The organism is Mycobacterium sp. SMC-16, assembly GCF_046250085.1.
GTDB lineage: Bacteria > Actinomycetota > Actinomycetes > Mycobacteriales > Mycobacteriaceae > Mycobacterium > Mycobacterium phocaicum.
The window spans coordinates 2,442,811-2,498,903 of sequence record NZ_CP176427.1; the positions used below are offsets into that span (position 1 = coordinate 2,442,811).

Genomic DNA, 56,093 nt, shown 5'->3' on the forward strand with positions numbered 1-56,093 from the left:
ATGCATCTGAAGAGTCTGACGCTGAAGGGCTTCAAGTCCTTCGCGTCGCCGACGACTCTTCGCTTCGAACCCGGTATCACGTGCGTGGTGGGGCCGAACGGTTCGGGCAAATCCAACGTCGTCGACGCCCTGACCTGGGTCATGGGCGAGCAGGGCGCCAAGACCCTGCGGGGCGGCAAGATGGAAGACGTCATCTTTGCCGGCACGTCGTCGCGGGCGCCGCTGGGCCGGGCCGAGGTGACGCTGACCATCGACAACTCGGACAACGCCCTGCCGATCGAATACTCCGAGGTGTCGATCACCCGCCGGGTGTTCCGCGACGGCGCCAGCGAGTACGAGATCAACGGCAGCAGTTGCCGGCTCATGGATGTGCAGGAACTGCTGTCCGACTCCGGTATCGGCCGCGAGATGCACGTCATCGTCGGCCAGGGCAAGCTCTCGGAAATCCTGGAATCGCGCCCCGAGGACCGTCGCGCCTTCATCGAGGAGGCCGCCGGTGTGCTCAAGCACCGTCGGCGCAAGGAGAAGGCGGTCCGCAAGCTCGACGCCATGCAGGCCAACCTGGCCCGCCTGACCGACCTGACCACCGAACTGCGCCGTCAGCTCAAGCCGCTGGGCCGGCAGGCCGAGATGGCGCGTCGCGCGCAGACCATCCAGGCCGATCTGCGCGATGCCCGGCTGCGCCTGGCCGCCGACGACCTGGTGACCCGACAGGCCGAGTTCGACGACACCAACCAGACCGAGACCGCGCTGCGGCGCGAGCACGGTGAGGTGGCCGAGCGCCTCGAAGCCGCGTCGGCCGAACTGGCCGGCCACGAAGCGGCGGTATCGGGCCTGTCCGGCCGCGCCGAGGCCGCGCAACAGACCTGGTTCCGGCTGTCGGCGCTCGCCGAGCGGGTCAGCGCCACCGTGCGGATCGCCACAGAACGCACCAACCTGCTGGACTCCGAGCCGGAGGTGTCGACCGGGCCGGACCCCGACGCACTGGAGGCCGAGGCCGAGGCCATCGCCGAGCACGAGGAACAGCTGCTCGCCGAACTCGCCGAATCGCGGACCCGGCTCGAGGCCGCTCGCGGCGCGCTGGCCGAATGCGAACGTGCGGCGGCCGACGCCGAACGCGCCCAGATGGCCGCGGCCCGTGCCGAAGCGGACCGGCGCGAAGGACTCGCGCGGTTGTCGGGACAGGTCGACACCATGCGTACCCGCATCGAATCGATCGACGAGAGGGTGCTGCGCCTGGCCGGCAGCATCGAAGAGGCAGCCGCCCGGGTCGAGCAGGCCAACGCCGAGTTCGAACTCGTGCAGAGCAAGGTCGGTGAGCTGGATGCCGGCGAGTACGGGCTCGATGAGCACCACGATCGGACCATCGCGGCCATGCGTCAGGCCGACCAGCGCGTCGACGAGCTGCAGGCGGCCGAGCGTGCTGTCGAGAAGCAGGTCGCTTCCCTGCGGGCTCGCATCGATGCCCTGTCGGTGACCCTCGACCTCAAAGACGGGTCGGCGTGGTTGCAGAAAAACCATGACGGCTCAGGGCTTTTCGGCTCGGTGGCCGAACTGGTCCGGGTGCAGCCGGGCCATGAGGCGGCCATCGCAGCGGTGCTGGGCGCCGCCGCCGACGCGCTCGCGGCCGAGAGTTTCGATGCCGCACGCGCCGCGGTGGACGCGCTCAAAAAGGGCGACGGCGGTCGTGCCGCCATTGTGCTCGGCGACTGGCCGGTTGAATCCTCCTCGCCGCGTGGGGGTTTGCCGTCCACTGCGCAATGGGCGCTGGACCTGGTCGACGTGCCGGCCCGGCTCTCGGGCGCGATGCACGCCATGCTGGCGCGGGTCGCGGTGGTCGCTGATCTGCCTGCGGCGCTGGAGCTTGTGGCTGCGCGTCCGGAACTGCGTGCGGTGACGGCTGACGGTGATCTGGTCGGCGCCGGCTGGGTCAGCGGCGGATCTGATCGCAAGCCGAGCGCCTTGGAGATCACCTCGGAGATCGAGAAGGCCCGCGCCGCGCTGATCGACGCCGAGCGTCAGACCAGTGAATTCGGTGCCGCGTTGGCGGGTGCGCTGGCCGAACAGTCCGCGCGTCGCGATGCCGTCGAACACGCGCTGGCCGCGCTACACGAATCGGACGCCACCATCTCGTCCGTCTATGAGCAGTTGGCGCGGTTGGGTCAGGAGGCCCGGACGGCCGATGCCGAATGGCAGCAGCTGATGGCCCAGCGCGACGAGCTGGAAGCCGGTCGCGGCCGCACTCTGGCCGAGCTGGCCGAGCTGGAGGACCGGTTCCACAACGCGCAGCAGGAGCCGATGTTCGACGTCGAGTTCGTCGACCGCTCCGAGACGACGGCAGCCGCCGAAGAGGCGCGTGCCGTCGAGGTCGAGGCCCGGCTCGCGGTGCGTACCGCTGAGGAACGTGCGAATGCCGTTCGCGGACGGGCAGATTCATTGCGCCGGGCCGCGGCCGCCGAGCGTGAGGCCCGGGTACGGGCGGCGCGTGCCCGCGAAGCCCGGGAGAACGCGGCAAAGGTCGCGGCCGCCGTCGCCGACTCCGGTCGGCTGGTTGCCGAAAAGCTCGCTGCCACAGTGGCTCTCGCGGCACGTAGGCGCGACACGCTGGCCACCGAGCGGGCTCAGCGCTCCGAGGGATTGACGCGGGTCAGGGCGGAAGTTTCCGAACTCAGTGCCCGCGCCGCGGCGCTGACCGAGGCGTTGCACCGCGACGAGGTCGCGAAAGCCCAAGCGGCCCTTCGTATCGAGCAGCTCGAGCAGCAGGCGCTGGAGCAGTTCGGTATGGCGGTTGCAGACCTGGTCGCCGAATACGGACCAGACGTGCCGCTGCCGCCGACCGAACTCGAGATGGCCGAGTACGAGCAGGCCAAGGAACGCGGCGAACAGGTCAGCGCGCCCACGCCGATGGCATTCGACCGGCCCACGCAGGAGCGTCGCGCGAAGAAGGCCGAGAAGGAACTGGCCGAGCTCGGCCGGGTGAATCCCTTGGCGCTGGAGGAGTTTGCCGCGCTCGAGGAACGCTACAACTTCCTGTCGACGCAGCTGGAGGACGTCAAGGGTGCCCGTAAGGACCTGATGGACGTCATCGCCGACGTCGACGAGCGCATCCTGCGGGTGTTCACCGAGGCTTACGCCGACGTGGAGGCCGAGTTCAGTCAGGTGTTCCAAACGCTGTTCCCTGGCGGCGAGGGCCGGCTGCTGCTGACCAACCCCGGCGACATGCTCACCACCGGCATCGAGGTCGAGGCCCGGCCGCCGGGCAAGAAGGTCAAGCGGTTGTCGCTGCTGTCGGGCGGCGAGAAGTCACTGACCGCGGTGGCCATGCTGGTGGCGATCTTCCGGGCCCGGCCGTCACCCTTCTACGTCATGGACGAGGTCGAGGCCGCGCTGGACGACGTGAACCTGCGTCGCCTGATCAGTCTGTTCGAGCAGCTGCGGGAGAAGTCGCAGCTGATCGTCATCACGCACCAGAAGCCGACCATGGAGGTCGCCGACGCGCTCTACGGCGTCACCATGCAGGGCGACGGCATCACGCAGGTCATCTCGCAGCGCATGCGCGGCCAGGAGTTGGTCTCCAGCCCGTCCTAGGGCGGTTGTCGGCGGCTCGAGGTTCAGTCGCCGACTCGACATTTTTGTGGCGCGTGTCGGACCCTGATGGCATAATCGAACACATGTTCGAACATTCGGGTATCGGGGTCGGCGGTGTGCTGGTCCACGATGTCGGCGTGGTCGACTTGATGACGCATTTTGCGCGGGTGGAAAACCAGTGCGCTGCGGGCCGGCTGACGGCCATCGCCGATCTGGTGATGTTGCGGGTCGATGATCAGGAGGGCCGGCAATGGTGGGCCTGTGATGGTTGGGATGCTGCGGTCGCTGAAGTCGGCGCGGCCCTGGGTCTCGGGAAGCGTGAAGCCTCGGGGCAATTGTCGATCGCGGTGGCGTTGCGGTTCCGGTTGCCGAAGGTGGCGGCGGTGTTCGCCGATGGTGGGGTGTCGGCGCGGACGGTGGGGGCGATCTGCTGGCGCACGCGTTTGGTGGAGGATCCCAACACCTTGGCCGTGATCGACGCCGCTCTGGCCGGAGCACTGTCGGAGTGGGCGGGGTTGTCCCGCAAGAAGATCGAAAAGAAGATCGACGGTTGGGTGCAGAAGTTCGACCCCGCCGCGGTATTGAAGGTGCGCTCAGCAGCCCGCCGCCGCGGAATCGGGGTGGGCAAACCGGACGATGAGACCGGGGTGGCCTCCATCTGGGGTGCACTCCTGGCTACTGATGCCGAACTGTTGGATCGGGTGCTGACCGAGATGGCCCGGCAGGTGTGCGACCAGGATCCGCGGACGTTCGGGCAGCGCCGCGCCGACGCCCTGGGCGTCCTCGCCGCCCGCGGGGACCGGCTGGCCTGCCAATGCGGTAATCCCGACTGCCCGGCGGCCGGACCCGACGCCCGGGCCACGGCGGTGATGATTCATGTGCTCACCAATGCGCTGCCGGTGCCGGTGGCGGATCCCCTGCTTAGCGGGGATCCGGCTGCGCCGTCGGTGCCCACGCCGGCCCCGCCTGCGCCTGAGCCGGTCTTCACGCCCGAGGCTGTGGCCGAGCCGGACTTCGCACCCGAACCCGAGCTGGCGAACGACCCGGCGCCGGCGCCGACACCCATGCCGATGTCCGACCCGGCGGCTGCGACCGATGCGGCGTCCACCGACACCCCGGCGCCTCCGGCAGCCGAACCGGCCGGCGACGTCGTGGCCACGTCGGCGCCAGCTGCCACGACCGCGCACAGCCCTGCGTCGGCGCCCTCGCCCGCACTGGCGCCTGCGCGGGTTCCCGCGCCGGTGCGCACACCCGTCGGCTACGTCCTGGGCGGCGGCGTGGTGCCGCCGGCGGTGCTGGCGGATCTGGTGGCCCGGGGCGCGAAAGTCCGCACCGTCGCCTCCGCCACTGATTTGGATGAGGTGCCGCGGTACCGCCCGTCGGTCGCGATGGATGAGTTCGTGCGGATGCGGGCGATGACGTGCATGTTCCCGGGCTGTGATCATCCGGCCACCGCCTCCGATATCGACCACACGGTGCCGTGGCCGGCCGGGCCCACCCATCCGGGCAACCTGAACCCCAAATGCCGCAAACACCACCTACTCAAAACGTTCTACGGCGGGCCCGGCGGGTGGCAGGACCGTCAACAACCCGACGGGACCATCGTGTGGACCGCACCGACCGGCCACACCTACATCAGCGTGCCCGAAAGCCGAATCCTGTTCCCCCGCACGATCACCGACACACCACTGCCCAATCCGCCACCAGATACCACCGATCTGGACACCGCAACGGCCCCCGGCCGGAACCTCATGATGCCCATCCGCCGCCGCACCCGCGCACAAGAACAGGCCCAGCAGATCACCTACGAACGCGCCCTCAACCAAGCCGACATCGACGCACTAGAGGCCGCCCGGGAAGCCTTCGTCCGCCAACGCAAAGAACGAGAAGAACGGGAAGCCCCCGGCCTGGCCGATGAGATGCCGGCATCGACCCAACAACACCCGCCCACTGAAAGCGACATCCCACCACCGCAGTGAGCGCCCGGACCGATCGATGTCGCTCTGGAGCCGATCGCACCACCCCGCGGGACGTCTGCCACGCGCGGCAGAACTTGGTGCGGCTGACAGAATGGCACGGTGTCGGAAGGTCTCTGGATCGCGATAGCGATCGTCGCTGTTCTCGTTGTCACCGCTCTGGTGGTCGGATTCGTCCGCTACCGGCGCAGCAGGATTTCGCTGTCGGCGCCGGAGGAGACTCCGAAGCTGGACCGTTCCGGCGGCTACACGGCGTCATCAGGCATCACGTTCAGTAGTTCGGACACCGCAGAGAAACTGCCGACCGTCGGGGACGACGCCGAGATTCCGCGGGACTCGCGCAAACGCACCATCGCCGATGTCCAGCTGCCCGAGCCGGAGGTCGTGGCCGAGCCGGAAGTGGTCGCCGAGCAGCCGGAAGTGGTTGCCGAGCCGGAGCCGACCGTTGCGCCAGAACCGGAGGCAGAGCCCGAGCCCGAACCGAAGGCAGCGCCCGAACCGGAGCCTGAGCTCGAGGTTGCCCCGCGCGACGAGATCGCGCCGACCGCGGGCCGGCTGGAGCGCCTGCGTGGCCGCCTGGCCAAGTCGCAGACCACGCTGGGCCGAAGCATGCTGGGCCTGCTGGGTGGCGGCGACCTCGACGAGGACTCCTGGGAGTCCATCGAAGACACCCTGCTGATCGCCGACCTGGGGCCTGTCGCCACCGAATCGATCGTCACCGCGCTGCGCAGCCGCATGGCCGAGGCCAATGTGCGCACCGAGGCCGACGTCCGCGCCGTGGTGCGTGAGGTGCTGATCAAGGAGCTGCGGACCGATCTGGACCGGTCCATCAAGGCGCTGCCGCACGCCGACAAGCCGTCTGTGCTGTTGGTCGTCGGCGTCAACGGCGCCGGCAAGACCACCACCGTCGGCAAGCTGGCCCGAGTGCTGGTCGCTGATGGCCGTCGCGTAGTGCTCGGCGCGGCCGACACCTTCCGCGCCGCCGCGGCCGATCAGTTGCAGAGCTGGGGCGCTCGCGTCGGTGCCGACACCGTGCGTGGCCCCGAGGGCGCGGACCCGGCTTCCGTGGCGTTCGACGCCGTCGACACGGGCATCGCAGCGGGCGCTGACGTCGTCGTGGTGGACACGGCGGGCCGGCTGCACACCAAGACCGGTCTGATGGACGAGCTGGGCAAGGTCAAGCGCGTCGTCGAGAAGCGCGCCAAGGTCGACGAGGTGCTGCTGGTGCTCGACGCCACCATCGGTCAGAACAGCCTGCCGCAGGCCCGGGTCTTCGCTGAGGTCGTCGACATCACCGGCGTGGTGCTCACCAAGCTCGACGGCACCGCGAAGGGCGGCATCGTGTTCCGGGTGCAGCAGGAGCTCGGCGTGCCGGTCAAGCTCGTCGGCCTCGGCGAGGGGCCGGACGATCTGGCGCCGTTCGAGCCCGCAGCCTTCGTCGACGCACTCCTGGGGTAAGTGAGCGCCTCCCGGACAGCCGTGAACACGGTTAAAACCCCCTATTTCGACCGAAGTAGGGGGTTTTAACGACTGCTCACAACGGGCCCGACGGCCGACGAAGAGGGCATTAACCGCGCCGAAACGTAACTGGTCGATCCGTTCACATACGTGAAACGCCCGCGCGCCGTCGGCGAAACAACCGATGCGCAAAGTTCTGGCCTAGGTCATCGGCATCTGCCTGTGACATGGGTTAAGGAGGAAGCGGCCAGTGGATGGATTCCCTATCTTGGGCACGCCGGACACCGGTGATACCGCATGGATGCTGGTGAGTTCAGCGCTCGTGCTGTTGATGACACCGGGTCTGGCGTTCTTCTACGGCGGCATGGTGCGCCGTAAGGGCGTGCTCAACATGATCATGATGAGCATCAGCGCCATGGGTGTCGTCACGGTGTTGTGGGTGCTGTACGGCTACTCGATGGCGTTCGGCAACGACAAGTGGAGCTTCGTCGGGGATCCCACGCAGTACTGGGGATTGAAGGGCCTGATCGGCGGCAACTCGCTCGTTGCGCACCTGCCCGCGGGAACCACTGCGGCGGTGCAGATTCCGCTCGCCGGGACCATTCCGCAGTTGGTGTTCGTGGCGTTCCAGTTGATGTTCGCCATCATCACCGTCGCCCTGATCTCGGGCGCGGTCGCCGACCGCCTCAAGTTCGGCGGCTGGCTGCTGTTCGCCGGCTTGTGGGCCACTTTCGTCTATTTCCCGGTCGCGCACTGGGTGTTCGCCTTCGACGGCATCACTGCCACGCACGGTGGCTGGATCGCCAACCAGCTCAAGGCAATCGACTTCGCCGGTGGTACCGCGGTGCACATCAACTCCGGTACGGCGGGCCTGGTGCTGGCCATCATCCTGGGCAAGCGCTCGGGCTGGCCCACCACTCCGATGCGGCCGCACAACCTGCCGTTCGTCATGCTGGGCGCCGGTCTGCTGTGGTTCGGTTGGTACGGCTTCAACGCCGGCTCGGCACTGACCTCTGACGGTGTCGCCGCGTCGACGTTCATCACCACCACCGTGGCTACCGCCGCCGCGATGCTGTTCTGGCTGCTGACGGAAAAGATTCGTGACGGTCACGCCACCTCCCTCGGCGCGGCATCGGGCATCGTGGCCGGCCTGGTGGCCATCACCCCGTCCTGCTCGTCGGTCAATGTCATCGGTGCGCTGGCGATCGGCGCGGGCGCCGGCGTGGTCTGTGCGCTCGCGGTCGGCCTGAAGTTCAAGCTGGGCTTCGACGACGCGCTCGACGTGGTGGGCGTGCACCTGGTCGGTGGTCTGTTCGGCACCCTGATGGTCGGCCTGGTGGCCACCAAGGAGGCGCCGGCCGCTGTCGCGGGTCTGTTCTACGGCGGTGGGTTCGATCAGCTGTGGCGTCAGGCCGTCGGCGCGTTCGCGGTGCTTGCGTACTCGGCGATCGGTACCGCTATCTTGGCCTTGATCGTCAAGTACACCATCGGCCTGCGCCTCGACCGCGAGGACGAGGCCAACGGTATCGACGAGGCCGAACACGCGGAAACCGCTTATGAATTCGCGTGATCGGGAAGGATTTACGGTGACATCCACGGGTACCGCGGTTATTTGGAAGGAATTGATCAAATGAAGTTGATCACGGCGATCGTCAAGCCGTTCACGCTCGAAGACGTCAAGACCGGTCTGGAGCAAATGGGAATCCTCGGGATGACCGTCAGCGAGGTGCAGGGCTACGGCCGCCAGAAGGGCCACACCGAGGTTTACCGCGGTGCTGAGTACTCGGTGGACTTCGTGCCCAAGGTGCGGGTCGAGGTCATCGTCGACGACGCGTCGGTCGACAAGGTCGTGGATGTCATCGTGCAGGCCGCGCGGACGGGCAAGATCGGCGACGGCAAGGTGTGGGTCACCTCTGTCGAAACCGTGGTGCGCGTCCGCACGGGTGAGCGGGGCAGCGACGCCATCTGACGTCGGCTGACCACCAGATGACAATGCAGACACCAGATTCCGCTGCCGGAGCCGACGATACTTCGGCTTCGCCTGCTTCGGCAGCGGGATCGACCCGTCCGGCGAGCGACCTGAGCGCTGCTGTCGAGCAGTTGCTCACCGGTGGCGCGCGCCGCCTCGATTCGGTGGCGTTGCGCGAGGCGCTGGTCGATCTGTACGAATTCTGGCTTGCCGCAAAGGCAACCGAGATCGGCATCACCGAGACCAGTGGCTTCTCCATCGTGGCCACCGGTGGTCTCGGACGGCGCGAGATGCTGCCGTACTCAGACCTGGATTTGATGCTGTTGCATGACGACCTGCCACAGGACGTCGTCACCGAGGTCGCCGAGGCGCTGTGGTACCCGTTGTGGGACGCCAACATTCACCTCGACCACAGTGTCCGGACGGTGCCGCAGGCGCTCAAGACTGCGGCCGGCGACGTCTCTGCCGGGCTGGCCATGCTCGACGCCCGGCACATCGCCGGCGATTCGGATCTGTCGTCGCTCCTGGTCGGCGGTGCCAGGCGGCAGTGGCGGACCGGGATCACCTCCCGCTTCACCGAATTGATCGAACACGCCGCGGCGCGGTGGGAACGTTCCGGTCAGATCGCGCACCGCGCGGAGCCGGACCTCAAGAACGGCCGCGGCGGTCTGCGGGATGTGCAGCTGCTCAACGCATTGGCCATGGCGCAGCTGGCCGACGTCTACCCGAGTCGTTCCGTGGCTTCACCCATCGGCACCCTGGGCGACGCCCACCTGGCGTTGCTCAACGTTCGCACCGAGCTCCATCGCGTCTCCCACAAGGGCCGCGAGATGGTGCTGGCCCAGTACGCCGACGAGGTGGGCTCCGCACTGGGTATCGGTGACCGCTTCGATCTCGCGCGCATGATCAGCGATGCCGCCCGCACCATCAGCTTCTACGTGGACGCCGGCGTGCGTACCGCGGGGAATGCCCTGCCGCGCAGAGGCTTTGCGGCGCTCAAACGTCCCGTGCGGCGACCGCTGGACGAAGGCGTACTCGAGTTCGGTGGCGAGGTCATCCTGGCCCGTGACGCCAAGCCGCAGCGCGACCCCGGCCTGATCCTGCGAGTGGCCGCCGCGGCGGCCACCAACGGCCTGCCCATCGCGGCGTCGACGTTGGCGCGGCTCGCCGAGTCGGCGCCCGAATTGCGGGCACCCTGGCCGAAGGAAGCGCTCAACGACCTGCTGGTGATGCTGGCGGCGGGGCCGGGCGCGGTGTCCACCGTGGAGGCCCTCGACCGGACCGGGCTGTGGGGCCGGCTGTTCCCCGAGTGGGGCGCGATCCGCGACCTGCCGCCACGCGACGTTGTGCACATCTGGACCGTCGACCGGCATCTGATCGAAACCGTCTCCCGGGCAAGCGCTTTCACCACCCGCGTGGACCGGCCCGACCTGCTGGTGCTGGGTGCGCTGCTGCACGACATCGGCAAGGGCCGGGGCGGCGATCACAGTGTGATCGGCGCCGAACTGGCCAATCAGATCGGCGTCCGGCTGGGCCTGTGGCCGGCCGATATCGAGGTGCTGGTCAAGATGGTGCGCTACCACCTGCTGCTGCCGGAGACGGCGACCCGTCGAGACCTGCAGGACCCCAACACCATTGCCGCGGTGGTCGACGCACTGGGCGGCGACGGGCAGCTGCTGGAGCTGCTGCACGCGCTGGCCGAGGCGGATTCGCTCGCCACCGGCCCCGGTGTGTGGGGTGACTGGAAGGCCTCGCTGATCGGCGATCTGGTCCGGCGGTGCCGGATGATGATGGCGGGGGAGGACCTGCCGCACCCCGATCCCATTGATCCGCAACTGCTTTCGCGTGCCAACCAGAGCGGTGTCCATGTGGAGCTCACGGCGGCGGACAGTGCGCACCTGTTCAACGTCACGATGCTCGCCCCGGACCGCCGCGGCCTGCTGTCGAAGGCCGCCGGGGTGCTCGCCCTGCACTCGCTGCGGGTGCATTCGGCGTCGGTCAACAGCCACGAAGGGCTGGCGATCAACACGTTCGTGGTGTCGCCGCACTTCGGTTCGCCGCCGGCCGCCGAACTGCTGCGTCAGCAGTTCATCCTGGCGCTCGACGGCGATCTCGACGTGATCGCCGCGCTCGAGCAGCGGGACGAGGAAACTCCGGCGCCGACCCGGCGGGCCGGCGAGATTCCCGCAGCGGTGCCCGGCTACCACACGATCGCGCCTCCCCGCGTGCGGTGGTTCGAGGGATCCTCGGACGATGAGTTGGTCGTACAGATCCGCAGCGCCGACCGGCCGGGCCTGCTCGCCCGCCTGGCTGCTGTGATCGAGCGCAAGAGCGTGGACATCGCCTGGGCGAAGGTGACGACGCTGGGCGCCACTGTCGTCGACGCATTCGGACTGGTGGTTCCGGAGGACTTCACGGCCGCCGAGGCCCGGACCGCGTTCGAACAGGATCTGTACGCGGTGTTGCCTGCGCCCGTGCCGGCCAAGCCCGCGGTGATCACTGCCGAGGTGAGTTAGCGAGTTCGGCGCTGCCGCACCAAACCCGGACGGCGGCGCGGACGTCGGCCGCCTCGCCGGCCCACGCGACATAGCCGTCGGGCCGGATCAGCACCGCGGGCGGCAGTTGGTCATCGTCCGTGACGGCGCAGTTGACGTCCGTCCGGTCGAGTGTCGGGCCGCCCTTGGTCAGCAGGAGGAAGCGGCCGTCGCGCAGCAGTTCATAGACCCGGGTGCCTCCGCACGCGACGTCGGGCATCCGTTGCCCGACCAATCGGTGATCGCCGCGCTTGCGCGGATAACCGATGGCGATTCCGCTGAGGCGGCCTCCCATGGCGCGCCTGGTCGGCCCGGTGCTCAACAGGGCGGTGATCGCGATGCGGCGCAACAGTCGCCGCGGGAGGCTGCGGCCCAGCACCAGTTGATTGAACGCATCGGTGAGCTTGAGCACCTTTGCGCCCACGGCATGGCGTTCGCGCTGGTAGCTGTCCAGGAGCCAGGCCGGTGCGGTGCCCTTGACGGCCGACGCCAGCTTCCAGCCCAGGTTCATCGCGTCCTGGATTCCGGTATTCATGCCTTGCGCACCAAGAGGCGAGTGCACGTGGGCCGCGTCCCCGGCGATGAAGCAGCGCCCGACGCGGTAGCGGTCGGCCTGTCGCCGCTCGGACAGGAACCGGGTACTCCAGCGCATCTCGCCCATACCGAAGTCCGTTTTCGCGATCAGGTTCAGGGAGTCCCTGATCTCTGAAAGAGGTACCGGCTGGCTCAGTGGCACGTCTTCACGGGTCCGGTCCCATGCGATGGCGCGGAACCAGCCGTCGCCGAACGGGACCAGCAGCACCACGCCGTCGGGACTGGTCGCAGCGGCCAGTCCGTCGGCCGGCGGGTTCGCCAGCTGCACATCGGCCAGCAGGATGTGGGTCTGGTACTGCTTGCCGGCGAACCCGATGCCCAGCATCGTGCGCACCGCGCTGTGTGCACCGTCGCAGCCGACGAGGTAACCGGCCCGAACCGTGCTCTGGTCCGCGAGTCGCACGGTGACGCCGTCGCGGTCCTGCGTCAGACCGGCAACCTCTGCGCCGTAACGGATTTCGACTCCGAGTTCGATGGCGCGTGCGGTCAGGACGCGTTCGGTCAGGCTCTGCGGTGCCATCAGGACCATGGGGTAGCGGGTGGGCAGGTCCTGCAGGTTGATCGTCGCCCCCGGCACGGGGCTCACGCTCTGGACGGGCAGCCCGCGCTGCACGAGTTCGTCGGCCATACCGCGGGCGTCCAGCAGTTCCAGCGTCCGCGCATGCACGCCGAACGCCCGGGTGATGTTCGGGATGTCGCGGCGCCGTTCGAGCAATTGGACCGCGACGCCGCGCATGGCCAGCTCGCACGCCAGTGTCAGGCCCGTCGGTCCGGCGCCGACTACGACGACGTCCGTGCTGTTCAAGGTGGTCATCTCAGGCTCCTCAATTAATTCATCATGCAATGAATTCATCGCGTGATGAAATACTGCGCGCCCGGGTGTCGCCGTGTCAAGGGGACAGCGGTGCCGAAGTACCGGCGGCAGGCGCTGCGGTTAGGCTTAACCCCGTGTTTGAATCCCTGTCCGACCGGTTGACCGGTGCGCTGTCGGGTCTGCGCGGCAAGGGCCGGCTGACCGACGCCGATATCGACGCCACCGCCCGCGAAATCCGCCTGGCCCTGCTCGAGGCCGACGTGTCGCTGCCGGTCACGCGCGAGTTCATCGGCCGGATCAAGGACCGTGCCAAGGGCGCCGAGGTCTCCGGTGCGCTCAACCCGGCGCAGCAGGTCGTCAAGATCGTCAACGAGGAGCTCATCGGCATCCTCGGCGGTGAGACGCGCCAGCTGGCGTTCGCCAAGACGCCGCCGACGGTCATCATGCTGGCCGGTCTGCAGGGTTCGGGTAAGACGACCCTCGCCGGCAAGCTGTCGAAATGGCTCAAGGAGCAGGGGCATACGCCGCTGCTGGTGGCCTGTGACCTGCAGCGCCCGGGCGCGGTCAACCAGCTGCAGATCGTCGGTGAGCGGGCGGGCGTCAACGTCTTCGCGCCGCATCCGGGTGTCTCGCCCGACGGCGTGACCATCGAGCAGATGACCACCGGTGACCCGGTGTCGGTCGCCGCCGCGGGTCTGGCCGAGGCCAAGGCCAAGCACTTCGACGTCGTGATCGTCGACACCGCCGGCCGCCTCGGTATCGACGAAGAACTGATGGCGCAGGCCGCCGCGATCCGCGACGCCGTCAAGCCCGACGAGACGCTGTTCGTCCTCGACGCGATGATCGGTCAGGACGCCGTCACCACCGCCAACGCCTTCCGTGAGGGCGTCGGCTTCACCGGTGTCGTGCTGACCAAGCTGGACGGCGACGCCCGCGGTGGTGCGGCGCTGTCCGTCCGTGAGGTCACCGGCGCGCCGATCCTGTTCGCCTCCGCCGGTGAGAAGCTCGAGGACTTCGACGTCTTCCACCCGGACCGCATGGCGTCGCGGATCCTGGGCATGGGCGACGTCCTCACCCTGATCGAGCAGGCCGAGCAGGTCTTCGACCAGAAGAAGGCCGAAGAGGCCGCCGCCAAGATCGGCTCCGGCGAACTGACGCTCGAGGACTTCCTCGAGCAGATGCTGATGATCCGCAAGATGGGTCCCATCGGGAACCTGCTGGGCATGCTGCCCGGTGCGGGTCAGATGAAGGACGCCCTGGCGGCCGTCGACGACAGCCACCTGGACCGTATCCAGGCCATCATCCGCGGCATGACCCCCGCCGAGCGGTCCGATCCGAAGATCATCAACGCCTCGCGTCGCCTGCGCATCGCGAACGGCTCCGGCGTCACCGTGGCCGAGGTCAACCAGCTGGTCGACCGCTTCTTCGAGGCCCGCAAGATGATGTCGCAGATGGCCGGCCAGATGGGAATGCCGTTCGGCCGCAAGAACTCTCGTAAGGCAGCCAAGGGTAAGAACAAGCAGGCGGGCAAGGGCCGCAAGGGCGGACGGGGACCGACGGCGCCGAAGGCGGCCGCCAACCCGTTCGGTCTCGACCCGAGCGCGCTGCCGGGTGGTTTCCCGGACCTGTCGAACATGCCGCAGGGGCTCAACGAGTTGCCGCCGGGCCTTGCCGACTTCGATCTGTCACAGCTGAAGTTCCCGAAGAAGTAGCCGTCGTGCGGGCGCTGCACATTCGCGGTCGCGGGTTGCCCGACGGCGACGAGGTGCAGTGGTGGATACACCGCGGAGTGCTGTCTGCCGAGCCGATCGCGAACGCCGACACCATCTTCGACGGTGGCTGGATCATCCCCGGCCTGGTCGACGCGCACTGTCACGTGGGCATCGGGCCGGGTGGCGCCGTCGAACCCGACGAGGCCGAGCGGCAGGCCGAGACCGAACGGCAGGCCGGTGCGCTGCTGCTGCGCGACGCCGGATCACCGGTCGACACCCGCAGCTTCGACGACCGTGACGACCTGCCGCGGATCATCCGGGCGGGTCGGCACCTGGCACGGCCAAAGCGCTACCTGCCCGGGCTGCCCATCGACGTCGAGGACGAGTCGCAGCTGCCGCAGTACGTCGCCGAACAGGCCCGTCGCGGTGACGGCTGGGTCAAGCTGGTCGGCGACTGGATCGACCGGGGCGTGGGTGACCTGGCGCCGCTGTGGTCCGACGACGTCCTCAAGCAGGCCATCGACGCCGCACATGCCAACGGCGCCCGCGTCACGGCGCACGTGTTCGGCGAGGACGCGCTGCCAGGGCTGATCAACGCCGGCATCGACTGCATCGAGCACGGCACCGGGATCACCGACGACATCATCGAGCTGATGCTCGCGAACGGCACGGCGCTGGTGCCGACGCTGATCAACATCGAGAATTTCCCCGGGATCGCGGAGAAGGCGGCCAAGTTCCCGGCCTACGCCAAGCACATGCGCGATCTGTACGCGACATGCCCGCGGCGGGTCGGTGCCGCCCACGAGGCCGGGGTTCCCATCTACGCGGGCACCGATGCCGGCGGCATGATCGCCCACGGCCGCATCGCCGACGAGGTCGCCGCCCTCGGCCGGGTGGGCCTGAGCCCGACCGACGCATTGGGGGCGGCGAGCTGGGACGCGCGAAAGTGGTTGGGGCGTCCGGCATTGGAGCACGGTGCCTCGGCTGATCTCGTCTGCTATGCCCAGGACCCGCGGCTGCCGGGCGTGCTCGACCACCCCGCGTTGGTGATCCTGCGCGGAAACGTCTACTGACTCAGGCGTATTGGCTGAAACCCCAGTCCAGCAGCTGCCGCGCCTGGGGGTAGAGATCGCCGGTGCCGTACATCTGCACCACGACCAGCCGGTGGTTGCCGCGTTGCGCCGCACCGACATAGGTCTTGCGGGCCCGATCCGTGTAGCCGGTCTTGCCGGCGAAATCGCCCGGGTAACCGGTCAGCAACTCGTTCTGACTGGTGAGGGTCTTGCCCGGAAACCGCGCGGACGTCTGCCGGAAGATCTCGGCGATCACGGGGTAGGTCAGCGCCGTCCGGTAGATCACCCCGAGATCGCGCGGGGTGGTGATCGATTCCCAGCCGGGTCCGTCGAGCCCGGACGGTGAGCCGGCGCGGGTGCTGCGGGCGCCGAGCGCCGCGGCCTTGCGATTCATGGCGGCCACCGTGACGCGCTGTCCGCCGAGCATGTCCGCCAGCATGTTCGCGGCGTCATTACCCGACACCATGAGCAGGGCATCGAGGAGCTGGCGCACGGAATAGACCTGGCCGGGCTTGAGCCCGACGCACGAACACTCGACCTTGGTGTGCGACTCGTTGGCCCGTCCCAAGGCGTCCGGGCGCAGGTTGTCCAGTACGACCATGGCGAGCAACGGCTTGATGGTGCTGGCCGGCGCGTACGACCCGCCGGGATCCTGCGACGCCAGCACCTGGCCGGTGTCGAGGTCGGCTACCAGCCAGGCCTTGGCCGGGCCGTTGGCAAATGCCTGCGCGCCCGTGGGTTGCCCGGTGGGTTCGGCCGCCGCCAGGGGTGTTGCGATCGGCGTCATCAGAAATGCGCCGAGGGTCAGCGCGGTCGCCGTGAACAGTTTGCGCACGAGCGCCGACGCTACGGATTCCAGGCTGCGATCAGCTCGCGCCGAGATTCCGGTCGGGTCTCGGTTGCTGCGGTTAGAGCGAGCCGACGCTGACGGAGCGGTCCTGCGCGAAGCCCCAATCCAGCAACTGGGAGGCCTGGTCCCAGTAGGTCGGTCCGCCCTCGTGCACCATGCCGTACATCATCGCGATGACCAGACGGCGCCCGCCGCGGTCGGCGGCGGCCACGTACGTCTTCTTGGCGGCGTTGGTGAATCCGGTCTTGCCACCGATGGTGCCGGGGTACCGCTGCAGCAGCTGGTTCTCGTTGACGATCTGCTCGTTGCCGTTCTTGCCGGGGAACGTCGCGGCGGGCTGCGCGGTGATCTGCGCGAAGTACGGGTTGGCCATCGCGGCGCGGAAGATGATGGCCAGGTCCCGCGGCGTCGTCCAGCCCGAACCGCCCGCGCCGTCGAGGCCCGAAGGGGTGGCAGCGTGGGTGTCGACGGCGCCGATCGCGGCGGCCTTGGCGTTCATCTTGGCGACGGCGACGTCGTAGCCGCCGATCATGTCGGCCAGGGCGTTGGCCGCGTCGTTGCCCGAGGCGAGCAGCACCGCGTCCAGCAGCTGGCGCGCGGTGTAGACGTGGCCGGGGACGATGCCGGCGCAGTTGCACTCGACCTGGGTGTCGGCGACGGTGCCGGCCACGGTCGCGTCCAGGCTCGGCAGTTCACTGAGCGCGGTCAGCGCCAGCAGTGTCTTGATGGTGCTGGCGGGCGGATGCCGCAGGTCGATGTCCTGGCCGGCGAGGATCTGGCCCGAGTCCATGTCGGCGACGATCCAGGCCGGGGCCGGCCCCGCCGGGATCTGTACGGTGCCGACCGGCTGGATGTCGGGGTCGGCGGCCGCAACCTGCGGCGCGACGAGGAACACGAGCGTCAGGGTCGCCATGACGGCGGTTGCGAACCTTCCCATGGAGCCAGCAGCCTACTGGTGGTGTTCAATCGGAGCATGCTGAGTCTGGAAGAGATCTCGGACCGTCTGGAAATCCAACAGCTGTTGGTCGCGTACTCGACGGCCATCGATACCCGCCAATTCGATGATCTGGCACAGGTTTTCACGCCTGACGCGTACATCGACTACCGCGCGATGGGCGGCATCGACGGACATTTCCCCGAGGTCAAGGAATGGCTGGCGCAGGTGCTGCCGAATTTCCCGGCCTATGCGCACATGCTCGGCAACTTTGACGTCACCATCACCGGCGACACCGCGAAATCGCGCACCATCTGCTTCAACCCGATGGTGCTGCCCGCGGCGGAAGCCGACGCGCAGCCCCAGGTGCTGTTCTGCGGCCTCTGGTACGAGGACGAGTTCGTCCGTACCGCCGAGGGCTGGCGCATGACCCGCCGCGTCGAGACCAAGTGCTTCGACCGGGTGGTTTGACGCGTCCTCGGGATTTGGGGCGGTCGCGGCTGCTCTGGCAGAATGGTCGGCTGTCTGTCCGCGACTCGTTCAATGCGCCGCGCGGCGGTCACACACGTGAGGCAAGACCGGACCGGGCAATCCGCCTGAGTCGCTGAATTGCAGCGTGGCAATCATCAGGAGAAGTGCAGAACATGGCTGTCAAGATCAAGCTCACCCGGCTTGGCAAGATCCGCAACCCCCAGTACCGCATCATCGTCGCCGACGCGCGCACCCGCCGCGACGGCCGCGCCATCGAGGTCATCGGCCGGTACCACCCGAAGGAAGAGCCGAGCCTGATCGAGATCGATTCGGAGCGCGCGCAGTACTGGCTGGGCGTCGGCGCACAGCCGACCGAGCCGGTCGCCGCCCTGCTGAAGATCACCGGTGACTGGCAGAAGTTCAAGGGCCTGCCGGGCGCCGAGGGCACCCTGAAGGTCAAGGAGCCCAAGCCGTCCAAGCTGGACCTGTTCAACGCCGCGCTGGCCAACGCCGACGCCGCCCCCGGTGGCGAGGCCGTCACCCTGAAGAAGCGCAAGGACAAGAAGGAAGAGGCGGCTGAGGCTGCTGCCGAGACCGAGGCTGCCGAGGCCACTGAGGCCGAGGCCGAAGCGCCCGCCGAATGAGCAGCGTCGTCGTCGACGCCGTAGAGCACCTGGTCCGCGGGATCGTCGACAACCCGGATGATGTCCGGGTCGACATGGTGACCAGCCGCCGCGGTCGTACCGTCGAGGTGCACGTGCACCCCGATGACCTGGGCAAGGTCATCGGGCGCGGCGGCCGCACGGCCACCGCGCTGCGGACGCTGGTCGCCGGTATCGGCGGCCGGGGCATCCGCGTCGACGTGGTGGACACCGACCAGTAAATATGGACCTCGTGGTCGGCCGCGTCGTCAAGGCGCACGGCATCAGCGGCGAGGTAGTCGTCGAAGTACGTACCGATGATCCCGGCGAGCGTTTCTCGCCGGGATCATCGCTGCGTGGCCGCCCGGGTGCCAGAAATCCCGGTCCCGAGCGCACCTTCGTCGTCGAGTCGATGCGCGAGCACGGTGGCCGGTTGTTGGTCCGCCTCGAAGGCGTGGCCGATCGCAATGCGGCAGATGCGTTGCGCGGCACGCTGTTTCTGGTGGACTCCGCCAGCCTGCCGCCCATCGACGAACCCGACGAGTTCTACGATCACCAACTCGAGGGCCTCAAGGTCCGCACCGTCGATGGCGACGACGTGGGTGTGGTGACCGAGGTGTTGCACACCCCGGGCGGTGAATTGCTGTCCATCCGAACGGAATCCGGCGCCGAGGTGCTGGTGCCGTTCGTCACCCAGATGGTGCCGACGGTGTCGCTGGCCGACGGTCTGGTGGAGATCGATCCGCCCGACGGCCTGCTCGAGATGGACTGACATCCATGCGGATCGACGTCGTCACCATCTTCCCGGCTTATCTCGACGCCCTGCAGCAGTCGTTGCCGGGAAAGGCCATTGCCAACGGCACCGTCCAACTCGGCGTGCACGATCTGCGGAACTGGACGCATGACGTCCACAAGTCGGTCGACGATTCGCCGTACGGCGGCGGGCCCGGCATGGTGATGAAAGCGCCGATCTGGGGTGCTGCCCTCGACGAAATCTGCAGTCCGGAAACGGTTTTGGTGGTTCCGACGCCGGCCGGCCGGTTGTTCACGCAGGAACACGCACACCGCTGGACCGAAGAACAGCACCTGGTGTTCGCCTGTGGCCGTTACGAGGGAATCGACCAGCGGGTCGCCGACGATGCTGCCCGGCGGATGCGGGTCGAAGAGGTGTCGATCGGTGACTACGTGCTGCCCGGTGGCGAGTCCGCGGCTCTCGTGATGATCGAGGCCGTGGTGCGGCTGTTGCCCGATGTCCTGGGCAATCCGGTGTCGCACCAAGATGATTCGCATTCGGCGCACGTCGGGGGAGTGCTGGAGGGGCCGAGCTACACCCGGCCGCCGGTGTGGCGGGACCTCGAGGTGCCCCCGGTGCTGCTGTCGGGTGACCACGCCAAGGTTGCCGCCTGGCGCCGCGAACAGGGGCTGCAGCGCACGCGGGAAAGAAGACCTGACCTGTTGCGCTAGACCGCTTCCCCGTCGCTTCGCTCGCCCCGACTGACGAACTAGCTGATTCGCCCGCCCGGGAACATCGTCTTGACGGCGTTGGTGATCGTGGCGCGGGCCGTGGCGTCATCGGTGGGTTGCAGCGCGCCGATCGCCATCACATAGCGCCGGTCGGCGCCGATCACGCCGGTGGACATGTGCATCCAGTTGTTGCCGCCCCACTCGGGCATCCAGCCCTGCTTCACCGCAACCGGTTCGCCGTACAGGCCGTCCGGGATGCCGAAGCGCTGCGGGTAGCCGTCGGCGCCGGTGGGCGTCGACGCGGCCAGGTTGGCCAGGATGATGCTGGCCCGCTCCGTCGGGAGGCCGCCGGAACCATTCAGCAGCTTGTCGTAGTAGCGCACCAGGTCGGTCGTGGTGCTCATGGTGTTCCACCACTTGCCGTCGTACGGCACAGACGTCGAGGTCAGCCCGTACCGCGCCGCGACACGGGTGACGACGCTGTTGCCGCCACTGCGATTCCAGAAGATCTCGGCCGCGGAGTCGTCCGACGAGCGGAGCATGGTGTCCAGCGACTGACGGTCGGCCGCGGTGAGCTCGATCTGGCCCTTCGCCTCCTGCAGCAGCAGGTCGTCGGCGATGAACAACTTGGCCACCGACGCGATGGGGAGCGTGGACGTGTTGCCGGTGGCGATCAGCTGACCGGTGTTGCGGTCGAGAACCGCGGTGCTGATCGACGCGCCGGCTGCCGCAGCATCACTGGTGGCGGTCCGTTCGCGGGCATCGAGGCCCGTCAGGGCCGCGGCGGGCTCGGCGGCCGGAGCCTCCGGCAGCTCCAGGGCGGTGACGACCGGTACGACGGTCAGCGCGATCTTGTTCGGCGGCGCCGCCCCGTAGACCTTGGCCTCGCAACCAGCCGTGAGCATCACCGTTGCCGCAGCGGCGGTGATGGTCAGCAGCTTCAATTGCTGCGGGCGCATGGGTCTCCTCGGATCACGATGGATGAAAATCTGATTGATCAGCGTAACGGGTAAATGTGTGTTGGGTGTGACGTCTGTGACGGTGCCGCCTGTGATGTCGACTGCACCGGGCCCGGTGGGGTCACGATTTCGTCACCCGGCGGCTGTCTGGCACAATTGAGCAGTTGTCTGCGCTGGGCGCGGGGTCGGCGTCTGCTTTGGATGTGTCCCCGCCCGCTACGGCATCCGACCAACGTCCGTAAAGAGAATGGCTTTTCCGTCGCGCCGCATGGCGTCCGGCGGCTGCAGCCCGCGAGTTAGCAAGGAAGTGTCACCGATGAAAACGCTGGACTTCGTCGACCAGGCGTCGCTGCGCGACGACATCCCGGCCTTCAACCCCGGCGACACCCTCAATGTGCACGTCAAGGTCATCGAGGGCAACAAGCACCGCATCCAGGTGTTCAAGGGCGTCGTGATCCGTCGTCAGGGTGGCGGCATCGGTGAGACCTTCACCGTCCGCAAGGAGAGCTACGGCGTCGGCGTCGAGCGGACCTTCCCGGTGCACTCGCCGAACATCGACCACATCGACGTCGTCACCCGCGGTGACGTCCGTCGCGCCAAGCTGTACTACCTGCGCGAGCTCCGTGGCAAGAAGGCCAAGATCAAGGAAAAGCGCTGAGCTTGTTCGGCGACCTTTCCGCCGAACTGATTAGCCTGGTGCCGTGACCGGCCCAAGCGAAGACAGCACCACTCCGGACAGTCCGACGACGGACGACGCCGACCCGACAGCGACCGCCGACTCGGCTGCCAAGGCCGAAGAGGCCGACGAGAAGCCGAAGTCGAAGCTGGCCGCGCTGCGCGAAGGCGTCGTCCTCGTCGTCACCGCCGTGTTGCTGTACTACCTCGTGCTGACGTTCGTGGCGCGGCCGTACCTGATTCCCTCGGAGTCCATGGAGCCCACGCTGCACGGCTGCAGCGGCTGCGTCGGCGACCGGATCATGGTCGACAAGCTGACCTATCGGTTCAGCTCGCCGGAGCCGGGCGACGTGGTGGTCTTCAAGGGTCCGCCGAACTGGAACATCAGCTACAAGTCGATCCGGTCGGACAACCCGACCATGCGCTGGATCCAGAATGCGCTCTCGGTCATCGGCTTCGTGCCGCCCGATGAGAACGATCTGGTGAAGCGCGTCATCGCGGTGGGTGGCCAGACGGTGCAGTGCCGTAACTCGACGGGGCTGACGGTCGACGGCAAGAAGCTCAAGGAGCCGTACCTGGACCCGGCGACCATGATGGTCGACCCGGCGACGGACCCGTGCCTGGGCAACGAGTTCGGTCCCGTGAAGGTGCCGGACGGCCGGCTCTGGGTGATGGGGGACAACCGCACCCACTCGGCCGACTCACGCGCGCACTGCACGAACACGCCGACGGACGCCATCAACGCGCTGATGTGCACCGGTGACCCGACCGCGGGCACGGTGCCCGTCGCCAATGTGATCGGCAAGGCCCGCTTCATCGCCTGGCCGCCGTCGCGCTGGGGCGGTGTCGTCACGGTCAATCCGCAGACCGGACAATAGGTTTTAGGATTTCCGTTGCCGGTTTGGCCGCCCCGCACAGTGATCCGCAAGTCCGCGGGCCTGCGCACCCTGGAGTCCGCGCTGTACCGCGGCGGCCTCGGGCCGGTGGCCGGGGTTGACGAGGTCGGCCGCGGGGCCTGTGCCGGCCCGCTCGTGGTGGCGGCCTGTGTCCTGGGCCCCAACCGGTTGGAAAGCCTGGCGGCGCTCGATGATTCGAAGAAGTTGAACGAAGCCGAACGGGAACGGCTGTTCCCGTTGATCCGGCGTTACGCGCTGGCGTACCACGTGGTGTTCATCCCGTCGGTCGAGGTGGACCGGCGCGGGGTGCACATCGCGAACATCGAAGGCATGCGCCGCGCGGTCGCGGGCCTGTCGCTGCGGCCGGGTTATGTGCTCTCCGACGGGTTCCGGGTGCCGGGTCTGTCGGTGCCGTCGCTGCCGGTGGTCAGTGGGGACGCCGCGGCCGCCTGTATTGCCGCGGCGAGCGTGCTGGCCAAGGTCAGCCGCGACCGACTGATGGTCGAGATGGATGCCGTCCATCCGGGCTACGGCTTCGCGATCCACAAGGGCTACAGCACGCCCGCGCACACCGCGGCACTGGCGGAGCTGGGGCCCTGCCCGGAGCACCGGTTCTCGTTCGCCAATGTGCGCAAGCTCGCTGCCAACCCGGCGATAGGGCAGCGCTGCCGATCGGGGTGAGGAAAAATGGGAACTAGTCGCCAATCCGAACAAGACATGGCCCGCAAGAACCGAAGGACCGCTGAACTGATGAGTCTGTGCCGATGAGTGCCGAGGATCTCGAGAAGTATGAAACCGAGATGGAGCTCTCGCTGTACCGCGAGTACAAGGACATCGTCGGGCAGTTCAGTTACGTCGTGGAGACCGAGCGGCGCTTCTACCTGGCCAACAGCGTCGAGCTGATCCCGCGCAACGCGGACGGCGAGGTCTACTTCGAGCTGCGCCTGGCCGATGCCTGGGTCTGGGACATGTACCGGCCGGCGCGGTTCGTCAAGCAGGTCCGGGTCATCACCTTCAAAGATGTCAACATCGAAGAGGTCGAGAAGCCCGAACTGCGCCTGCCCGAATAGCCCGTGTCGACCATCGGCGAGCTGTTCGCCGTCATCGACCTGGTCGGCGTCCTGACCAACGCGATCCTGGGCGGCATCGTCGCCCGCGACGAGCGCATGGATCCGATCGGCTTCCTGACGCTGGCGCTGATGTCGGGGCTGGGCGGCGGCATCATCCGCGACACCCTGCTGCAGCACGGACCGCCGGTGGCGCTCACCGACTTTCGCTACGCGCTGTGCGCGGTGATCGGTGCGGCGATCGCCTTCCTGATGCCGATCGGTGGCCGCGGCTGGCGGGCGGTGTTTCCCTACGTGGACGCGCTGGCCCTCGGCTGTTGGGCAACCGCGGGCGCGCAGAAGACGTTGTCCCTGGGGCTCGGCTGGGTACCGGCCCTGCTGCTGGGCACCATCACCGCGGTCGGCGGCGGCGCGCTGCGGGATCTCACGACGCACCGGGTTCCGCAGATTTTCGGCGGCAACACCCTGTACGCGACGAGTGCGCTGGCAGCCAGTGCGGTGGTGGCCGGGTTCTGGAATCTGGGGCTGGCGCAGACGGGTGTCCTGGTGGGCACGGCGGTCGGCGCGGGGCTGTGCCTGATCTCGCGCCGCCGTGGCTGGCAGCTGTGGGGCGGTTTGTCGTGGGAGTACACCTTCGGCCGCAAGCCGGGGCAGCGGCTGCCGCACATCTCGGTGCGGATGCTGCGTGACGAGGCCGGCGGCACCCCCGGCGACGGTCAGCGGTAGCGCAGTTCCAGGCGCCGGTGCCGGCGCACCATGAGGCTGGGTACCCATTCGGCGTCGGCGAGCTCGAACCAGTCGGTGGCCTCCAGCAGCGTGGTGATCCCGATACGGGCCTCGGTGCGCGCCAGGGCCGCGCCGACGCAGAAATGCAGGCCCTTCCCGAACGCGAGGTGATTGCGCAGGTTCGGCCGGCCCAGCTGCAGCAGGTCGGGGTCGTCGAAGGCCGCCGGATCACGGTTCGCCGACCCCCAGAGCAGCAGCAGGTGACCGTCTTTGGGCAACGGAACGCCGGCCAGCGTGGTGTCCTGCCGGATGTGCCGGTGATGGTTGCGGAACGGCGACTCCAGCCGCAGCGTCTCCTCCAACAGCGCGGGCACCAGCTGCGGGTCGTTCCGCACCTGTTCCTGGATATCGGGATGGGTGGCGAGAAGCCGGGCGGCGTTGCCCATCAGCCCGGCGGTGGATTCGCCGCCGGCGCCGACCAGCTGAACCAGCATCAGCACCGCCACCTCGGGCGCGACGGCGTTCCCGGCCACCGCGCGGGCGAGGTCACTGAGCAGGTCGTCGCCCGGATTCGCTTGCGCTTCAGCGAATTTGGCGTGCAGGTAGCCGGCGAGTCGTGTCGACGTCTCCACCGCGGCGGCGATGTGATCGAGGTCGAAGACGCCGCTGAGCAGTTCGGTGCTGCCGTAGCCCCACTGCACCAGCTGCGGCACGTCGTCGTCGGGCAGCCCGATCAGCCTGGCCACCAACGTCATCGGCAGGCGGTCGCCGAGGGCGGACATCCACTCGATGCTGCCGGCCGCGGCCCCGTCCTGCCACAGCTGCCGGGCGACGTCGGCGATCGCCGGCTCGAGGGCCCGAATTCGCTTGGCCACCAGGGCCGGCAGCACCAGTTTGCGTTCGTGCGCATGCCGGGGGTCGTCGCCCGTGGCGAGGACGTGTCCGGCGGTGTCGACGGCGCCCATGTCAAAGGCCGCCAGCTGCGACCCGCGCGTCACCAGGGTGGCGGTGAGGTTTGAGGAGAAGTCCTCCGGGCGGCTGACGGCTTCCTGCACGGCATCCCACGTGGCGGCCAGGTAGAAGTCGGTGCCCGGCACCCGGTGGACCGGACCGGCAAGGCGAAGCCGCGCATAACACTCATACGGATCGTCCAGCGCGGACGGGCTGAGTAGATCTGAAACCAATTGCACGCCTTGAGTTTTGGGTTCACGCAACAGCATGTCAAGGCCGAAATTCGGCTGTCTCACGCACGGTCCGCGAGCTGCGGTGATGCAGACGGAATCAGAAATTTCGTCTCGCTCTGAGACAAATCAATGGATTAGTATCAGGCAGATGGACTGGTTGATCGGCGCCGATCGCCGCGACGCGGGCGTCGAACGCATCTATGCCGCCGCGGCAGCCAGCGCCGCGGCCCGGGGTCTGGACCGATTGAACATCGACGAGGTCGCGGCGAGCGTGGGCTGTTCGCGCGCCACGGTGTACCGGCACGTCGGCGGTAAACAGGCGCTGCGCGACGGGGTGCTGGCGCGTGCGGTCATACGGGTCGGGCAGGAGATCGCGCAGGCGGTGGCCGGGCACGCCGGGCCCGAGCGGATCGCGGCGGCCGTGCTGACGTCCCTGCGGGTGGTCCGGGCGGACCCGCTGGCCTCGGGTGTGGTGCGTGCTGGAGCCCTCATCGACTTCGACTCACCCCGGCTCTCGCAGGCGGCAGCCGAGCTGACCGGAATCACGGATCCGCTCCTCGCGGACTGGATCGTGCGGGTTGTGCTGTCGTTGCTGTGCTGGCCGTTGGCTGACGAAAAGGCCGAAGAGCTGGTGGTACGCCGGTACGTCGCCGCCGTAGCCCCGCCGGTGGCCCGGCACTGACTGTCCCGACAGGCGGTCATGACTGGGGCCTTCGCGGCAATAGATTGTTAGGCTAAGCAGATGGCAAGCAAGCCCCAGAGCAAACCGTCGCTGGCGGCGACGAGTTGGACGCTGCTGGGCATGTTGTCGTACGAAGAGGAACTCAGCGGTTACGACATCAAGAAGTGGATCGACTGGAGCGTCGGTTTCTACTACTGGAGTCCGTCGTACAGCCAGATCTACACCGAGCTGAAAAAGCTTGAGGGACTTGGCTATCTCGAGTCCCGCGTGGAGCAGGACGAAGGCCTGCGCACCCGCCGCCTGTACAAGATCACCGAATCCGGCATGGCGGCCGTGACCGACTGGACCAACAACGCCCCCGTCGACCCGCCGGTGCTCAAACACAGTGTGCTGCTGCGGGTTACGTTCGGCCACCTGAGCAACCCGACCCGGCTCCGGGAGCTGCTCGAGCAGCATGTCGCCTACTGCGAGGCCATGGAGCGGCAGGCCGCCGAGGACTCCGACGGCGCCAAGGCCCAGCCGGTGTGGGCGTATTCGGTGATCGCGCTGCGCTGGGCGGCCAAGTACTACGCCGCCGAGCGGGAACTGGCGCTCGAGTTGATGAAGGACATCGACGACGCCGACGCGGTGCTACAGACCGCGGCGAAAGGCGTTGCGGGGATGCCGCGTTCGATGCCGGGCCTGTGGCGTGAGGTCGAGCGCGAGGTTCAGGGCCGCCACGACGTCTAGAGGACGGCGGTGATGTCGTTCTTCAGGGCCTCGGAGCCGGTGCCGAAAACCGCCTGAACACTGTTGCCGACCTCGATGACGCCCGCGGCGCCGAGACGCTTCAGCCGGTCCTGATCCACCTTGCTCTTGTCGGCGACCTCGATGCGCAGCCGCGTGATGCACGCGTCGACGCTGACGAGGTTGTCCCGGCCGCCGAATGCCGCGATCACCTGCTCGGGCCTCGAGTCCGCGCTCTCGCCGAGGATTTCCTGCTCTTCCGCCTCGAATTCGGTTTCCAGCTCCCGTCCCGGGGTCCGCAGGTTCCACCTCGTGATGGCGAACCGGAACAGTACGTAATAGACGACGGAGAACACCACACCCATGCCGATGAGCAGGGGGATGTTCTTCGCGGCGGGGGCCGTGCCGTAGAGCAGGAGATCGGCCAGCCCGGCCGAGAACGAGAAGCCGAGGTGGATGTCGAGCAAGTACGCGACCGCCAGCGACAGCCCGGTCAGCACGGCGTGGATGACGTACAGGGGGAACGCCACGAACATGAATGCGAACTCGAGCGGCTCGGTCACGCCGGTCAGCAGCGCGGTCAGCGCGGCGGCCGACAGGATGCCGACGGCGACCTTCCGCTGCTTCTTGTTCGCCACGTGGATCATCGCCAGCGCGGCGGCGGGCAGGCCGAACATGAGCACCGGGTAGAAGCCCGACGTGAGGATGCCGGCGGTGGGGTCGCCCGCGGCGAAGCGCGTGAGTTCACCGGTGACGACGTGGCCGTCGGGAGTCTGGTAGTCGCCGTAGAGGAACCACACGTAGGAATTCGGGATGTGATGCAGGCCCAGTGGAATGAGCATGCGGTTGGCGAATCCGTACACGAAGGCGCCGAAGGCACCCGAGCCGCCGATGAACTTGCCGAGGCCTGTCAGGCCGGCATCGAAGAGCGGGTAGCAGTAGCTCATCGCGAACGCGAGGAACAGGCAGGCGAGCGACACCACGATGGGCACGAACCGTCTGCCCCCGAAAAACCCGAGGTACGCGGGCAATTGGATGGTGTGGTAGCGGTCGAACAGCCACGCGGTGAGCAGACCGACCACGATTCCCGCGAACACGCTGTAGTTGATCTGGGCCTGGCCGCCGGCCTTGTCGACCTCGCCGGCCAGCACGACCGGTGACATGGTCTTGAACACCGACTGCACCACGAGGTAGCCGACGACGGCGGCCAGCGCTGTCGAACCGTCCGCCTTCCTGGCGAACCCGATGGCCACACCGACGGCGAACAACAGCGGGAGGTTGGTGAATATCGCATCGCCGGCCGCGCTCATGGCGTGGACGAACGGTCCGATGACGGGAGCCTTGATCCTGCCCAGCAGATCATCTTGACCCAGTCGGAGCAGGATTCCCGCCGCGGGCAGCACCGCGATGGGCAACATCAGGCTCTTGCCGAGCCGCTGCAGTTGAGCGAAGCCGGGAATCCGCAGGTTCGACTTATCCTGTGCACCTGCGATTTTCGCCGTGCCGTTCATGTGCGAGACCCTTCTCTGTCGCAAAAACGCCACTCGGCGCGCAAGTTGTGCGGAAGCTTAGACGAGAACACGCACCCGTGAGAGGGCGTTGGGCGCCGCTCGTATTGTTGGAGCGCAACAGCAGAGGAGATGCGACAGTGAGTCAGACGTCAGTTCTCGCCCCGGTGGCCGGGCGTGCGGTGCGGCTCGAGGACGTCCCGGATCCCGTGTTCTCGGCGGGCATGGTCGGCTACGGCGCCGCGATCGACCCGCCGCGCGGCGTGATCGAGGCGGTCGCCCCGGTCAGCGGCAGGCTCCTCAAGCTGATGCCACACGCGTACATCGTGGTGACACCGGACCACGTGGGCGTTCTCGTGCACCTCGGTCTGGACACCGTCACGCTGAACGGTGCCGGTTTCACGGCCCATGTCAGTCAGGGTGACGACGTCACCGCGGGGCAGGTCGTCATCGGTTACGACGTTCCCGCGGTCGAGGCCACCGGGCTCAATCCCATTGTCGCCGTGGTGGTCATGGACGAACGCGTGCCGGAGCACGTGACCTTGTCCGCCGCGGTCACCTCGGGTGCGGACATCGATTGCGGGGCAACTCTTTTCACTGCGCACCAGGTAAGGCAGGATTGACCGGTGGCAGATCGCAATGTGCTCGGTGCCCCGCTGGACCCGTGCGGCACCGAACCGCTGACCGGTTTCTACCGCGACGGCTGCTGCTCGACCGGACCCGAGGACGCCGGCCGGCACACCATCTGCGCGGTCGTGACCGCCGAGTTCCTGACGCACCAGCGTTCGATAGGCAACGATCTGTCCACGCCGATGCCGGAATACCGCTTCCCGGGCCTGTCTCCCGGCGACCGCTGGTGCGTGACCGCCGTCAACTGGCTTCGGGCGCACAATGACGGTTACGCGGCACCGGTGGTGCTCGCCTCCACGCACGAGCGGACCCTCGAGGTCGTGCCGCTCGAGGTGCTCAGGGCATACGCCGTCGACGTGCCCGACGATCTCGGCAGTCTCTGAGCGTCAGAGCTGCCCCGCGGCATCCCGCCCGGCGATGTAGCCGTACACGAGGCCCTGGGCGATGGTTGCGCCCGCGCCCGGGTACACCGCGCCGAAGGCGTTGGCCGCGGTGTTGCCCAGCGCGTACAGCCCTTCGATGACGCCGCCGTCCTCGCGGCGTACCCGGCCGCGGTCGTCGGCGACGACGCCGCCGCAGGTGCCGAGGTCGCTCAGCGTCATCTTCACCGCGTAGAAGGGGCCCTTGGCCAGTGGACGCAGGTTCGGGTTGGGCGTCACCGTCGGATCGCCGTAGTACCGGTCGTAGGCGCTGAGGCCGCGGTCGAAGTCGGGATCGATGCCGGCGGCCGCGCTCTCGTTGAACCGCGTCATGGTGTGCTCGAAGTCGGTGACCGGGACACCCATCTGCGCCGCCAGCTCGGCGAAGGTGGTGGCCTTGGCGGCGATACCGGCCCGGTACCAGGACTTGGGCAGCGGCATCCGCGGGAACGAACCGGCGGCGAAGACGTAGCTGTTGCGGTATTTCTGGTCGAACACGATCCACATCGACTCCACCGGGGTGCCGGCCCGCCCGAGTTCGAGCACGCGCTGGCCGAACGACATGTAGTCGGTCGACTCGTTGGCGAAGCGCTTGCCGTCCTGGTCGACGATGAGCGAGCCGGGAAGCGAGCGCTCGGCCAGCAAGACGGCCGGCGGGCGGCCGGCCGCGGACGCGACAGCGGGGAACCACCAGGCCTGCTCCATCAGCGCCGTGGCGGCACCCACGTCGGTGGCGGCCCGGATGGCCTCACCGGTGTTGGAATCGGCGCCGAGGCTCTCGTGGGCGCCGAGCGAATCGGACTGGTACTTGTGACGCATCGCCATGTCGTGGTCGAAGCCACCGGCCGCCAGCACGACACCGCGCGTGGCACTGACGGTGACCTCACGGCCACCGTGCGACAGCACCGCGCCGGTGACCCGGTGACCGTCGCCGGTCAGCCGGACCAGCGCGGTGTCGGTCCAGATCGGGACGCCGGCCCGCAGCACACCGGCGAACAGCCCGGCCGCCAGGGCCTGGCCGCCGGCGATGTATTCGCGCCCCAGCAGCTTCCCGCCGACACCCTGCGCGAGCCGTTTTGCGATGAGCGGCAGACCTTTTCGTGGCACCCGGGTCATCAGATTCATCCACTTGTAGTCCGCGCCGGTCGTCGGCATCGGGACCTTGACCTCCATGACACCGCCGCGCAACCGGTCCCGGTATTCGCCGAGCACGCGCGCGTCGAGTGGTCGGCATTCGCAGGTGCGCCCGGTGGCGCGGCCGCCCGGCCTCTCAGGGTGGTAGTCGGAGTACTCGCGGGCCCAGAACAGTCGCATCGGGGTGGTGCGCCCCAGCATGTCGACGGTCGCGTTGACGTGCTTCAGGAAGGCGGTGGAGCGGGCCGCCGGCGCGGTCCCGTCGACGACGGCGTCGAGGTAGGTCGCGGCGCGGTCCGCGGTGTCGGGGGTGCCCTTGTCGGTCAGCAGGGGAGTGGTCGGCAGCCAGAGGGCGCCGCCCGAGCGGGCCGTGGAACCGCCGACGCCGGAGGCCTTCTCGACAACGAGGACGTTCAGCCCGGACTCGTGGCCGCTCAGCGCGGCGGCCAGGCCGGTGCCGGAACCGATCACCAGCAGATCGACGGTGGTGTCAGCGATGTCGAGGCCGGCCGGAATCGTGGCCGCGGCAGATGTCGTCACGGCCGCTGAGCGTATTGCGGCAGACGGGTTTCCGGCCTCGGACGTCCCTGCCAGCGGGAGAACACGTGCGTTGCCCACCTTGTTGCTGTTAGACCTGAAACATCAAACTGCAGCCCAGTTTTCAATGTGAGGATGGTCATCAGATGTCGCTGGAGGATGTCGATGTTCGCCAGATCGAAGCCGGTGAAGCGCCGACCCGGTTCGCCCGCGGCTGGCATTGCCTTGGCCTGACCAAGGACCTCGGTGACGGCAAACCGCACTCGATCAACGCCTTCGGGCAGAAGCTCGTCGTGTTCCGCGGTGCGGACGGCGAACTCAACGTGCTGGACAGCTACTGCCGCCACATGGGCGGTGACCTGAGCCAGGGCACCGTCAAGGGCAACGAGATCGCCTGCCCGTTCCACGACTGGCGCTGGGGTGGCGACGGCAAGTGCAAGCTGGTGCCCTACGCCAAGCGCACACCGCGGCTTGCCCGCACCGCGAAGTGGGAGACCCTCGAGCAGGACGGGATGCTGTTCATCTGGAACGACCCCGAGGGCAGCGCGCCGCCGGCGGACGTCTACATCCCGCGCATCGAGCAGGCGGGCAGTGATGAGTGGACCGATTGGCATTGGTACACAACGGTTGTCAACGTGAACTGCCGCGAGATCATCGACAACGTCGTCGACATGGCGCACTTCTTCTACATCCACGGCTCGGTGCCGTCGCACTTCAAGAACATCTTCGAGGGCCAGGTCGCGACGCAGTACATGAACGGTGGCGGCCGCGAGGACATGCAGGGCACCGAGGGGGCGAAGATGCTGGGGTCGACGTCGGTGGCGTCGTACTACGGGCCGTCCTTCATGATCGACGACCTGACGTACCACTACCCGGAAGCCGATCACAAGACCATCCTGATCAACTGCCACTACCCGATCGACGCGAATTCCTTTGTGCTGCAGTACGGAATCATCGTGAAGAAGATGGCAGGCCTGCCCGAGGACGCGGCCGTCGCGACGGCGCACGCGCTCGGTGACTGGGTGAAGCAGGGCTTCGAGCAGGACGTGCAGATCTGGAAGAACAAGGCCCGCATCGACAATCCGCTGCTGGTCGAGGAGGACGGCCCCGTCTACCAGCTGCGCCGGTGGTACGAGCAGTTCTACGTCGACGTCGCCGATGTGGTGCCGGAGATGACCGACCGGTTCGAATACGAGCTGGACACCACCGTCCCGCGGGAGGCGTGGACCAGGGAGATGGCAGCCAACATCGCCGCCGCGCGGGCCGCGGAGTCGGTCTGATGACCGCGCGGCCCGACATCCGGCTGGCCGACATGCCGATGGTGCCGGTGACCTGCCGCGCTTGTGGCGCAGAGGTTTTGGCGCGCAAGGGCAGCTGGCAGCAGACCAGCGTGCAGTGGACGCGCGAGTCGGCCGCGAGGTGCGAGGAACGGCAGCGCGCCGAGTGCCTGCCGGGCCGGATCTTCCTGGCGTGCGGCCAGCTGAAGGAATCCATCGCGGATGCGGTGGCGGCCGGTGTCGTGCACGTCGTTCAGGACGAACTGGGCGTGGCACCATAACGGCATGAGCGCAGAGAAGCGGGTCGCGGTCGTCACCGGTGCCAGCCGGGGTGCCGGCAAGGGCATCGCCGCCGCATTGGTGGCTGACGGGTGGACGGTGTACCTGACGGGACGCACCGTCACCGATCCCGGCGACGGCGGCATCGCCGTTCCGGTGGACCACCGCGACGACGATGCCGTGGCTGCGCTGTTCGCGCGGGTGGCGGACGAGTCCGGCCGGCTCGACCTGCTGGTCAACAACGCGGCGGTGGTCCATGACAACCTCGTCGACCCGAAGCCGTTCTGGGAGAAGCCGATCGGCCTCGGTGATGTCCTCGACGTCGGGCTGCGGTCGGCGTATGTGGCGTCGTGGCATGCCGCGCCGCTGCTGGTGGCGCAAGGGCGCGGCCTGATCGCGTTCACCTCGTCGCCGGGCGGGGTGTGCTACATGCACGGTCCCGCCTACGGTGCGCAGAAGGCCGGCGTCGACAAGATGGCGGCCGATATGGCCGTCGACTTCCACGGCACGGGCGTGTCGACGTTGTCGATCTGGATGGGCATCCTGCTGACCGACAAGTTCAAGCAGGCGTTCGACGCCGAGACGCTGGCCAAGGCCGCGGGCAATTTCGAGACGCCGGAGTTCATCGGGCATGTGATCAACGCGCTGTACCAGGACCCGGATCTGGAGGGCATCAGCGGGCAGACGGTGATCGCCGCGGAGGAAGCCCAGCGCTACGGCATCACCGATGTCGACGGCCGGACGCCGCTGTCACATCGGGCGATGCTTGGTGATCCGCGGGTGCCCAGCGAGGTCGTCGTCCGCTGAGACTGATTCAGCTGGGCACCCGCGGATGGTCTAACAGTGGGCGCCGCCGTCGACCCGGATCTCGGTGCCGGTGAGGAACGCGCCATCATCGGAAGCCGCCATGGCGACCACCGCGGCGACCGCGCTGGGGTCACCCAGGTTCGCGTCGTTGCCGGTGTTGAGCATGGGGACCTGCTTGGTCCACAGCCCGTAGTCGGTGCCCTCGGGCATCTTGGCGAACGTGCCGTTGGCCAGCGGGGTTGAGACGCCACCGGGCTGGATGTTGACGGCGCGCAGCCCCTGCTTGGCGTATTCGAGCGCCAGCGAGTGGGTGAAGCTCAGGATGCCGCCCTTGCTGGCGGAGTAGGCCGCCATGTAGGGGTGGGCGTAGCTCGCCGAGGTCGAGGTGAAGTTGATGACCACACCGCGCCCCGATGCCAGTAGTGCCGGCAGCGCCTGGCGGGTCATGAGGAACGTGCCGGTGAGGTTGACCGCGATGATGCGGTTCCAGTCGGCCAGGGTCGTCTGGTGGGTGTGCGAGCAGGTCTCGATCGCGGCGACGTTGACCAGCACGTCCAGTCCGCCCATGGCGGCGACCGCGGCGTCGACGCCCGTGGCGACGTCTTCTTCGGATGAGATGTCGAGCACCGCGGTGGTGAGACGTGCTGCGGTGCCGGCCTTTTCGGCGGCTTCCTTCGTGCGGGCCAGGCCGTCAGCGGAGATGTCGCACGCGACGATGGTGCCGCCCTCATCGAGCAGGCGGGCCACGGTGGCCTGGCCGATGCCCGACCCGGCGCCGGTCACGATGACCCGGCGGTCGCTGAATCTGTCCATGCTGCAAGTCCTTTCGTTGCGGAAGGATTCTTGCGGCCCCCGTGTTCGGCTGGACGGCTGTGGTCCGGTCACCGGGATGTCTTCTCAACCGGCGGTCGGCGTCAGCTTGCGGACGGTGCCGAAGAGGTCGGTGCTGTACAACGCCTGTGGGTCCCAGCCGGTGCCCGCGCCGAAGCGCACCGAGGTGCTGCCGAACATCCCCGAGGCCAGAATGCACGCGGCGTGCCGGTCGGGGTCGATGCGGACGATGTCGCCACCGTCCATCGCCAGGTAGATGAGGCCGTCCGGCCCGACCGTGAGGTCGTCGGGGAATCCGAACAGCCCGAACAGCCCGAGGTTGACGGTGCGGATGTGGCTGGGGTCGTCGATGTCCACGATGGCGAGGGTGCTCACGGGATGCAGGTCCATCGACGCGACGACGGCGTTGTGCGCGGCGTCGTATGCCAGGCCGTTGGCCATGGTCACCGAGGGCGCGAGCCGGGTTTCGCGGGTGCCGTCGGCGCTGATCCTGGTCAGCCCGGTGGTCCAGCCGATGTTGCGGGAGACGACGAACGAACCGTCGGGCAACCGGACCATCCCGTTGGGCATCGTGAGTCTGGTGGCGATCGTCGTCAGCGCGCCGGTGCCGAGGTCCACGCGCGCGATGGTGCCGTCCTTGCTGCCGAAGACCCCGGAGAGAAAGTTGTTTCCGGTGGTGAAGTAGGCCGCACCGTCGGCGACGGTGATGCTGCCCGGCGCAGCGACATTGGGTACGAAGGTGCTGCCCTTGCCGTCGGGCGTGAGGCGGTACAACTGCCCGGAAGTGCCGACGGTGCGTGAGACCAGCATGGTGCCCGAACCGTCGAACCCGAGGTTCTCCAGCGAACCGAGTCCACTCGCGACGGTGGTGGCCCGCCACGGGCAGCGGGTAATTGCCACGGCGGCAGCGGGTGTCGGCGGGACACCGACGGCGGCCAGCAACGCCAGCGCCACCGTCGCTGCCAGGCGGGCCACGGCGCCGCGTCGCGGGCGTCGCACAGCACGGATCATCGTCTACCCCCAGCTCCGAGTACGAGGTCGTACTCGCACGTCAGGGGACAGTACGATAACGTACTGTCATGCGCAACACGGAGGATGACGACGCCCGTCAGCGATTCGTGGACGCCCTCGCCACGTTGATTGCCGAACGCGGGTACGCCGCGACGTCCGTCGTCGACATCGTGCGGGTGGCCCAGGCCTCCAAGACCACCTTCTACCTGTATTTCGCGAACAAGCAGGAGTGCTACCTGGCGTTGCTGGCCTCGGTGACCGACGATCTGGTCGCCGACATCCGGCAGTCCGTCGACTCAGATGCGCACTGGCACAATCAGATTCGCCAGATGTTCACGGCGTACATCGCGCATCTCACTGCGCGCCCGGCGATTTCGCTGAGCTGGATTCGCGACCTGCCCGCGCTGGGCGCGGCCGCCCGTCCGATTCAGCGGCGCAATTTCGCCGAACTCGCCGCGCTGCTGGGCGAACTCGCATCCAACCCGGGATTTCAGCGTGCCGGTCTGCCGCCGATCACCAAGCCCAAAGCCGTGATGCTGCTGGCCGGTGTGCGCGAGCTGGCCGCCCAGACCGCCGAGGACGACCTGGACATCGAAAGCGTCATCGGCCCGGCTACCGATATCGCGATCAGTATCCTTGCGGCGCGGTGACCGCAACCGGCGTCGCGGGCTCGGCCGCCGGTGACGGGCGTCGCCGGACCACCTCGAAGGAGACGAGGATGACGGCCAGGGTGACGCCACTCATCAGGAACTGGGATCGGGTGTCGGGCAGGAACGCCATCGCCAGGATGACCGTCGCCATGAGGGCGATGGTGGCGTAGCTCAGCCACGGGAACAGCCACATCTTCAGCTTCAGCGTGCCCGGCGCCAACCTCTCGATCCGGCGCCGCAGGACAACCTGCGATATCGCGATGATCAGGTAGACGAACAGTGCGACGGCGCCGTAGGAGTTGATCAGGAAGTTGAACACCACGTCGCCCCACACGTAGGTCGCGGCAACCGAGGCGTAGCCGACCGCGGTGCCCAGCAGGATCGCGCGGCGCGGGACGCCGCTGGGGGACAGCTTGGTGAAGAACCGGGGCGCGTCGCCAGAGGTGGTGAGCGCGAACAGCATTCGTGAGGTCGTGTACAGCGCCGAATTGAGGCAGGACAGCACCGCGGTCAGCACGATGAAGTTCATGATCGTGGCGACGCCCGGGATGCCCAGCACGGTGAGCACCGAGGCATAGGGGCTGATGCTCACGCTCTTGGTGTTCCACGGCTGAATGGCCACCACCACGAGGATCGATCCGACGTAGAACCCGATAATGCGGAACACGATCGACTTCATCGCGCGCGTCACCGCGCGCTCGGGCTCGTCGGATTCCGCTGCGGCGATGGTGACGATCTCGGCGCCCGTGTAGAACGCGACGCAGGGCACCACGGCCGCCAGCACCGCGCCCCAGCCCAGCGGCGCGAAGCCGCCGTTGTCGATCAGGTTGGCCAGGCCGGGTGTGGAGTGTGGCCAGAGGCCCGTGAGCCACAGTGCGCCCATGCCCAGGAACACCACGATGGCAATGACTTTCACCGAGGAGAACCAATACTCGAACTCGCCGAACGAGCGTGCCGACACCAGATTGCTCGCGGTCAGGGCCAGCATCAGGCCGAGGCTGAGCAACCACAGCGGCACCGCGGGCAGCCACAGATGCAGGATGCGGCCGCCCGCAACGGCTTCGACGGCGACAACGATGACGAAGAAGTACCAGTACATCCAGCCCGTGACGAAACCGCCACGGCGGCCCAGCGCCTGCCGGGCGTAGACATAGAACGAGCCGACCACGGGTTGCGCCACTGCCATCTCGGCGAGCATCCGCATGATCAGCAGCGTGATGATGCCGGCGATCAGGAACGACACGATGGCCGCGGGTCCGGCACTGCCGATCACGACGCCGCTGCCGACGAACAGCCCGGCGCCGATCACCCCGCCGAGAGCGATCAGGTTCAAATGCCTGCGCCGCAGGCCTTTCGCGAGTTGCGCATCACTGGCCTTGAGCTCCGAACTCACCACCGCCGCGACGATGCCGCAGTTCTGCGCACCGGCCCAGGGTTGCGGTCAGCGTGCGTTAATCACGCATCAACCGCGGACCGGCACCGCGAGGGCCCAGCCCAGCACGCCGGTGGCCGCGGTGTTGGCCAGCGCGCGGATCATGTTCCAGCGCACCCACGACGACTCGAACTGCTGGCGGAGCCCGGCGAGATCGGCGGCACTGGTCGAGCCGGCCGCCGTGGCGAGTTTGTCGTTCAGCGGCACATTGATCACCGACGTGATGGCGAGGCTGACGATGTTGAGGGCCAAGCCGACACCGATCCAGATCAGCACCGGGCGGGCGCCGGGTTTGAGGAAGAAGGCCCCGGCCAAGGCGGTGAAGCCGACCGATCCCAGGAAGGTCAGCAGGAACGGCGGATTGACGATGACGACGTTGATCTTGTTCATGACGTCGATGAAGGTCCGGTCGTCGAACGCGCCGAGCGCGGGCATCACCGACACCGCGTAGGCGTAGTAGAGGCCGGCGAGAAGTCCGGAGGACAACAGAGCGACGATGAGCGCCGTCGTGCCGAGCGGCTGGGGGAGCTTGGTGAAGAACATGAGCTGACCGTATTGACTCCAGATTGGACGCTCCATCGTCAAAAGCCTCACTTCCATACGCGAGCGTCTACGCTTTTCCCGTGGATGCCCTGGCCGGGTTGTTGGAGGGGCCACGTGCGCGTGGCGCGTTTCTGATGCGGTCGTTGCTCGACCCGCCGTGGTCGCTGCGCGTGCAGGACCAGGCGCCGCTCACCGTCGTCGTGGTGGCCCGCGGGTCGGCGACCGTCCTCCCGGATGGTGCCACCGGCCGGCAACTCGAGGCGGGCGACATCGCGATCTGCCGCGGGCCCGACTGCTATACCGTCGCCGACGACGCCGCCACCGCACCCGAAGTCGTTGTGCACCCGGGGCAGGTCACCACGACCATCGACGGCGAACCCCTGTGTGAGGCACTGAGTCTGGGGATCCGCAGCTGGGGCACCCGGCCCGACGCGGAGACCTTGTTGATCACCGGCGCCTACGAAGAGGTGGGTGCGGTGTGCCGGCGGCTGCTCACCGCGCTGCCGCCGCTGGTGGTGGTCCGGCGGGGCGAGGTCAACAGCATGCTGGTCGATCTGCTGCTCGATGAGATGTCGCGCGACGAGCCGGCCCAGGGCGCGGTACTCGACCGCATGCTCGACCTGCTCACCATTGCCGCGTTGCGCAGCTGGTTCTCCCGTGACGACGCGCCGGCCTGGTACCGCGCCTATCGAGATCCTCAGGTGGGCACGGCACTTCGGCTCATCGAGAACAATCCGGCACATCCCTGGACCGTCGGGTCACTGGCCGCCGAGGTGGGGCTGTCCCGGGCGGCACTGGCGCGGCGATTCACCCAACTCGTCGGCGAGCCACCGATGGCACTGCTGACCGAGATTCGGCTGGCGCTGGCCGTCGACCTGCTGCGCGGGTCCGATGCCACCATCGAGGCCGTCGCGGGCCGCGTGGGCTACGGCACCGCCTTCGCGCTGAGCACCGCGATCAAGCGCCGCTACGGCATGAGCCCCAAGGCGATTCGCGCCGCGTCCCCCTAGCGGGTCTTGGCGAACCGGCGGTGCCGCCACACGTACCGCGGAATGCCGCGCAGGGGGACACCCTTGGGCCAGCCGTCGGGCCGGAAGTAGGCGTCGGTGCCGCCGTCGACGAAAATGACGCTGCCGCACAGGAAGTCGGCCGAGTCGGACAGCATGAAGGTGATCCAGTTGGCCAGGTGCACGGGATCGCCGAAGCTGCCGGTCGGGATCGGGAAGGCACGCACGGCCTTGCCCTCGCGCGGCGAATCGAGCTGCGCCTGCAGCAGCGGGGTCATGATGGCCCCTGGCGCCAGGACATTCAGCCGGATGCCACGGCCGGCCCAGTCGGCCGTCACCGCGGTCCGCCGGACCCAGCGGGCCACCGCGATCTTGGACGCGGCGTACATCAGCGCGGAGGCGCCGCCGCCGAAGAACCGCACGGCGCGGGCCGCGCGGTCGGCGTCGCCGGCCAACAGCGCCTTGATGGCGCGGCGGGGGACCGCCGGGACCGTCGTGCTGGAGTTGCTGCCCAGCGCAACGACTTTCGCATCACCGGCGGCGGCGAGTGCCGGGCGCCAGGCGGTCAGGAGCTCAACCGTGCCCAGGTAGTTGATCTGAGCGATCAAGCGGGCACGGTCGGCGCCGGCACCGGGGCCGATCCCCGCGGCCAGCACGGCACCGTGGAGCTTGCCCTCGGCCAACTCCAGCACCCGGGTGGCGGCGGTGCGCCGGCCGTTGGCGGTCGACAGGTCCGCGATGACGTCGGCGTCCTTGAGGTCGACGCCGATGACCGTATGGCCCTGCGCGCGTAGCTGTTCCGCCGCCTGGTATCCCATGCCGGATGCCGAACCGGTCACAGCGTAGGTGCCGATGATGAACTCCTCGATTGGTTGGGGAATCGCCGTCTAGTCGGCGAGCAACTTGGTCACGGCGTCGGCCACGTCACGGCGGGCACGGTGCGCGATGTCGAGCACCGGCATGGTCAGGAAGCCGTGGATGGCGCCGTAGTACAGCTCGGCCACCGGAACGTCGGCCTCGCGCAGTCCTTCGGCGTAGGCCAGGGCCTCGTCCCGCATCGGGTCGTAGCCGGTCACCACGAGCACGGCCGGGGCGACGCCCTCGACGGAGGCGGACAGTGGTGCTGCATAAGGGTTTTCGCGGTCTGTGGTGTTGGGGACGTACTGGTCCCAATACCACTGCATGGCTGCGGTGGTGTTGTAGTAGCCGGTGCGGAACTCGTGGTACGAGCCGTAGGTGAAATCGGCGGTCAGCACCGGGTAGAGCAGTACCTGCGCGGCCAGCGGGGCACCGCCGCGGTCGCGCGTCATCAGGGCGGTGACGGCGGCGAGGTTGCCGCCGGCGCTGTCGCCGCCGACGATGAGCTTGGCCGGGTCGCCGCCGAGTTCGGCGGCGTGGGCGGCGGCCCACTGCGTCACCGCATAGACGTCTTCGGCTGCCGCGGGCCACTGATGCTCGGGCGCGAGCCGATAGTCGACCGAAACCACCACAGCGGGAATCGAATTCGCGAAACTGCGGCAGAGTCCGTCGTGCGAGTCCAGATCGCAGAAGACGAAGCCGCCGCCGTGCGCGAACACGAAGATCGGGAGGGGACCATCGGACGCGGGCCGGTAGATCCGCACTCCGATGCCGTCGACCTCCGTATTGGTGACGGAGCCGACCGCTTCGGGTTCGGCAGGTGCGACGAACCGCGCGCGGATGGCGGCGCGCGCTTGCGCGCCGGTCATGTTCGGCAGGTCGGGGAAGCCGCCGCCCAGTGCCTCGAGGAGGCCGGCGATCTGTGGGTCGAGACTCACGCGTACTGCAGCGCCGGGCCCATGCGCAGCGGCCGCATCGGCTGCAGCGTCGGTGCCACGCGGGAATCCTCGGCGTTGCGCCAGATGCCCATGGCGGTCATGCGCACCGGGGCGGTCAGCTGTTCGAAGGCCATGCGGTTCATTGGACCACACACCGAGACGGCGGCGACGGCCTCACCCTGGCGGCCGATCGGCGCTGCGACGCAACCGAATCCGGGCACCGACTCTTCGCGCTCGAAGGCGACGCCGTGGGCGCGGACCTTGGCCAGCTCGGTCGCGAGCTGGGCACGGTTGGCGATCGAGTACTTGGTCTTGCGGCTCATGAGGTCGACTTCGGCGTCCTGGTTGTAGGCCAGGATGGCCTTGCCGACGGCGGTACAGTGCGCCGGCTGGCGGCCACCCACGCGCGACGGCAGCACGGTCATCATGCCGTTGCCCACCTTCTCCAGGTAGACGACGTCGCCGCCGTCGAGCACGGCGAGGTGCACGACGAGGCCGGTGGCGCGGTGCAGTTCGTGCAGCAGCGGGCCGGCGGCACGGTGCATGCGGTCCTGATGCACGGCCAGCGAGCCGAGCTCCACGAGACGCATCCCCAGTTCGTAGTCGCGGCCGTTGCGGCGCAGCCAGCGCAGCTGCACCAGGCGCTCCAGCATCCGGTGAGCGGAGGACCGGGGCAGCCCCGTGCGGCGCACGATCTGCGCCAGGGTCAGGCGCCCGGGGCCGTCGAACGCGTCCAGCACCAGCGATACCCGGTCGATGACCGCGCTGGGGGTGGTGGATTCGACTGCTGCTGTCATGTCGGCCTCCAAGCTCCGTTGCTCCGTGTCGATATTCCTATTAGGAATATGCCTGTTTGTATCACACGGCGGTGCGACTTGTCACACATTTCGCGGGAGCGCGGGAGAATATATGCACGACGAGGCGCCCCGAGCCGGGCTGGCAAGGGGCGCCTCGTGTGTCAATTCTGCAGCTCATGGCCCAAACCTGGGACACGGCTGTGGGGGTTGCGGGTCGGCGACACGCGCACTGGCGACACGCCGGACGGGATCAGCTCTGTGCCGCGGACCTCCCGGCACGGCGCCCGTAGTAGCTGCCGTCGCCCAGGGACACGCCGCTGGCATAACCCCAGGCAGCGAGCCCTGCCGCCGTCCGGCCGGCCGCGAACAGGCCGGGGATCGGCTCGCCGCCGACGTGCAGGACGCGGCCGTCCAGCGTGGTCAGCAGGCCGCCGAGAGTGAAGCCGCCCGTGCTGTTGCGGAGGTCGATCGCACCCACCGGAGATCCGATCGGACGCAGCCACTGCGGCTTCTTGTGCAGCAGCGGGTCCGCACCGTTCGCGGCGTGCTCGTTGTAATAGGCGACGGTGTGCTGCAGGACGCCTGCGGGCAAGCCGATCTCCGCTTCGAGCTCGGCCACCGTCTCGCACACCCAGGTGGCCGGGCGGCGCAGGAACGGCGTCGCCGAGGTCGCGGCCATGGCTTCCTCCTGAGCATCGCCGTCGATGATCAGGTAGGCGGTGTTGTCCTGGTAGTACAGCGTCTGCTGACCGATGCGTCCGGCATAGGTGTCCTCGGCGATGTAGCGCTGGCCGTAGCCGTTGACCAGAATGCCCCGGACGAGCTGCTGCGGGTCGCAGAAGAACGCCACCTCGGTGGCATCCATGTGTGCCAGGTCGGCGCCGAGCGCCTGCGCCATCCGGATCGCCCGGCCGTCATGCTGCTCGATGCTCGCCGCCGGACGCCCCGCGATGCGGGGCGCGTACTGCGCGACCATCGCGTCGCTGTAGGCGAAGCTGCCCGAGGCCAGCACCACGCCGCGGCGGGCCTTGATCGCCACGGCGTCGCTGTACCGGCGCGCGACGATGCCGACCACCCGGCCGTCGGCCTCGGTGACGAGAGACTGCACCTCGGTGTCGTAGATCGACCGGGCGCCCTGCGCGGTGGCGGTCTCCACGAGCGGCTTCATCAACATGTAGCCACCGCTGCGCTCGCCGGCGACTTTGTCGGTCATCTGCGGCACGTGACCGCGCGGCGCGGGAGTGGCAATCGTGTTGTACGGGAACGAATTTTCGCCGCCCGTGAACATCAGGCCCTCGTCGCTCGGCGGCTCCCAGCCCGGTTCGCCCCAGAACACCGGCTTGAACGGCACGCCGCAGCTGACCAGCCAGTCGTAGTGGGCGACACTGCCGGTGCAATAGTCGTCGATCCGTGCCGCGTCAGCGCCGGGACCCATGGCCACCTTCAGGAAGGCGGCCATGTTCTCCACGGAATCGTCGAAGCCACAGGCCTTTTGGAGGTCGGTGCCACCGCCGAGGTAGATGAACCCACCGGCCATGGCGGCGGCACCGCCCCAGCCGCCGGTGCGCTCGACGACCAGGACGTCCGCGCCGGCCGCCGAGGCCTCCACCGCGGCGGCCGCACCGGCGATGCCGTAGCCGACGATGACGACGTCGGCCTCGTCATCCCAGGTGGTGATCGACGACGCCGGGACCGGTGACAGGGCGGCGCTCATGGCAGCATCGCCCGCGGCGGAACGCCCATCCACTCATGGCCCCAGTAGCTGTCGGCGGTGATCTCCTCTGCGGTGTAATACCGTTCGTCGACCTTCATGCCCTCGGTACCGAACTCGATGTCCCAGTCGCCGGGCGACCGCACGTAGAACGACACCATCTTGTCGTTGGTGTGGCGGCCCAGTGTGGACGACAGCTGGAACCCATCCCGGTTCACGCGGTCGAGCGCCTGCCCGACGGCGTCCAGCGTGTCGACCTCGACCATGAGATGGATCAGTTTCGGATCGCGCAGCGTCGCGGCCGGGCAGATGGCCAGGCTGTGGTGCCGCTCGTTGATGCCCAGGAACTGCACCCGCAACGGGCCGAACTCCGGGGGAGCCGGCACCCGGAAGGCGCCGCGGGGCAGGAAGCCCAGCACATCGGTGTAGAAGGTGAACAGCCCCTTGGCATCCTGCGCGGGCAGCACCACGTGGCCCAGGCCCAGACCCTCGGTGACGAAGCGGGCACCGAACGGTGTCACGACGGGACTGTGGTCCAGTACCGCGCCGTGGAACACCTCGACGTCGTTGCCTGCCGGGTCGGCGAACGCGATGACCTCGTCGACGCGACGCGCGTCGGCCTCCTCGAGGGACAGCTGCTTCCACGGCACACCGGCGCCGTCCAGGGTGGCCTGCACCCGGCGCAGCGCGGCGCCGTCGCGGACCTCCCAGCCGACGGTGACGATGCGGTCGGCGTCGCCCGGCACCACGATGATGCGCGCGGTGCGCTCGTCCATCCGCAGGTACAGCGCGTCGGGGTCGGGGCCGCTGCCCTTTGCGAAACCCAGTACGTCGAAGGCGAATTGGCGCCAGCGTTCGATATCGGCGGTCTGGACCTTCACATAGCCCAGGCTCTTCAAATCGGTCACGTCAGATCATGCCCCGCAGCGGGCCCTGCGGATCGACGCCGAGGCTGCTCAGCGCCGATGCGTGGAACGTGGTGCCGGGAACATGGATGGCGTGCGCCTGGCCGACGTGTGCGTCGCGCCAGTACCGCTGCAGGGGCTTGTCCATGCGGGTGGCATTGCCGCCGCACCGGGCGAAGATCTCGTCGACCGCGGACACCGCCCGCCACACCGACCGGATCTGGGTGCGCCGGCCGGCGGCACGGTCCTCGAACGACACTTCTCTACCGGCCTCGACCATGTCGTAGATGCGGTCGACGTTGGCCAGCAGTTCCTGGCGCGCGGCGTTGATGTCTGCGGCGGCCTCGCCGATGGCGTACATGACGTACGGGTCGTCCTTGATGGCCACGCCGCTGGAGTTGACGCGCTCGCGCTGGTAGTCGAGAGCAGCCGCCAGGGCGCCTTCGGCGATGCCGATGACGGCCGAGGAGATGCCCAGCGGGAACATGGTCGACCACGGCATCAGGTACAGCGGCGAGGTCATGCCGGCCTCGATCTGGGCCCGGCCGTCCATCACCTTGGTGGCGTCCATGGTGCGGTAGGTGGGCACGAAGGCGTCCTTGACGATGACGTCCTTGGAGCCGGTGCCGCGCAGGCCCACGACGTTCCAGGAGTCCTGGACGATCTCGTAGTCGCTGCGGGGGAGGATCATGTGCAGCATCTGGGGCGGCATGAGGGGCTTGCCCTCGGCGTCACCGAGCATGGCGCCCAGGAAGATCCACTCGCAGTGGTCGGTGCCCGAGCTGAACTGCCAACGGCCGTTGAAGATGTAGCCACCGTCGACGGGCCGCGCCACGCCCTGCGGTGCGTAGGGCGACGCGACCCAGGTGTCGGTGTCGGATCCCCAGATCTCGGCGGCGACCTTCGGGTCGGCGTAGGCCAGCTGGTAGGGGTGCACACCGACGACGCCGTTGATCCAGCCGGCGGCGGGGTCCAGGGCGGCGGTCGCCATCACGGTCTCCGCGAACTCGCGCGGATGCACCTCCAGGCCGTCGTATTCCTTGGGCTGCAGCAGCTTGATGTTGCCGGCGGCCTTCATCAGCTTCACGGTCTCGTCGGGCAGCTGGCCCAACTTCTCTGCCTCCCAGGCCTGTTCGCGAAGCTGGTCGGCGATGTCACCGAGTTTGTCGATAACCCGCTGGGTCATGGTCTTTTCCTAACTCCTGTGATGGGCTAACTAATGGTTTACCGCACCCGCGGTACACCGGGAGGCTGTTCCCGGTCAGCGGACGAAATTCCTTGAGCGACGTGGATCTGGTTGTCCCATCGCGTTCCTGGCTTGCCGCGGGAGGGACCTAAGGCTCTCGTCGCCGGACCGATGGGCTCTACCTTCTCGCCCGGAATCGGCGAATCGTCGAGCCCGAAGGTTGACGACCAGACTGAGCCGAGGCAGCGCGATGTACGGATGGACATGCCGTTGGAAGCAGGCGATCGGACCGGCCGTGTCCGTCGCCGCCGCACTGGTGCTCGCCTGCGCCGTGCCGGCGGGGTTGGCAACGCCGGTCGCGGAGCCGCCGGGTTGCTGGGGTCCCCACGGGGTGGATCCGGACTGCCTGGGACCCGGCCCGTATGGACACGGCGAGTGGGGACCGGACTCGGGAACGGTCGCACCGGGCGCCATGATCGTGCCCGGCGGCCCGGCGGAATCCGACCTGACTGTGCCCTGAATATCGGGTCGTCCGTTCACCGGGACGCCTCATACTGGGGCTTCGCGAGGACGGCTAACTTCGCACTATGAGCAGCGCAGAACAGGTTGACGTCGTAGTAGTCGGTGCCGGGTTCGCCGGTCTTTACGCACTGCACAAACTGCGGTCGGAAGGCCATTCGGTCGTGGTGTTCGAAGCAGCCTCGGATGTTGGCGGCACGTGGTTCTACAACCGGTACCCCGGTGCGCGGTGCGACGTCGAGAGCATCGACTACTGCTACTCGTTCGACAAGGACCTGCAGCAGGAGTGGACCTGGACCGAGAAGTACGCCACGCAGGCCGAAATCCTCACGTACATCAACCATGTCGCCGACCGGTTCGACCTGCGCCGCGACATCCGGCTCGATACCCGCGTGGTGTCTGCGACCCTCGATGAGGAGACGCTGCGCTGGACGGTCACCACCGACGCCGGTCAGACGGTGGACGCGCAGTTCTGCGTCATGGCCACCGGCGCGCTGTCCGATCCGCTGCTGCCGAACATTCCTGGCGTCGAGACCTTCGCCGGCGAGACCTACCACACCGCGAACTGGCCGCACGAGGGCGTCGACTTCACCGGCAAGCGCGTCGGCCTCATCGGCACCGGTTCGTCGGGCATCCAGAGCACGCCGATCGTGGCCGCGCAGGCCTCCGAACTCGTTGTCTTCCAACGCACTCCGAACTTCTCGGTGCCGGCCGGCAACGAGCCGCTGACAGCCGAGCGCGAAGCGGAGGTCAAGGCGAACTACGACGAACGGCGTGAGTTGTCGTGGCGCAGCGGCGGCGGCTCTCCGCACCTGGCGCACCCCAAGCTGACCATGGAACTATCCGAGGAAGAGCGCCGCGCCGAGTTCGAAAAGCGTTGGCAGTTGGGCGGTGTGCTGTTCAGCAAGACCTTCCTCGACCAGATGGTGGACCCAGTGGCCAACGCCGAGGCCAAGAAGTTCTACGAAGAAAAGGTGCGCGCGGTCATCGACGACCCGGCTGTCGCGGACATGCTGATCCCCAACGACCACCCGATCGGCGCCAAGCGAATCTGCACCGACACCAACTACTTCCAGACGTTCAACCAGCCGCACGTGAAGCTGGTCAGCGTCAAGAAGACACCGATCGAGAAGATCGACGCCACCGGCATCACCACCACCGAGGCCCGGTTCGACCTGGACGCCATCATCTTCGCCACCGGGTTCGACGCGCTCACCGGCGCGCTGGGACGCATCGACATCACCGGCCGCGGTGGTGAGAAGCTCAAACAGAACTGGGTCGACGGACCGCGCAGCTACCTGGGCCTGGGCGTCGACGGCTTCCCGAACATGTTCCTGGTCAACGGACCCGGCGCGCCGGCGGTGCTGGCCAACATGGTGCTGCACGCCGAAGCGCACGTGAACTGGATCGCCGACGCGATCGAGTACGTGGGCAAGCATGGTTACGCGGCCATCGAGGCCACCACCGATGCGGTCGACGCCTGGGGTGCCGAACTGGTGCGCCGTGCCGACCAGACGCTGTTCCCCAAGGCGAACTCCTGGTACATGGGCGCGAACGTGCCCGGCAAGCCAAGGGTTTTCATGTTGTTCATCGGCGGCTTCGCCGCTTACAACGACATCTGCGCCGAGGTGGCGGCCGCCGGGTACAAGGGATTCGAACTGACCAAGGCCGGCTGATGTCCGGGCTGCTGAACAAGGTCGTGCTCGTCACCGGTGCCGCCCGCGGTACCGGCCGGGTCCACTGCGAGCGGTTCGCCGACGAGGGTGCCGACGTCATCGCTCTCGATGTCGCCAGTGCCGCAGCGGATTTGGCCGATGTCGCCGCCGCGGTGAAGCAGCGCGGCCAGCGCTGCTACACCGGTGTGGCCGATGTGTCGTCGTTCGACGAGGTGCAGGCCGCGGTCGACGAGGGGGTCTGGGAGTTCGGCCGGTTGGACGTCGTGGTCGCCAATGCCGGTATCCACTCGGCGTCGGCGCCCGCCTGGGAGGTGAGCGCCGAAGACTGGCAGCGCGTCATCGGGGTCAACCTCACCGGGGTGTGGCACACCGTCAAGGCCGGCGTTCCGCATTTCGGGCCGGGCGGGGGATCCGTGGTGATCATCAGTTCCACCAACGGTCTTCGCGGCACCGCGAACACCTCGGCGTACACCGCGACCAAGCATGCCGTGGTGGGTCTGGCCCGGACCCTGGCGAACGAGTTGGGGCCCAAGCGAATTCGGGTCAACACCGTGCACCCCGGCGCGGTCGGCACCCCGATGGTGCTGAACCCGGAGACCTTCAAGCGCATCCGGCCCGATCTGGAGAACCCGACCGCTGAGGACGTCGCGGAAGTTCTTGCCGCGCGCAACCTCCTGCCGGTGCCGTGGGTCGAGCCCGAGGACATCAGCAACGCGGTGGTGTTCCTGGCCTCCGACGAGGCCCGCTACATCACCGGCACCCAGTTGGTCGTCGACGCGGGGCTGACGCAGAAGGCGTGACGTGCCGGCGTCGGTCGACGAGTTCGGTGATCAGTTCTCCTCTGGGGTGGCGGTGGTGGTGAACTCCGCGGCCAAGGTGTCCAGCTGTACTGCGGTCCCGTGCTCACGCCATGCGGGTTGTTCCTGGCCGGGGAGATAGATCCCGTGCTCGGTCAGGACGATCAGGGTGTCGCTGCCCTCGTCGTGAAACTCGACGCTCGTGACCGAGACTGTCGACAGCTGCGCCCCGGTGTGCAGCGTTGACGTCGTGAGAATCCGTTCATTGGCGACGATCTCGGCGTACTGCGCCTGGTAGGTCAACGGTCGGCCCTGCGGGTCCGATCCCTTGACCGTCTCGAGTCCACCGACCACAAAGTCCTGCGAGTGCTCTGCTCCTCCGGCCATCCAGCGCTTGCGGGCCTGCGGATCTGCCCACGCCCGGAACACCCTCCCGACTGAAGCTGGGAAGCGCCGTTCCAGCGTGAACGTCGAATGCGTGACCGTCATGATCATCGTCCTTTCAGGTAGTCGTCGAGTTGATCAAGCTGCCTTTCCCATCGCGTGCGTTGCTCTCCGAGCCAGTGTTCGGCTGCGCGTAACGCCGTCGGTTCAACCCGGCAACTGCGCACCCGGCCGGCTTTCTCGGTAGCGATCACACCGGCGTCCTCCAGGACCTTCAGGTGCTGCATGACCGCGGGAAGGGACATCGCCAGCGGCTCCGCCAGGGCCTTGACCGATGCGGGCCGTTGCACGAGCCGTTCCACGATCACCCGGCGGGTCGGGTCGGACAGTGCATGAAAAACCTGGCCGAGTTCGTCGGGTCCCAAATGGTTAGGCACATACTTAACTATTCGCCGACGGGCGCCGACAGTCAAGGAATTGCTTAACTACTTGAGTCCGGCCGCGATCTCGAGTTCCACGAGCGCCGGCTCGATGGCGTCGGCCATGGCGTCGATGTCGTTGGCCATCTCGGGCGTGGTGACGAAGCCGAAATCGATCCGGTCCCGGTAGCTGAAGCAGGTGACGTTGAGTCCCACATCCATCACCAAGGGGCCCATCGGCATCATCTGTTCGAGGACCGCGCCGTCCATGTACAGCGGCACGGGCGGGCCTGGCACGTTGGACACGACGAGGTTCATCGGCTTGAGGGTGCCGCCGAGCTTACTTGCGGTGTAGGCCCGGGCGGCCAGGGCCACCAGGCCGGGCGGAGTGGTATCGGTCAGCCCCATGATCTGGTGCGCCGTAAGCGCTTTCGCCATTTCCTTGGCGCTCTGAGAGCTCGCGTAGATGGCCTTGATCCGCTCGGCGGGGTCGACGATGTCGGATGCCAGCGACACCGACATCGCGCTCACCTGGTTGCCGACCTGGTCGCTGGAGCTCTCGGTGCGTGTCGACACCGGGACCTGAGCGATGAGCGACTTGTCGGGCAGTTCGCCGCGGTCCTCCAGATATGTCCGCATGGCGCTCGAGACCAGTGCCAGCACCACGTCGTTCACCTTTACGCCGAACGCTTCCTTGACCGCTTTCACGCGCTCGAGGGACACGCCGGAATTGCTGACCCGGCGGTGCGGCGAGATTGGTCCGTTGAACCGCGTGGGTGGCGCGTCGAAATAGCCGGGCGGTTTGTTGGCGACGCCGAGCGCGGCGATCTGCTGGCGTACGGTCTGCTCGAGGAAACGCACGACACGGTAGGGCGTCTTGATGCCGATGTTGATCAGCCCGCCCAGGGCCTGCAGTTCGATCCCCGGGGCTTTGATGCCGACCAGTGACCCACTCGCTTCGGCCGCCGGCGGTCGCGGTGTCGGAGTGATGTCGAGCAGGATTTCCCCGAGTCCGGCTCCCGATACGCCGTCGATGATGGCGTGGTGCATCTTCATCAGCACCGCGACCCGGCCGCCCTCGACGCCCTCGATGAACCAGAGCTCCCACAGTGGCCTCGACCGGTCCAGCTTGTAGGACATCAGGCGCCCCACCAACTGGTCGAGTTCGCGGCGGCCGCCGGGTGCCGGGACCGCGATGTGACGGACATGGAAGTCGAGGTCGAGCTCCTCGTCCTCGACGAACCACGGCCGGTCGAGGCCGAGCGGCGCGCCGGTCACCCGCCAGCGCAATTGCGGCATCTCCGGCAGGCGGGCCGCGATGAGTGCCTTCACCGACTCGAAGCTGAAATCCGGTGCGTCGGTGGGGTCGTAGATCGACGATGCGGCGACATGCATATGCCAACTGTTGGTCTCTGCGAACCAGAAAGTGGCGTCGGCGCCGGACAAGCGATTCATGGGCCTGATCCTAGGGCGCGCGCACTGTGCCTTGCGTGAAATCGGCGGATTGGTACGAACTTCGGGGTGTGACGGTTGTCTCCGCGCGCTCAAGGCCGGCAATTATCTTGGCGCGCAACGTGACCCACCGCCTCGGCGGTCGATGGAGATGTTCCATCGCAGTCAATTGGTAAGCCGGACAATATATTCCGGGCTTGCAGAGGCAAGCGAAAGGCCGCGCACCGCACACCATCGGACCGGTGCGCGGTGCGCGGCCGCTCGCGGAGAAGATCAGCGCTGCAGGAAGCCCAGCACCGTGCTCTCGAACGCTTCCTTGGCCTCGATCATCGCCCAGTGTCCGCAGTTCGGGAACACGTGCAGCTCGGCGTTGGAGATGGTGCGCATCGGGATCAGCGCCATGTCCAGCGGGCTGACGCGGTCGTCGCGGCCCCACGTCAACAGTGTCGGTGCCTTGACCTTGTGCATCTGTGCCCACGGCTGTGGCGGTGCGTCGGCCGACCGCATGAACTTCATCATCATCTTGAAGGCGGCCTTGCCGTACATCCGGCGCGCCGATTCGAGTGTCTCGGGATCGGAGGCCAGCTTCATGCGTTCCTCGATCAGCTCTTCGGTGACGATCTTCTCGTCGTAGACCATCGAGTTGAGCCAGTCGATGAGCCGCTGCCGGGTCGGGTCCTCGGTGAACTCCTGCAGCAGTCGGATGCCCTCGGACGGGCCGGGGCTGAAGATGTTGGTGCCGATGCCGCCGATGGTGACCAGCTTGCCGATGCGGTCCGGGTTGTTGATGGCGAAGTTGATGCCGACACCGCCGCCCATCGAGTTGCCGACGATGTCCACCTTCTCGACGCCGAGCGCGTCGAGGAAGGGCACCACCGCGGACTGCGCGTCGATCATCGGGTGGCCACCGAAGTCGTCGCTCACACCGAAACCGGGGAACTCGAGGATCAGGCAGCGGAAGTGCGCCGCGAACGTCGGCAGAATGCCGCGGAAGTTCCGCCAGCCCGTCACGCCAGGGCCGGAACCGTGCAGAAACAGCACTACAGGCCCGGTTCCCTCGTCGTAATAACGCAGCGTTCCGCGCTCGGTCTGGACTTCCTTCAGCTCTGTCATGCGTTCCAAATTACGGTGCGGATGTCACGCGGTCGCGACCACCTCCCGTCCGGCGGGACGCGACGCGCCCGGGGTCACCCGGTTGTGCTGCGGGTGGCCTTTATCGTGTCCAGATGACCGTGCCGGAGTCTGCGCGTCCGCTGGCGGGTGTGCGCATCGTCGAAATCTCCAGTTTCGTCGCCGTGCCCCTGGCGGGGATGACGCTGACGCAGCTCGGCGCCGAGGTCATCAGGATCGATCCGGTCGGCGGCGCCGCGGACTATCACCGCTGGCCGGTCACCGACGACGGCGAGAGCATCTACTGGGCGGGCCTGAACAAGGGCAAGCGATCGGTCGCGGTGGACATGCGCGCACCGGAAGGTCAGGACCTGGTGACGCGGCTGATCGTCGACGCCGGGGTCTTCATCACCAATGTGGCAGGCCGGCAATGGCATTCGTACGAGACCCTGTCCGCGCTGCGGCCCGACCTGATCCACGCCGAGGTGTCCGGCCGGGCCGACGGTGGCACGGCCGTGGACTACACCGTCAACGCGGGACTGGGCTTTCCGTTGGTGACCGGGCCCGCCGAGCTGCAGACGCCGGTGAATCACGTGCTGGCCGCCTGGGATGTGTCGTGCGGCCTCTACCTGGCGTTGGCGGTGACGGCGGCGCTGCGGCACCGCGACGGCAGCGGCCAGGGCCAGCAGGTCAGCATCCCGTTGGAGAACGTGGCCCTGGCCACCGCCGGGAATCTCAGCTTCCTGACCGAGGTGATGGTCAACGGGGTCGGCCGTGAACGTATCGGCAATTCGATCTTCGGGCAGTACGGGCAGCAGTTCGTCAGTGCCGACGGGCGGCGTTCATGATCGTCGCGCTGACCGGCCGGCACTTCCGGGACCTTCTCGAGGTCACGGGTACGGCGAAAGCTGTTGCGGCGCTGTCTGAATCGCTGGGAGTCGACTTCGCCGATGAAGGGCAGCGGTACCTGCACCGCGACGCGCTCACCGGCCTGTTCACCGGGTGGTTCTGCGCGCACACCGCCGAACAGATCACGGCGGCGCTGGGTGCGACGTCGATCCTGTGGGAACGCTACCGCGACTTCAGCGAGGTGGTTGCGAGCCCCAAAGTGACCGCGAACCCACTGTTCACCGAACTCGACCAGCCGCGCATCGGCCGCCACCTGGCGCCGGGACTGCCGCTGCGGATCGATGGTGAGTATCCGCCGCCGCGGCCGGCGCCGGCACTCGGCGACGACACCGCCGCAGTGCTGACCGAACGGCTGGGTCTCACCGCCGACGACGTCGCCCGATTGACGGAAGCGGGGACCGTGGCGTGAGCGTGCTGCCTGATCTGTTGGCGGTGTCTCCCGGTGCCGGGCCCGATGCCTGGGTGGGCGAGGCCGGGGGACCGGACGGCAAGCGGGCCTTTGGCGGGCTGCTGATGGCGCAGAGTTTGTCCGCCGCGTGCCAGACCGTGAATCCGGACATGCGCCCGACCGCGATGCACCTGCAGTACCTGCGCGGCGGTGAGGCCGGCGCGGCCACGGACTACGCGGTGGCCCGGGTGTACGACGGGCGGACCGCGGCGGCGCGGCGGGTCGAGGCCTTTCAGGCCGGGCGGCTGCTGACCGTCGCGACGGTGTCCTTCTCGATGGACCTGGCCGGTCCCGAGCACGACGAATCCCGTTCGCTGCCAGAGGATCCCGAGCTGCTGCCATTGACCGGCCCGCCGGGGCCCGCGCCTGCGGTGCCGCTCGACGAGATCGACATCCGGATCGTCGACGACCGGTCGTCGGGCGAGTTCGTGCGACGCATGTGGTGGCGCGCCACCGTGCCGATGCCACCGGAACAGTTGCCGCACATGATGATTGCCTGCTACATCACCGACCTTTACGGGATCGACCCGGCGCTGCAGGTGCACGGACATTCCATGCAGGGGCGCACCCACCGCAGCGGTACGACCGATTTCTCGATCTGGTTCCACCACCCGATCCGGGCCGATCAGTGGAATCTGCTGGAATCACGGTCGCCCGCGGCGGGACGGGGACGTGGCGTGATCACCGGGAGTCTGGTCGGGGCCGACGGGACCCGGGTCGCGACGCTGGTGCAGGAAGGTCTGATCGCGGACCGGTAGTACCGTCGTCCGCAGGCTGGTGACAAACCCCTGAAGGAGAACGATGAACGGCGCACAGGCACTGATCCGCACACTGGTCGACGCCGGCGTCGACGTCTGCTTCGGTAACCCCGGAACCAGCGAGATGCACTTCGTCGCGGCATTGGACTCGGTGCCCGAGATGCGTGGTGTGCTCTGCCTTTTCGAAGGTGTGGTCACCGGCGCCGCCGACGGCTATGCCCGCATGGCCGACAAGCCGGCGGCCACGCTGCTGCATCTGGGCCCCGGCCTGGGCAACGGCATCGCCAACCTGCACAACGCCCGGCGGGCCTATTCTCCGATGGTCAATGTCGTCGGTGACCACGCGCTGGGCCACAAGAAGTACGACGCGCCACTGGAATCCGACATCGACGCGATGGCGGGCACGGTGTCGGGCTGGGTGCGTCGGTGCGAGAAACTGGCCGACATCGCCACCGACGCGGTGGCCGCGATCGAGGCCGCACAGCAAGGGCAGGTGGCCACCCTGATCCTCCCGGCCGACGTCTCGTGGACCGAGGGCGCTGAGCCGGCGGTCGGGGAGCCGGCCGCGAGGGCCGCGTCGTTCGACTACCGCGCCGGCGTCGACCCGGACGAACACCAGCTGCTCGACGCCGGTGCCGACGTCTTCGGCCCCGGCACCGTCATGCTGCTGGGTAGTGCGGCGTGCCGAGAACGCGGTCTTCGCGCCGCCGGCCGCATTGCAACGGCCACCGGGACCAAAGTGCTGATCGAGACCTTCCCGGCCCGGCTCGAACGCGGCGCCGGCCTGCCCAACTTCGAGCGGCTGGCGTATCTGGCCGAAGCCGCTCAGTTCCAGCTGACCGGCGCCGAGCACCTGGTGCTGGCCGGTGCCCGGTCGCCGGTGTCGTTCTTCGCCTACCCGGGCAAGGCGAGCGATCTGGTGCCGGGCGGCTGTCAGGTGCACACCGTCGGCGGCGACGTCGTCGCGCGCCTCGAAGAACTGGCCGACGCGGTGGCGCCGGGTACGGCGCCGGCGCTGACGGAGCTGAAAGTGCCGGAGCTGCCGGCAGATTCGGTGCTGACGACGCAGAACTGGGTCGACGTGGTGGCCGCGACGTTACCCGATGACGCCATCATCGTGGACGAGTCCAACACCAGCGGGTTCCTCCTGCCGCAGGCGACGATGAGCGCGCCGCGGCACGACCTGTTGACCCTGACCGGCGGGGCCATCGGCTTCGGGCTGCCGAGTGCGGTGGGTGCCGCGGTGGCGCGTCCGGACCGCCCGGTGCTGTGCCTGCAGGCCGATGGCAGTGCGATGTACACGATTTCGGCGCTGTGGACCATGGCGCACGAGCAGCTCGACGTGGTGACGGTGCTCCTCAACAACGCCGCGTATGCGATCCTGCGCATGGAGCTGCAGCGCGTCGGGGCCGAGGCCAGCGGTCCGAAAGCCGCCGCGATGCTTGATCTCTCGGGCCCGACGACGGATTTCGCGGCGCTGGCGGCGGCCATGGGCGTGCCCTCGGCCAAGGCGACGACCACGGCGGAGCTGGCCGAGCTGCTTCGCGTCGGCTATGCCACACCGGGGCCGTACCTCATCGACGCCGCGGTGCCCGCGCTGGTGTAGCGGCCGGGAAAAAAATTCGGGGCCCCTCGGTGAGGGGCCCCGAATCCTGCTGACGCTCAGCGGCTCTGATGCACGCTGTTGTCGACCTGCGGCGCCTCAGCGCGCGGGTGGATGTCGTTGACCCAGTCGTGGTGGGAGTAGTCCGCCGATGCCGGCGCGGCCAAACCCAGGACGGCTGCTGCCAGTCCGTTCGCCACCAGTGCGGCGATTCCGAGCTTCTTCATTGTCCCCAACTCCTTATAACCGAAGCTTTGATGCTCGGTTCAACGGGACGAGCGCCCGGGGTATTTCTGCAGCTGGGGCGTTGGCAGCAATTGATCGTTCCTCGGCAGTAATCAGTCGGTAACACGGCCCTGTGGATGAATCGCGCACTGTGCACAACTGCCTTCCGGGCGCTGTATCCCGGGGTCTTCGCCGCGTGATCTGTCGGTGGCAGCGGCCACGGTGGCGGCATGAACACACCACCACGCATGACCCGCGCCGAGATCGGAGCGCTCGGCGAACAACTCGCGGTCGACCACCTGATCTCGCTGGGAATGACGGTCCTGGTTCGCAACTGGCG

The 56,093-nt window shown here is 67.9% G+C and carries 55 protein-coding genes and 1 pseudogene (1 of these 56 running past the window's edge); 34 read left to right on the forward strand and 22 right to left on the reverse strand.

Annotated features, from left to right (window positions below):
* From smc to ACJEIK_RS11830, 6 genes are all read left to right on the forward strand, one after another.
* Positions 1-3,588: a chromosome segregation protein SMC gene (gene smc / locus ACJEIK_RS11805; RefSeq protein WP_064860440.1), complete on the forward strand. Its 3,588-nt coding sequence runs from the start codon at positions 1-3 to the stop codon at positions 3,586-3,588.
* Between the two features lie 83 nt (positions 3,589-3,671).
* Complete coding sequence (locus ACJEIK_RS11810; RefSeq protein ID WP_064860439.1) at positions 3,672-5,567, forward strand: HNH endonuclease signature motif containing protein; 1,896 nt, start codon at positions 3,672-3,674, stop codon at positions 5,565-5,567.
* Between the two features lie 99 nt (positions 5,568-5,666).
* Positions 5,667-7,022, forward strand: coding sequence for a signal recognition particle-docking protein FtsY (gene ftsY, locus ACJEIK_RS11815; RefSeq protein ID WP_409431510.1), 1,356 nt, complete (start codon positions 5,667-5,669; stop codon positions 7,020-7,022).
* Between the two features lie 250 nt (positions 7,023-7,272).
* The gene (locus ACJEIK_RS11820) at positions 7,273-8,592 is read left to right on the forward strand and encodes an ammonium transporter (RefSeq protein WP_409431511.1); all 1,320 of its coding nucleotides are present in this window, start codon (positions 7,273-7,275) and stop codon (positions 8,590-8,592) included.
* Between the two features lie 60 nt (positions 8,593-8,652).
* Entirely contained in the window at positions 8,653-8,991 is a 339-nt protein-coding gene (locus ACJEIK_RS11825) for a P-II family nitrogen regulator (protein ID WP_020103781.1), read from the forward strand.
* Positions 8,992-9,014: 23 nt separating this feature from the next.
* Entirely contained in the window at positions 9,015-11,507 is a 2,493-nt protein-coding gene (locus ACJEIK_RS11830; RefSeq protein WP_409431512.1) for a [protein-PII] uridylyltransferase, read from the forward strand.
* On the opposite strand, the gene ACJEIK_RS11835 is transcribed toward ACJEIK_RS11830, so the two are convergent.
* Entirely contained in the window at positions 11,488-12,933 is a 1,446-nt protein-coding gene (locus ACJEIK_RS11835) for an FAD-dependent monooxygenase (protein WP_409431513.1), read from the reverse strand. The genes ACJEIK_RS11830 and ACJEIK_RS11835 overlap by 20 nt on opposite strands.
* Positions 12,934-13,067: 134 nt before the next feature.
* On the opposite strand from ACJEIK_RS11835, the gene ffh reads away from it, so the two are divergent.
* Both ffh and ACJEIK_RS11845 read left to right on the forward strand, forming a co-directional pair.
* On the forward strand, positions 13,068-14,645 hold the full coding sequence (ffh, locus tag ACJEIK_RS11840) for a signal recognition particle protein (protein ID WP_061004187.1): 1,578 nt from the start codon (positions 13,068-13,070) through the stop codon (positions 14,643-14,645).
* A 5-nt stretch (positions 14,646-14,650) separates the two neighbouring features.
* Positions 14,651-15,718 carry an amidohydrolase family protein gene (locus ACJEIK_RS11845; RefSeq protein ID WP_061004189.1) on the forward strand — a complete coding sequence of 356 codons (1,068 nt, stop codon included), beginning with the start codon at positions 14,651-14,653 and terminating at the stop codon, positions 15,716-15,718.
* Position 15,719: 1 nt separating this feature from the next.
* Here ACJEIK_RS11845 and ACJEIK_RS11850 read toward each other — a convergent pair whose 3' ends face one another.
* Together ACJEIK_RS11850 and ACJEIK_RS11855 are read right to left on the reverse strand one after the other, a co-directional pair.
* Entirely contained in the window at positions 15,720-16,553 is an 834-nt protein-coding gene (locus ACJEIK_RS11850) for a D-alanyl-D-alanine carboxypeptidase family protein (RefSeq protein WP_061004191.1), read from the reverse strand.
* Between the two features lie 73 nt (positions 16,554-16,626).
* A complete protein-coding gene (locus ACJEIK_RS11855) occupies positions 16,627-17,505 on the reverse strand; it encodes a D-alanyl-D-alanine carboxypeptidase family protein (protein WP_061004193.1) in 879 nt (292 codons plus the stop codon).
* A 36-nt stretch (positions 17,506-17,541) separates the two neighbouring features.
* On the opposite strand from ACJEIK_RS11855, the gene ACJEIK_RS11860 reads away from it, so the two are divergent.
* From ACJEIK_RS11860 to trmD, 5 genes are all read left to right on the forward strand, one after another.
* Positions 17,542-17,973 carry a nuclear transport factor 2 family protein gene (locus tag ACJEIK_RS11860; protein ID WP_133425960.1) on the forward strand — a complete coding sequence of 144 codons (432 nt, stop codon included), beginning with the start codon at positions 17,542-17,544 and terminating at the stop codon, positions 17,971-17,973.
* Positions 17,974-18,146: 173 nt separating this feature from the next.
* Complete coding sequence (gene rpsP, locus ACJEIK_RS11865) at positions 18,147-18,617, forward strand: 30S ribosomal protein S16 (RefSeq protein WP_029105754.1); 471 nt, start codon at positions 18,147-18,149, stop codon at positions 18,615-18,617.
* Positions 18,614-18,856, forward strand: coding sequence for an RNA-binding protein (locus ACJEIK_RS11870; RefSeq protein ID WP_003881089.1), 243 nt, complete (start codon positions 18,614-18,616; stop codon positions 18,854-18,856). The genes rpsP and ACJEIK_RS11870 overlap by 4 nt, the downstream gene beginning before the upstream one ends.
* Positions 18,857-18,858: 2 nt before the next feature.
* A complete protein-coding gene (gene rimM / locus ACJEIK_RS11875) occupies positions 18,859-19,386 on the forward strand; it encodes a ribosome maturation factor RimM (RefSeq protein WP_133425962.1) in 528 nt (175 codons plus the stop codon).
* 5 nt (positions 19,387-19,391) lie between these two features.
* Positions 19,392-20,078, forward strand: a complete 687-nt coding sequence (gene trmD, locus ACJEIK_RS11880; protein ID WP_293020889.1) for a tRNA (guanosine(37)-N1)-methyltransferase TrmD — start codon at positions 19,392-19,394, stop codon at positions 20,076-20,078.
* 38 nt (positions 20,079-20,116) lie between these two features.
* Here the strand turns inward: trmD and ACJEIK_RS11885 are convergent, their stop codons facing one another.
* Positions 20,117-21,037, reverse strand: a complete 921-nt coding sequence (locus ACJEIK_RS11885; protein WP_409431514.1) for a serine hydrolase — start codon at positions 21,035-21,037, stop codon at positions 20,117-20,119.
* A 316-nt stretch (positions 21,038-21,353) separates the two neighbouring features.
* Between ACJEIK_RS11885 and rplS the strand changes: the two genes are divergently transcribed.
* The 5 genes from rplS (at position 21,354) to ACJEIK_RS11910 (ending at position 24,401) form a co-directional block, all read left to right on the forward strand.
* Entirely contained in the window at positions 21,354-21,695 is a 342-nt protein-coding gene (gene rplS / locus ACJEIK_RS11890) for a 50S ribosomal protein L19 (RefSeq protein ID WP_020103768.1), read from the forward strand.
* 43 nt (positions 21,696-21,738) lie between these two features.
* A complete protein-coding gene (gene lepB, locus ACJEIK_RS11895; protein ID WP_061004201.1) occupies positions 21,739-22,590 on the forward strand; it encodes a signal peptidase I in 852 nt (283 codons plus the stop codon).
* A gap of 15 nt (positions 22,591-22,605) precedes the next feature.
* The gene (locus tag ACJEIK_RS11900) at positions 22,606-23,289 is read left to right on the forward strand and encodes a ribonuclease HII (protein ID WP_061004203.1); all 684 of its coding nucleotides are present in this window, start codon (positions 22,606-22,608) and stop codon (positions 23,287-23,289) included.
* Positions 23,290-23,372: 83 nt separating this feature from the next.
* Entirely contained in the window at positions 23,373-23,678 is a 306-nt protein-coding gene (locus ACJEIK_RS11905) for a DUF2469 domain-containing protein (protein ID WP_003893809.1), read from the forward strand.
* Between the two features lie 3 nt (positions 23,679-23,681).
* The gene (locus tag ACJEIK_RS11910; RefSeq protein WP_064860426.1) at positions 23,682-24,401 is read left to right on the forward strand and encodes a trimeric intracellular cation channel family protein; all 720 of its coding nucleotides are present in this window, start codon (positions 23,682-23,684) and stop codon (positions 24,399-24,401) included.
* Here the strand turns inward: ACJEIK_RS11910 and ACJEIK_RS11915 are convergent.
* Positions 24,392-25,591: a cytochrome P450 gene (locus ACJEIK_RS11915; protein ID WP_133425964.1), complete on the reverse strand. Its 1,200-nt coding sequence runs from the start codon at positions 25,589-25,591 to the stop codon at positions 24,392-24,394. The genes ACJEIK_RS11910 and ACJEIK_RS11915 overlap by 10 nt on opposite strands.
* A 142-nt stretch (positions 25,592-25,733) precedes the next feature.
* Here ACJEIK_RS11915 and ACJEIK_RS11920 point away from each other — a divergent pair, with 142 nt between their 5' ends.
* The gene (locus ACJEIK_RS11920; protein WP_061004209.1) at positions 25,734-26,267 is read left to right on the forward strand and encodes a TetR/AcrR family transcriptional regulator; all 534 of its coding nucleotides are present in this window, start codon (positions 25,734-25,736) and stop codon (positions 26,265-26,267) included.
* A 60-nt stretch (positions 26,268-26,327) separates the two neighbouring features.
* Entirely contained in the window at positions 26,328-26,996 is a 669-nt protein-coding gene (locus ACJEIK_RS11925) for a PadR family transcriptional regulator (protein WP_020103763.1), read from the forward strand.
* On the opposite strand, the gene ACJEIK_RS11930 is transcribed toward ACJEIK_RS11925, so the two are convergent.
* Positions 26,993-28,504 carry a PTS transporter subunit EIIC gene (locus ACJEIK_RS11930; protein WP_409431515.1) on the reverse strand — a complete coding sequence of 504 codons (1,512 nt, stop codon included), beginning with the start codon at positions 28,502-28,504 and terminating at the stop codon, positions 26,993-26,995. The two genes, ACJEIK_RS11925 and ACJEIK_RS11930, sit on opposite strands and share 4 nt — an antisense overlap.
* A 137-nt stretch (positions 28,505-28,641) precedes the next feature.
* Between ACJEIK_RS11930 and ACJEIK_RS11935 the strand changes: the two genes are divergently transcribed.
* The gene (locus tag ACJEIK_RS11935; protein WP_061009526.1) at positions 28,642-29,124 is read left to right on the forward strand and encodes a PTS glucose transporter subunit IIA; all 483 of its coding nucleotides are present in this window, start codon (positions 28,642-28,644) and stop codon (positions 29,122-29,124) included.
* Between the two features lie 3 nt (positions 29,125-29,127).
* Positions 29,128-29,514, forward strand: a complete 387-nt coding sequence (locus ACJEIK_RS11940) for a DUF2237 family protein (RefSeq protein WP_064860423.1) — start codon at positions 29,128-29,130, stop codon at positions 29,512-29,514.
* A gap of 3 nt (positions 29,515-29,517) precedes the next feature.
* On the opposite strand, the gene ACJEIK_RS11945 is transcribed toward ACJEIK_RS11940, so the two are convergent.
* Positions 29,518-31,224 (reverse strand): 3-ketosteroid-delta-1-dehydrogenase, encoded by a 1,707-nt coding sequence (locus ACJEIK_RS11945; RefSeq protein WP_267325638.1) that lies wholly within the window; start codon positions 31,222-31,224, stop codon positions 29,518-29,520.
* A gap of 143 nt (positions 31,225-31,367) precedes the next feature.
* Here ACJEIK_RS11945 and ACJEIK_RS11950 point away from each other — a divergent pair, with 143 nt between their 5' ends.
* Genes ACJEIK_RS11950 through ACJEIK_RS11960 form a run of 3 tightly spaced genes read left to right on the forward strand, consistent with a single transcriptional unit; the run spans position 31,368 to position 33,584 of the window.
* Positions 31,368-32,501, forward strand: coding sequence for a Rieske 2Fe-2S domain-containing protein (locus ACJEIK_RS11950; protein ID WP_061004219.1), 1,134 nt, complete (start codon positions 31,368-31,370; stop codon positions 32,499-32,501).
* Positions 32,501-32,779 (forward strand): hypothetical protein, encoded by a 279-nt coding sequence (locus ACJEIK_RS11955; RefSeq protein WP_061004221.1) that lies wholly within the window; start codon positions 32,501-32,503, stop codon positions 32,777-32,779. The genes ACJEIK_RS11950 and ACJEIK_RS11955 overlap by 1 nt, the downstream gene beginning before the upstream one ends.
* Before the next feature lie 4 nt (positions 32,780-32,783).
* Positions 32,784-33,584 (forward strand): SDR family NAD(P)-dependent oxidoreductase, encoded by an 801-nt coding sequence (locus ACJEIK_RS11960; RefSeq protein ID WP_267325637.1) that lies wholly within the window; start codon positions 32,784-32,786, stop codon positions 33,582-33,584.
* Between the two features lie 30 nt (positions 33,585-33,614).
* On the opposite strand, the gene ACJEIK_RS11965 is transcribed toward ACJEIK_RS11960, so the two are convergent.
* The gene (locus ACJEIK_RS11965) at positions 33,615-34,397 is read right to left on the reverse strand and encodes an SDR family NAD(P)-dependent oxidoreductase (protein WP_267325636.1); all 783 of its coding nucleotides are present in this window, start codon (positions 34,395-34,397) and stop codon (positions 33,615-33,617) included.
* A gap of 84 nt (positions 34,398-34,481) precedes the next feature.
* Positions 34,482-35,414 carry an SMP-30/gluconolactonase/LRE family protein gene (locus ACJEIK_RS11970; protein WP_267325635.1) on the reverse strand — a complete coding sequence of 311 codons (933 nt, stop codon included), beginning with the start codon at positions 35,412-35,414 and terminating at the stop codon, positions 34,482-34,484.
* Between the two features lie 80 nt (positions 35,415-35,494).
* On the opposite strand from ACJEIK_RS11970, the gene ACJEIK_RS11975 reads away from it, so the two are divergent.
* On the forward strand, positions 35,495-36,076 hold the full coding sequence (locus ACJEIK_RS11975) for a TetR/AcrR family transcriptional regulator (RefSeq protein ID WP_061004230.1): 582 nt from the start codon (positions 35,495-35,497) through the stop codon (positions 36,074-36,076).
* Here the strand turns inward: ACJEIK_RS11975 and ACJEIK_RS11980 are convergent.
* Positions 36,054-37,469, reverse strand: a complete 1,416-nt coding sequence (locus ACJEIK_RS11980; protein ID WP_064859409.1) for an amino acid permease — start codon at positions 37,467-37,469, stop codon at positions 36,054-36,056. The genes ACJEIK_RS11975 and ACJEIK_RS11980 overlap by 23 nt on opposite strands.
* A gap of 69 nt (positions 37,470-37,538) precedes the next feature.
* The gene (locus ACJEIK_RS11985; protein WP_267325634.1) at positions 37,539-38,051 is read right to left on the reverse strand and encodes a DUF1772 domain-containing protein; all 513 of its coding nucleotides are present in this window, start codon (positions 38,049-38,051) and stop codon (positions 37,539-37,541) included.
* Between the two features lie 80 nt (positions 38,052-38,131).
* Between ACJEIK_RS11985 and ACJEIK_RS11990 the strand changes: the two genes are divergently transcribed.
* A complete protein-coding gene (locus tag ACJEIK_RS11990) occupies positions 38,132-39,061 on the forward strand; it encodes a cupin domain-containing protein (RefSeq protein ID WP_409431516.1) in 930 nt (309 codons plus the stop codon).
* Here ACJEIK_RS11990 and ACJEIK_RS11995 read toward each other — a convergent pair.
* The 6 genes from ACJEIK_RS11995 to ACJEIK_RS12020 form a co-directional block, all read right to left on the reverse strand.
* Positions 39,058-39,876, reverse strand: a complete 819-nt coding sequence (locus ACJEIK_RS11995; protein ID WP_064859408.1) for an SDR family oxidoreductase — start codon at positions 39,874-39,876, stop codon at positions 39,058-39,060. The genes ACJEIK_RS11990 and ACJEIK_RS11995 overlap by 4 nt on opposite strands.
* Before the next feature lie 69 nt (positions 39,877-39,945).
* Complete coding sequence (locus ACJEIK_RS12000) at positions 39,946-40,854, reverse strand: alpha/beta hydrolase (RefSeq protein ID WP_064859401.1); 909 nt, start codon at positions 40,852-40,854, stop codon at positions 39,946-39,948.
* Positions 40,851-41,651: an IclR family transcriptional regulator gene (locus tag ACJEIK_RS12005; RefSeq protein WP_020103748.1), complete on the reverse strand. Its 801-nt coding sequence runs from the start codon at positions 41,649-41,651 to the stop codon at positions 40,851-40,853. The genes ACJEIK_RS12000 and ACJEIK_RS12005 overlap by 4 nt, the downstream gene beginning before the upstream one ends.
* A 250-nt stretch (positions 41,652-41,901) precedes the next feature.
* Complete coding sequence (locus ACJEIK_RS12010) at positions 41,902-43,365, reverse strand: FAD-dependent oxidoreductase (RefSeq protein ID WP_064859407.1); 1,464 nt, start codon at positions 43,363-43,365, stop codon at positions 41,902-41,904.
* Positions 43,362-44,270: a biphenyl-2,3-diol 1,2-dioxygenase gene (gene bphC / locus ACJEIK_RS12015; RefSeq protein ID WP_064859400.1), complete on the reverse strand. Its 909-nt coding sequence runs from the start codon at positions 44,268-44,270 to the stop codon at positions 43,362-43,364. The genes ACJEIK_RS12010 and bphC overlap by 4 nt, the downstream gene beginning before the upstream one ends.
* Position 44,271: 1 nt before the next feature.
* Positions 44,272-45,453, reverse strand: coding sequence for an acyl-CoA dehydrogenase family protein (locus ACJEIK_RS12020; RefSeq protein WP_061004238.1), 1,182 nt, complete (start codon positions 45,451-45,453; stop codon positions 44,272-44,274).
* 295 nt (positions 45,454-45,748) lie between these two features.
* Here ACJEIK_RS12020 and ACJEIK_RS12025 point away from each other — a divergent pair, with 295 nt between their 5' ends.
* The 3 genes from ACJEIK_RS12025 to ACJEIK_RS12035 all read left to right on the forward strand — a co-directional run bounded on the left by ACJEIK_RS12025 (position 45,749) and on the right by ACJEIK_RS12035 (position 48,448).
* Positions 45,749-45,973, forward strand: a complete 225-nt coding sequence (locus ACJEIK_RS12025; protein WP_409431517.1) for a hypothetical protein — start codon at positions 45,749-45,751, stop codon at positions 45,971-45,973.
* A 67-nt stretch (positions 45,974-46,040) separates the two neighbouring features.
* Positions 46,041-47,648: a flavin-containing monooxygenase gene (locus ACJEIK_RS12030; protein WP_409431518.1), complete on the forward strand. Its 1,608-nt coding sequence runs from the start codon at positions 46,041-46,043 to the stop codon at positions 47,646-47,648.
* The gene (locus ACJEIK_RS12035; RefSeq protein ID WP_409431519.1) at positions 47,648-48,448 is read left to right on the forward strand and encodes a mycofactocin-coupled SDR family oxidoreductase; all 801 of its coding nucleotides are present in this window, start codon (positions 47,648-47,650) and stop codon (positions 48,446-48,448) included. The genes ACJEIK_RS12030 and ACJEIK_RS12035 overlap by 1 nt, the downstream gene beginning before the upstream one ends.
* A 30-nt stretch (positions 48,449-48,478) precedes the next feature.
* On the opposite strand, the gene ACJEIK_RS12040 is transcribed toward ACJEIK_RS12035, so the two are convergent.
* From ACJEIK_RS12040 to ACJEIK_RS12055, 4 genes are all read right to left on the reverse strand, one after another.
* Entirely contained in the window at positions 48,479-48,934 is a 456-nt protein-coding gene (locus ACJEIK_RS12040; RefSeq protein WP_409431520.1) for an SRPBCC family protein, read from the reverse strand.
* Between the two features lie 2 nt (positions 48,935-48,936).
* A complete protein-coding gene (locus tag ACJEIK_RS12045) occupies positions 48,937-49,266 on the reverse strand; it encodes an ArsR/SmtB family transcription factor (protein WP_064859399.1) in 330 nt (109 codons plus the stop codon).
* A 48-nt stretch (positions 49,267-49,314) separates the two neighbouring features.
* On the reverse strand, positions 49,315-50,703 hold the full coding sequence (locus tag ACJEIK_RS12050; RefSeq protein ID WP_061004248.1) for a wax ester/triacylglycerol synthase family O-acyltransferase: 1,389 nt from the start codon (positions 50,701-50,703) through the stop codon (positions 49,315-49,317).
* A 270-nt stretch (positions 50,704-50,973) separates the two neighbouring features.
* Positions 50,974-51,813, reverse strand: coding sequence for an alpha/beta fold hydrolase (locus ACJEIK_RS12055; protein WP_061004250.1), 840 nt, complete (start codon positions 51,811-51,813; stop codon positions 50,974-50,976).
* A gap of 113 nt (positions 51,814-51,926) precedes the next feature.
* On the opposite strand from ACJEIK_RS12055, the pseudogene ACJEIK_RS12060 reads away from it, so the two are divergent.
* From ACJEIK_RS12060 to ACJEIK_RS12070, 3 genes and pseudogenes are all read left to right on the forward strand, one after another.
* Positions 51,927-53,128 (forward strand): annotated as a pseudogene (locus ACJEIK_RS12060) (CoA transferase).
* A complete protein-coding gene (locus tag ACJEIK_RS12065; RefSeq protein ID WP_409431521.1) occupies positions 53,125-53,925 on the forward strand; it encodes an acyl-CoA thioesterase in 801 nt (266 codons plus the stop codon). The pseudogene ACJEIK_RS12060 and the gene ACJEIK_RS12065 overlap by 4 nt, the downstream one beginning before the upstream one ends.
* A 43-nt stretch (positions 53,926-53,968) precedes the next feature.
* Complete coding sequence (locus tag ACJEIK_RS12070; RefSeq protein WP_409431522.1) at positions 53,969-55,531, forward strand: acetolactate synthase large subunit; 1,563 nt, start codon at positions 53,969-53,971, stop codon at positions 55,529-55,531.
* Between the two features lie 56 nt (positions 55,532-55,587).
* On the opposite strand, the gene ACJEIK_RS12075 is transcribed toward ACJEIK_RS12070, so the two are convergent.
* The gene (locus ACJEIK_RS12075) at positions 55,588-55,755 is read right to left on the reverse strand and encodes a hypothetical protein (RefSeq protein WP_165605545.1); all 168 of its coding nucleotides are present in this window, start codon (positions 55,753-55,755) and stop codon (positions 55,588-55,590) included.
* A 246-nt stretch (positions 55,756-56,001) separates the two neighbouring features.
* Here ACJEIK_RS12075 and ACJEIK_RS12080 point away from each other — a divergent pair, with 246 nt between their 5' ends.
* On the forward strand, positions 56,002-56,093 hold the beginning of the coding sequence (locus ACJEIK_RS12080) for a YraN family protein (RefSeq protein ID WP_061004255.1). The gene runs 265 nt beyond the window's last position; only the first 92 of its 357 coding nucleotides appear in the window; it begins with the start codon at positions 56,002-56,004; the stop codon falls past the right edge of the window.

What these genes read in the sequence shown, in the direction of transcription:
- smc (WP_064860440.1), top strand. Translation starts at nt 1, where the DNA reads ATGCATCTGAAGAGTCTGACGCTGAAGGGCTTCAAGTCCTTCGCGTCG.
- ACJEIK_RS11810 (WP_064860439.1), top strand. Translation starts at nt 3,672, where the DNA reads ATGTTCGAACATTCGGGTATCGGGGTCGGCGGTGTGCTGGTCCACGAT.
- ACJEIK_RS11825 (WP_020103781.1), top strand. Translation starts at nt 8,653, where the DNA reads ATGAAGTTGATCACGGCGATCGTCAAGCCGTTCACGCTCGAAGACGTC.
- ACJEIK_RS11830 (WP_409431512.1), top strand. Translation starts at nt 9,015, where the DNA reads ATGCAGACACCAGATTCCGCTGCCGGAGCCGACGATACTTCGGCTTCG.
- ACJEIK_RS11835 (WP_409431513.1), bottom strand. Translation starts at nt 12,933, where the DNA reads ATGACCACCTTGAACAGCACGGACGTCGTCGTAGTCGGCGCCGGACCG.
- ACJEIK_RS11855 (WP_061004193.1), bottom strand. Translation starts at nt 17,505, where the DNA reads ATGGGAAGGTTCGCAACCGCCGTCATGGCGACCCTGACGCTCGTGTTC.
- ACJEIK_RS11860 (WP_133425960.1), top strand. Translation starts at nt 17,542, where the DNA reads ATGCTGAGTCTGGAAGAGATCTCGGACCGTCTGGAAATCCAACAGCTG.
- rpsP (WP_029105754.1), top strand. Translation starts at nt 18,147, where the DNA reads ATGGCTGTCAAGATCAAGCTCACCCGGCTTGGCAAGATCCGCAACCCC.
- ACJEIK_RS11870 (WP_003881089.1), top strand. Translation starts at nt 18,614, where the DNA reads ATGAGCAGCGTCGTCGTCGACGCCGTAGAGCACCTGGTCCGCGGGATC.
- rimM (WP_133425962.1), top strand. Translation starts at nt 18,859, where the DNA reads ATGGACCTCGTGGTCGGCCGCGTCGTCAAGGCGCACGGCATCAGCGGC.
- trmD (WP_293020889.1), top strand. Translation starts at nt 19,392, where the DNA reads ATGCGGATCGACGTCGTCACCATCTTCCCGGCTTATCTCGACGCCCTG.
- ACJEIK_RS11885 (WP_409431514.1), bottom strand. Translation starts at nt 21,037, where the DNA reads ATGCGCCCGCAGCAATTGAAGCTGCTGACCATCACCGCCGCTGCGGCA.
- rplS (WP_020103768.1), top strand. Translation starts at nt 21,354, where the DNA reads ATGAAAACGCTGGACTTCGTCGACCAGGCGTCGCTGCGCGACGACATC.
- ACJEIK_RS11905 (WP_003893809.1), top strand. Translation starts at nt 23,373, where the DNA reads ATGAGTGCCGAGGATCTCGAGAAGTATGAAACCGAGATGGAGCTCTCG.
- ACJEIK_RS11920 (WP_061004209.1), top strand. Translation starts at nt 25,734, where the DNA reads ATGGACTGGTTGATCGGCGCCGATCGCCGCGACGCGGGCGTCGAACGC.
- ACJEIK_RS11925 (WP_020103763.1), top strand. Translation starts at nt 26,328, where the DNA reads ATGGCAAGCAAGCCCCAGAGCAAACCGTCGCTGGCGGCGACGAGTTGG.
- ACJEIK_RS11930 (WP_409431515.1), bottom strand. Translation starts at nt 28,504, where the DNA reads ATGAACGGCACGGCGAAAATCGCAGGTGCACAGGATAAGTCGAACCTG.
- ACJEIK_RS11950 (WP_061004219.1), top strand. Translation starts at nt 31,368, where the DNA reads ATGTCGCTGGAGGATGTCGATGTTCGCCAGATCGAAGCCGGTGAAGCG.
- ACJEIK_RS11955 (WP_061004221.1), top strand. Translation starts at nt 32,501, where the DNA reads ATGACCGCGCGGCCCGACATCCGGCTGGCCGACATGCCGATGGTGCCG.
- ACJEIK_RS11960 (WP_267325637.1), top strand. Translation starts at nt 32,784, where the DNA reads ATGAGCGCAGAGAAGCGGGTCGCGGTCGTCACCGGTGCCAGCCGGGGT.
- ACJEIK_RS11965 (WP_267325636.1), bottom strand. Translation starts at nt 34,397, where the DNA reads ATGGACAGATTCAGCGACCGCCGGGTCATCGTGACCGGCGCCGGGTCG.
- ACJEIK_RS11975 (WP_061004230.1), top strand. Translation starts at nt 35,495, where the DNA reads ATGCGCAACACGGAGGATGACGACGCCCGTCAGCGATTCGTGGACGCC.
- ACJEIK_RS11985 (WP_267325634.1), bottom strand. Translation starts at nt 38,051, where the DNA reads ATGTTCTTCACCAAGCTCCCCCAGCCGCTCGGCACGACGGCGCTCATC.
- ACJEIK_RS11995 (WP_064859408.1), bottom strand. Translation starts at nt 39,876, where the DNA reads ATGGGATACCAGGCGGCGGAACAGCTACGCGCGCAGGGCCATACGGTC.
- ACJEIK_RS12005 (WP_020103748.1), bottom strand. Translation starts at nt 41,651, where the DNA reads ATGACAGCAGCAGTCGAATCCACCACCCCCAGCGCGGTCATCGACCGG.
- ACJEIK_RS12010 (WP_064859407.1), bottom strand. Translation starts at nt 43,365, where the DNA reads ATGAGCGCCGCCCTGTCACCGGTCCCGGCGTCGTCGATCACCACCTGG.
- ACJEIK_RS12020 (WP_061004238.1), bottom strand. Translation starts at nt 45,453, where the DNA reads ATGACCCAGCGGGTTATCGACAAACTCGGTGACATCGCCGACCAGCTT.
- ACJEIK_RS12030 (WP_409431518.1), top strand. Translation starts at nt 46,041, where the DNA reads ATGAGCAGCGCAGAACAGGTTGACGTCGTAGTAGTCGGTGCCGGGTTC.
- ACJEIK_RS12035 (WP_409431519.1), top strand. Translation starts at nt 47,648, where the DNA reads ATGTCCGGGCTGCTGAACAAGGTCGTGCTCGTCACCGGTGCCGCCCGC.
- ACJEIK_RS12040 (WP_409431520.1), bottom strand. Translation starts at nt 48,934, where the DNA reads ATGACGGTCACGCATTCGACGTTCACGCTGGAACGGCGCTTCCCAGCT.
- ACJEIK_RS12050 (WP_061004248.1), bottom strand. Translation starts at nt 50,703, where the DNA reads ATGAATCGCTTGTCCGGCGCCGACGCCACTTTCTGGTTCGCAGAGACC.
- ACJEIK_RS12055 (WP_061004250.1), bottom strand. Translation starts at nt 51,813, where the DNA reads ATGACAGAGCTGAAGGAAGTCCAGACCGAGCGCGGAACGCTGCGTTAT.
- ACJEIK_RS12070 (WP_409431522.1), top strand. Translation starts at nt 53,969, where the DNA reads ATGAACGGCGCACAGGCACTGATCCGCACACTGGTCGACGCCGGCGTC.
- ACJEIK_RS12075 (WP_165605545.1), bottom strand. Translation starts at nt 55,755, where the DNA reads ATGAAGAAGCTCGGAATCGCCGCACTGGTGGCGAACGGACTGGCAGCA.